General features: G+C 68.3%; 51 protein-coding genes, 1 tRNA gene, 1 other RNA gene and 1 pseudogene (1 of these 54 only partly in view). 35 read left to right on the top strand and 19 right to left on the bottom strand.

What is annotated here, in order from left to right; translation table 11 throughout:
• From D8Y23_RS01345 to D8Y23_RS01280, 14 genes are all read left to right on the top strand, one after another.
• Nucleotides 1-804, top strand: partial view of a M23 family metallopeptidase gene (locus D8Y23_RS01345; protein ID WP_240663718.1) — the 3' portion only. It extends 351 nt beyond the left edge of the window; only the last 804 of its 1,155 coding nucleotides appear in the window; the start codon falls outside the window, past its left edge; its stop codon occupies nt 802-804.
• A 1-nt stretch (nt 805) separates the two neighbouring features.
• Nucleotides 806-1,072, top strand: a complete 267-nt coding sequence (locus D8Y23_RS01340) for a DUF6112 family protein (RefSeq protein ID WP_128216375.1) — start codon at nt 806-808, stop codon at nt 1,070-1,072.
• 94 nt (nt 1,073-1,166) lie between these two features.
• Entirely contained in the window at nt 1,167-4,880 is a 3,714-nt protein-coding gene (locus tag D8Y23_RS01335; RefSeq protein ID WP_164878094.1) for a DEAD/DEAH box helicase, read from the top strand.
• On the top strand, nt 4,880-7,207 hold the full coding sequence (locus tag D8Y23_RS01330) for a PIN domain-containing protein (protein ID WP_128216373.1): 2,328 nt from the start codon (nt 4,880-4,882) through the stop codon (nt 7,205-7,207). The genes D8Y23_RS01335 and D8Y23_RS01330 overlap by 1 nt, the downstream gene beginning before the upstream one ends.
• 179 nt (nt 7,208-7,386) lie before the next feature.
• Nucleotides 7,387-8,328, top strand: coding sequence for a hypothetical protein (locus D8Y23_RS01325; RefSeq protein WP_128216372.1), 942 nt, complete (start codon nt 7,387-7,389; stop codon nt 8,326-8,328).
• A complete protein-coding gene (locus tag D8Y23_RS01320; protein ID WP_128216371.1) occupies nt 8,325-10,163 on the top strand; it encodes an AAA family ATPase in 1,839 nt (612 codons plus the stop codon). Before D8Y23_RS01325 ends, D8Y23_RS01320 begins: the two co-directional genes overlap by 4 nt.
• Nucleotides 10,164-10,168: 5 nt before the next feature.
• Complete coding sequence (locus D8Y23_RS01315) at nt 10,169-10,777, top strand: 4Fe-4S single cluster domain-containing protein (RefSeq protein ID WP_205796716.1); 609 nt, start codon at nt 10,169-10,171, stop codon at nt 10,775-10,777.
• Between the two features lie 150 nt (nt 10,778-10,927).
• Entirely contained in the window at nt 10,928-11,197 is a 270-nt protein-coding gene (locus D8Y23_RS01310) for a DUF6112 family protein (protein WP_045246597.1), read from the top strand.
• A 30-nt stretch (nt 11,198-11,227) separates the two neighbouring features.
• On the top strand, nt 11,228-12,505 hold the full coding sequence (locus D8Y23_RS01305) for a conjugal transfer protein TrbL (RefSeq protein ID WP_240663717.1): 1,278 nt from the start codon (nt 11,228-11,230) through the stop codon (nt 12,503-12,505).
• A gap of 3 nt (nt 12,506-12,508) precedes the next feature.
• A complete protein-coding gene (locus tag D8Y23_RS01300) occupies nt 12,509-13,975 on the top strand; it encodes an SCO6880 family protein (RefSeq protein ID WP_128216369.1) in 1,467 nt (488 codons plus the stop codon).
• Between the two features lie 33 nt (nt 13,976-14,008).
• Nucleotides 14,009-14,446 carry a hypothetical protein gene (locus D8Y23_RS01295; protein ID WP_128216368.1) on the top strand — a complete coding sequence of 146 codons (438 nt, stop codon included), beginning with the start codon at nt 14,009-14,011 and terminating at the stop codon, nt 14,444-14,446.
• Complete coding sequence (locus tag D8Y23_RS01290) at nt 14,443-15,927, top strand: ATP-binding protein (protein WP_128216367.1); 1,485 nt, start codon at nt 14,443-14,445, stop codon at nt 15,925-15,927. Before D8Y23_RS01295 ends, D8Y23_RS01290 begins: the two co-directional genes overlap by 4 nt.
• Before the next feature lies 1 nt (nt 15,928).
• On the top strand, nt 15,929-16,519 hold the full coding sequence (locus D8Y23_RS01285) for a hypothetical protein (RefSeq protein ID WP_240663716.1): 591 nt from the start codon (nt 15,929-15,931) through the stop codon (nt 16,517-16,519).
• On the top strand, nt 16,516-18,327 hold the full coding sequence (locus D8Y23_RS01280; protein WP_128216366.1) for a type IV secretory system conjugative DNA transfer family protein: 1,812 nt from the start codon (nt 16,516-16,518) through the stop codon (nt 18,325-18,327). Before D8Y23_RS01285 ends, D8Y23_RS01280 begins: the two co-directional genes overlap by 4 nt.
• A 42-nt stretch (nt 18,328-18,369) precedes the next feature.
• Here D8Y23_RS01280 and D8Y23_RS01275 read toward each other — a convergent pair whose 3' ends face one another.
• Nucleotides 18,370-18,720: a hypothetical protein gene (locus D8Y23_RS01275; protein ID WP_128216365.1), complete on the bottom strand. Its 351-nt coding sequence runs from the start codon at nt 18,718-18,720 to the stop codon at nt 18,370-18,372.
• A 154-nt stretch (nt 18,721-18,874) separates the two neighbouring features.
• Here D8Y23_RS01275 and D8Y23_RS01270 point away from each other — a divergent pair, with 154 nt between their 5' ends.
• From D8Y23_RS01270 to D8Y23_RS01255, 4 genes are all read left to right on the top strand, one after another.
• Nucleotides 18,875-19,315: a single-stranded DNA-binding protein gene (locus tag D8Y23_RS01270; protein WP_128216364.1), complete on the top strand. Its 441-nt coding sequence runs from the start codon at nt 18,875-18,877 to the stop codon at nt 19,313-19,315.
• Between the two features lie 9 nt (nt 19,316-19,324).
• Entirely contained in the window at nt 19,325-19,939 is a 615-nt protein-coding gene (locus D8Y23_RS01265) for a hypothetical protein (protein WP_240663715.1), read from the top strand.
• 138 nt (nt 19,940-20,077) lie between these two features.
• Nucleotides 20,078-20,602, top strand: a complete 525-nt coding sequence (locus D8Y23_RS01260) for a hypothetical protein (protein ID WP_128216363.1) — start codon at nt 20,078-20,080, stop codon at nt 20,600-20,602.
• A gap of 71 nt (nt 20,603-20,673) precedes the next feature.
• On the top strand, nt 20,674-25,608 hold the full coding sequence (locus D8Y23_RS01255; protein WP_205796713.1) for a helicase-related protein: 4,935 nt from the start codon (nt 20,674-20,676) through the stop codon (nt 25,606-25,608).
• Between the two features lies 1 nt (nt 25,609).
• Here the strand turns inward: D8Y23_RS01255 and D8Y23_RS01250 are convergent, their stop codons facing one another.
• The 4 genes from D8Y23_RS01250 to D8Y23_RS01235 form a co-directional block, all read right to left on the bottom strand.
• Nucleotides 25,610-26,182, bottom strand: coding sequence for a hypothetical protein (locus D8Y23_RS01250; RefSeq protein ID WP_128216362.1), 573 nt, complete (start codon nt 26,180-26,182; stop codon nt 25,610-25,612).
• Between the two features lie 73 nt (nt 26,183-26,255).
• Nucleotides 26,256-26,612: a helix-turn-helix domain-containing protein gene (locus D8Y23_RS01245; protein WP_100810625.1), complete on the bottom strand. Its 357-nt coding sequence runs from the start codon at nt 26,610-26,612 to the stop codon at nt 26,256-26,258.
• Between the two features lie 77 nt (nt 26,613-26,689).
• Nucleotides 26,690-28,012 carry a site-specific integrase gene (locus D8Y23_RS01240; protein WP_128216361.1) on the bottom strand — a complete coding sequence of 441 codons (1,323 nt, stop codon included), beginning with the start codon at nt 28,010-28,012 and terminating at the stop codon, nt 26,690-26,692.
• Nucleotides 28,012-28,236 carry a helix-turn-helix transcriptional regulator gene (locus D8Y23_RS01235; RefSeq protein ID WP_128216360.1) on the bottom strand — a complete coding sequence of 75 codons (225 nt, stop codon included), beginning with the start codon at nt 28,234-28,236 and terminating at the stop codon, nt 28,012-28,014. The genes D8Y23_RS01240 and D8Y23_RS01235 overlap by 1 nt, the downstream gene beginning before the upstream one ends.
• A gap of 367 nt (nt 28,237-28,603) precedes the next feature.
• Between D8Y23_RS01235 and D8Y23_RS01230 the strand changes: the two genes are divergently transcribed.
• The 3 genes from D8Y23_RS01230 (at nt 28,604) to D8Y23_RS01220 (ending at nt 31,577) form a co-directional block, all read left to right on the top strand.
• On the top strand, nt 28,604-28,966 hold the full coding sequence (locus D8Y23_RS01230; RefSeq protein ID WP_128216359.1) for a DUF6507 family protein: 363 nt from the start codon (nt 28,604-28,606) through the stop codon (nt 28,964-28,966).
• Entirely contained in the window at nt 28,966-30,927 is a 1,962-nt protein-coding gene (locus D8Y23_RS01225) for an alpha/beta hydrolase (protein WP_128216358.1), read from the top strand. The genes D8Y23_RS01230 and D8Y23_RS01225 overlap by 1 nt, the downstream gene beginning before the upstream one ends.
• Nucleotides 30,928-31,016: 89 nt before the next feature.
• The gene (locus D8Y23_RS01220; protein WP_128216357.1) at nt 31,017-31,577 is read left to right on the top strand and encodes a hypothetical protein; all 561 of its coding nucleotides are present in this window, start codon (nt 31,017-31,019) and stop codon (nt 31,575-31,577) included.
• A 6-nt stretch (nt 31,578-31,583) separates the two neighbouring features.
• Here the strand turns inward: D8Y23_RS01220 and D8Y23_RS01215 are convergent, their stop codons facing one another.
• Nucleotides 31,584-31,898 carry a DUF2277 domain-containing protein gene (locus tag D8Y23_RS01215; RefSeq protein ID WP_128216356.1) on the bottom strand — a complete coding sequence of 105 codons (315 nt, stop codon included), beginning with the start codon at nt 31,896-31,898 and terminating at the stop codon, nt 31,584-31,586.
• A 106-nt stretch (nt 31,899-32,004) separates the two neighbouring features.
• On the opposite strand from D8Y23_RS01215, the gene D8Y23_RS01210 reads away from it, so the two are divergent.
• Entirely contained in the window at nt 32,005-33,699 is a 1,695-nt protein-coding gene (locus D8Y23_RS01210) for a long-chain-fatty-acid--CoA ligase (protein ID WP_128216355.1), read from the top strand.
• Nucleotide 33,700: 1 nt separating this feature from the next.
• Here the strand turns inward: D8Y23_RS01210 and D8Y23_RS01205 are convergent, their stop codons facing one another.
• Genes D8Y23_RS01205 through D8Y23_RS01195 form a run of 3 tightly spaced genes read right to left on the bottom strand, consistent with a single transcriptional unit; the run spans nt 33,701 to nt 38,282 of the window.
• Nucleotides 33,701-36,691, bottom strand: a complete 2,991-nt coding sequence (locus D8Y23_RS01205; RefSeq protein ID WP_128216354.1) for a bifunctional [glutamine synthetase] adenylyltransferase/[glutamine synthetase]-adenylyl-L-tyrosine phosphorylase — start codon at nt 36,689-36,691, stop codon at nt 33,701-33,703.
• 10 nt (nt 36,692-36,701) lie between these two features.
• Complete coding sequence (locus D8Y23_RS01200; RefSeq protein ID WP_077051485.1) at nt 36,702-38,042, bottom strand: glutamine synthetase family protein; 1,341 nt, start codon at nt 38,040-38,042, stop codon at nt 36,702-36,704.
• A 27-nt stretch (nt 38,043-38,069) separates the two neighbouring features.
• The gene (locus D8Y23_RS01195) at nt 38,070-38,282 is read right to left on the bottom strand and encodes an SPOR domain-containing protein (protein ID WP_128216353.1); all 213 of its coding nucleotides are present in this window, start codon (nt 38,280-38,282) and stop codon (nt 38,070-38,072) included.
• A gap of 98 nt (nt 38,283-38,380) precedes the next feature.
• Here D8Y23_RS01195 and ppgK point away from each other — a divergent pair, with 98 nt between their 5' ends.
• Nucleotides 38,381-39,166, top strand: a complete 786-nt coding sequence (gene ppgK / locus D8Y23_RS01190; RefSeq protein WP_128216352.1) for a polyphosphate--glucose phosphotransferase — start codon at nt 38,381-38,383, stop codon at nt 39,164-39,166.
• A 286-nt stretch (nt 39,167-39,452) separates the two neighbouring features.
• On the opposite strand, the gene D8Y23_RS01185 is transcribed toward ppgK, so the two are convergent.
• From D8Y23_RS01185 to D8Y23_RS01175, 3 genes are all read right to left on the bottom strand, one after another.
• A complete protein-coding gene (locus tag D8Y23_RS01185; RefSeq protein WP_128216351.1) occupies nt 39,453-39,764 on the bottom strand; it encodes a DUF433 domain-containing protein in 312 nt (103 codons plus the stop codon).
• Nucleotides 39,765-39,823: 59 nt separating this feature from the next.
• Nucleotides 39,824-40,138, bottom strand: a complete 315-nt coding sequence (locus D8Y23_RS01180) for a hypothetical protein (protein ID WP_128216350.1) — start codon at nt 40,136-40,138, stop codon at nt 39,824-39,826.
• A gap of 88 nt (nt 40,139-40,226) precedes the next feature.
• Entirely contained in the window at nt 40,227-40,577 is a 351-nt protein-coding gene (locus D8Y23_RS01175) for a hypothetical protein (RefSeq protein WP_128216349.1), read from the bottom strand.
• A gap of 119 nt (nt 40,578-40,696) precedes the next feature.
• On the opposite strand from D8Y23_RS01175, the gene D8Y23_RS01170 reads away from it, so the two are divergent.
• Both D8Y23_RS01170 and D8Y23_RS01165 read left to right on the top strand, forming a co-directional pair.
• Nucleotides 40,697-40,936 carry a hypothetical protein gene (locus tag D8Y23_RS01170; RefSeq protein WP_128216348.1) on the top strand — a complete coding sequence of 80 codons (240 nt, stop codon included), beginning with the start codon at nt 40,697-40,699 and terminating at the stop codon, nt 40,934-40,936.
• A gap of 105 nt (nt 40,937-41,041) precedes the next feature.
• Entirely contained in the window at nt 41,042-41,356 is a 315-nt protein-coding gene (locus D8Y23_RS01165) for a hypothetical protein (protein ID WP_128216347.1), read from the top strand.
• An 8-nt stretch (nt 41,357-41,364) separates the two neighbouring features.
• Here D8Y23_RS01165 and rnpB read toward each other — a convergent pair.
• The 3 genes from rnpB to D8Y23_RS01150 all read right to left on the bottom strand — a co-directional run bounded on the left by rnpB (nt 41,365) and on the right by D8Y23_RS01150 (nt 44,204).
• Nucleotides 41,365-41,728: RNase P RNA component class A (rnpB, locus tag D8Y23_RS01160), an RNA gene on the bottom strand.
• A gap of 28 nt (nt 41,729-41,756) precedes the next feature.
• Nucleotides 41,757-43,469, bottom strand: coding sequence for a bifunctional 3'-5' exonuclease/DNA polymerase (locus D8Y23_RS01155; protein ID WP_128216346.1), 1,713 nt, complete (start codon nt 43,467-43,469; stop codon nt 41,757-41,759).
• A gap of 6 nt (nt 43,470-43,475) precedes the next feature.
• Nucleotides 43,476-44,204 carry a zinc ribbon domain-containing protein gene (locus D8Y23_RS01150; RefSeq protein ID WP_128216345.1) on the bottom strand — a complete coding sequence of 243 codons (729 nt, stop codon included), beginning with the start codon at nt 44,202-44,204 and terminating at the stop codon, nt 43,476-43,478.
• Nucleotides 44,205-44,280: 76 nt separating this feature from the next.
• Here D8Y23_RS01150 and D8Y23_RS01145 point away from each other — a divergent pair, with 76 nt between their 5' ends.
• The 4 genes from D8Y23_RS01145 to D8Y23_RS01130 all read left to right on the top strand — a co-directional run bounded on the left by D8Y23_RS01145 (nt 44,281) and on the right by D8Y23_RS01130 (nt 46,145).
• A complete protein-coding gene (locus D8Y23_RS01145) occupies nt 44,281-44,616 on the top strand; it encodes a hypothetical protein (RefSeq protein ID WP_128216344.1) in 336 nt (111 codons plus the stop codon).
• Nucleotides 44,613-45,851 carry a hypothetical protein gene (locus D8Y23_RS01140; RefSeq protein ID WP_128216343.1) on the top strand — a complete coding sequence of 413 codons (1,239 nt, stop codon included), beginning with the start codon at nt 44,613-44,615 and terminating at the stop codon, nt 45,849-45,851. Before D8Y23_RS01145 ends, D8Y23_RS01140 begins: the two co-directional genes overlap by 4 nt.
• A 25-nt stretch (nt 45,852-45,876) precedes the next feature.
• Nucleotides 45,877-45,949: transfer RNA gene (locus D8Y23_RS01135), tRNA-Val, on the top strand.
• A gap of 16 nt (nt 45,950-45,965) precedes the next feature.
• Nucleotides 45,966-46,145 carry a hypothetical protein gene (locus tag D8Y23_RS01130; RefSeq protein ID WP_128216342.1) on the top strand — a complete coding sequence of 60 codons (180 nt, stop codon included), beginning with the start codon at nt 45,966-45,968 and terminating at the stop codon, nt 46,143-46,145.
• A gap of 97 nt (nt 46,146-46,242) precedes the next feature.
• Here the strand turns inward: D8Y23_RS01130 and D8Y23_RS01125 are convergent, their stop codons facing one another.
• The gene (locus D8Y23_RS01125) at nt 46,243-46,545 is read right to left on the bottom strand and encodes a hypothetical protein (protein WP_128216341.1); all 303 of its coding nucleotides are present in this window, start codon (nt 46,543-46,545) and stop codon (nt 46,243-46,245) included.
• 130 nt (nt 46,546-46,675) lie between these two features.
• Nucleotides 46,676-47,371, bottom strand: a complete 696-nt coding sequence (locus D8Y23_RS01120; protein WP_128216340.1) for a DUF1345 domain-containing protein — start codon at nt 47,369-47,371, stop codon at nt 46,676-46,678.
• Between the two features lie 222 nt (nt 47,372-47,593).
• Between D8Y23_RS01120 and aceE the strand changes: the two genes are divergently transcribed.
• The 6 genes from aceE to D8Y23_RS01090 all read left to right on the top strand — a co-directional run bounded on the left by aceE (nt 47,594) and on the right by D8Y23_RS01090 (nt 55,229).
• Nucleotides 47,594-50,320 carry a pyruvate dehydrogenase (acetyl-transferring), homodimeric type gene (aceE, locus tag D8Y23_RS01115; protein ID WP_128216339.1) on the top strand — a complete coding sequence of 909 codons (2,727 nt, stop codon included), beginning with the start codon at nt 47,594-47,596 and terminating at the stop codon, nt 50,318-50,320.
• Between the two features lie 88 nt (nt 50,321-50,408).
• Nucleotides 50,409-51,596 (top strand): PucR family transcriptional regulator, encoded by a 1,188-nt coding sequence (locus D8Y23_RS01110; protein ID WP_128216410.1) that lies wholly within the window; start codon nt 50,409-50,411, stop codon nt 51,594-51,596.
• Between the two features lie 82 nt (nt 51,597-51,678).
• Nucleotides 51,679-52,599: an ACP S-malonyltransferase gene (locus tag D8Y23_RS01105; protein WP_128216338.1), complete on the top strand. Its 921-nt coding sequence runs from the start codon at nt 51,679-51,681 to the stop codon at nt 52,597-52,599.
• Nucleotides 52,596-53,600: a beta-ketoacyl-ACP synthase III gene (locus D8Y23_RS01100; RefSeq protein ID WP_128216337.1), complete on the top strand. Its 1,005-nt coding sequence runs from the start codon at nt 52,596-52,598 to the stop codon at nt 53,598-53,600. The genes D8Y23_RS01105 and D8Y23_RS01100 overlap by 4 nt, the downstream gene beginning before the upstream one ends.
• 76 nt (nt 53,601-53,676) lie before the next feature.
• Nucleotides 53,677-53,925, top strand: a complete 249-nt coding sequence (locus D8Y23_RS01095; RefSeq protein WP_128216336.1) for an acyl carrier protein — start codon at nt 53,677-53,679, stop codon at nt 53,923-53,925.
• 65 nt (nt 53,926-53,990) lie between these two features.
• The gene (locus D8Y23_RS01090) at nt 53,991-55,229 is read left to right on the top strand and encodes a beta-ketoacyl-[acyl-carrier-protein] synthase family protein (RefSeq protein WP_128216335.1); all 1,239 of its coding nucleotides are present in this window, start codon (nt 53,991-53,993) and stop codon (nt 55,227-55,229) included.
• 144 nt (nt 55,230-55,373) lie between these two features.
• On the opposite strand, the gene D8Y23_RS01085 is transcribed toward D8Y23_RS01090, so the two are convergent.
• Together D8Y23_RS01085 and D8Y23_RS16655 are read right to left on the bottom strand one after the other, a co-directional pair.
• Complete coding sequence (locus D8Y23_RS01085) at nt 55,374-55,877, bottom strand: DUF3145 domain-containing protein (RefSeq protein ID WP_128216334.1); 504 nt, start codon at nt 55,875-55,877, stop codon at nt 55,374-55,376.
• Nucleotides 55,878-55,998: 121 nt separating this feature from the next.
• A pseudogene (locus tag D8Y23_RS16655) lies at nt 55,999-56,868 on the bottom strand (hypothetical protein); the annotation flags it as partial.

Genomic DNA, 56,868 nt, shown 5'->3' with positions numbered 1-56,868 from the left:
GACCACGACTCGCTCGGACTGTTCCAGATGCGCCCAAGCGGGGGCTGGGGCACCGTCGCCGAGCTGATGGATGCCGACTATCAGGCGCGGGCGTTCTACGGCGGGGCGAGCGGGCCGAACTACCCGTCGCCGCGCGGCCTGCTCGACATCCCCGGCTGGCAGACCCTCGACCCTGGCGAGGCCGCACAAGCGGTCGAGGTCTCCGCGTACCCCGACCGCTATCAGAACTACCAGCCGGTCGCCGAAGCGATCCTGACGGCGCTCACCCGGCGCGCCGAGACGACGCCTGGCGGCACGCCGCTCGGCGACGTGCCCGAGACGACCTCCCTGGTGTTCCCGCTGCCGAATGGGACGTGGGTGAACACGAGCGACTTCGGCTGGCGCACTGACCCCTTCACCGGAGAGCGCGCCTTCCACTCCGGCACCGATTGGGCCGCAGCCGACGGCACGCCGATCCTCGCCCTCGCCGACGGCGTGGTCAGCCACGCGGGCTTCTCCTCCGGCTACGGCGGGCTCATCATCATCGAGCACACCATCGGGGGCGAGCGTATCGCCTCCGCCTACGCCCACATGTGGGACAGCGGCATCCTCGTCAGCGTCGGGGATCGCGTCGTCGCGGGCCAGCACATCGGCAACGTCGGCTCGTCGGGCCGGTCCACAGGAGCGCACCTCCATTTCGAGATCCGGCCCGGCGGCACGAACGCGGCGGCCGTCGACGCCGAGCCCTGGCTTGAGGCGCGCGGCGTGCAGAACCTCGACGCCGCGAGCACCGCGGCACTGTGCTCGGCGGAAGGAACTGCGTGACATGGACGTATTCCCCGACTTCGGAGCCGTCGGCGGACAGGCTGAGCTGCGTGCCATCGTCGGCGCGCTGCTGACCGTCGTGCTCATCTTCGCCGTGCTCATGCTCGTTATCTGCGCCGCGGTGTGGGCGATCTCCTCGGCGAACGGCAACATCACTTCAAGTGCCCGCGCGCGCGCCGGATTCCTCGTCTCCGTCGGAGCCGCAGCACTCGCCGGCCTCGGCGTCACCTGGGTCAACTTCCTGCTCGGCGTCGGCGCGAGCATCTGAGCCATCGTCGCAATTCGGGGGGCGAGGACAGCGTCCGAGCCGCGCTGTCCCTGGCCGTCGATACAGTGGATTGCGCACAACAGGAAGGATGGCGATGAGCAGCGACGTCCTGCCTGGAACCGAAACTGACACACCTCCTGCGGGCCAACCATCCGCGATTCACCCGTCAGAGCAACGCGTGCGGAGCGGTAACCTCTACGTCGAGCTTCCGGGTGACCGATGGGATTGGGCCCGTCGGCAACTCCGCAACTCCTGTGACGGTCTCGTTCGGCGGTATCCATCCCTCGCCGACGCCGCGCGAACCGAAAGCAAGAGTGTCGAGCAGTTCCTGATGGACGCAATGTTCGCGGATCTGCTCCCAGCTCATCTCGCGCTTGCCAAGCTCACGTTCCCGAGCGGGAGCCGCTCAGTGAGCATCAACGTGTCGATCCGTCTATCTGGCGATGCACGCCCCAACTGGCCGCTGCCGAAGGGTATCTCGCTCGTCGCCAAAGCGAGCTGGAACCTATCGGGCACAGACCGGGAGACGCAGCGTTCCTACGGAAATAGGAATCCGACGCTGACCGTGTTCAGCTTCCACGACGGGCCTGCGGGCGAAGCGCGCGACTTCGAGGTCGCGCTCGACGTCACCTGCCGTCAGGTGGCCCGAATGGTGGCGGGAGTCAGAAAGGAGCGCAACGTCCTCACGGAAGACCTCGCCGCAGCACTCCCAGCGATCTCGTCCGAGACTGCCGTGCGGTTGCAGGACTGGAGCGCGTTCTTGGAGTGGAAGCGTCGACTCATCCAAGCGAACCGCACCGCAGTTCGGTACGAGTCGCGTCACGCAGGCGAGGATCACCGCTCTGTCACCTTCCGAATCATCGGTGACAATGAGGAGGCACTCAGCCAGGCAATCCGGCGGCTCTCGCAGAGCGATGCTCTAGCTGCCTTCGATGTTTCCGTCAGTGAGGACGAGTGGCAGTTTCAGCTCCCGAGCGAAGGTCGGGAGCCTCGCGGAAGCGAACTCGGCAGTGCAAGGCGAGTGCGCCCGAGGATCACCGCCGCCGACTCGGCGGTCCTAGACACCCCCTGGGACAGCGCAGTAACCACAGACTTCACGTTCGCGTTCTCTGACGATGCGCTTGCCAGAATCGAGCGAAGCGATGACCCGGAGGCCGCGGCGCGCAAGGCGCTTGATCGCATCCCGGAGGCGGGCTTCATCGTTCAGAGCGCCGTACAGGACATGTCGCAGGTCAACCGTCAAGACCGAGCACTCCGAGACCTCAGCGACCAGGGCGGCTTCTCGCCGTACCTGGCTCGATACATGTTCGACGCAGCTGAAGCGCGCCGACCGGCTTCGCTCGCCGATGTCGAGCGATGGCACAACCAGACCCTGAATGACGCACAGAAGCTCGCAGTCCAGAAGGTGCTTTCGGCGCCGGATCTCTGCCTGATCCAAGGTCCACCGGGCACCGGCAAGACCACCGTCATCGCAGAAGCGATCGCTCAAGTCGTTGCGCGCGATGAGACCGTTCTCGTCGCGTCGCAAACCCACACGGCCGTCGACAACGCATTGAGTCGGCTCCCCTTGCATCCCTCTATTCGCGCCGTTCGCCTGACGAGAAACGAAGACCGACTCAGCGATGAAGGCCAAGAGTTTCTGAATGAGAAGGCGCTGGGACGCTACTACCGTGCCCTGAGCGCGGAAATCCAGCAGCGCCGCGATGACGCCGCCCACGAGCAGCAGTTCGTAGCGCAGCTCACAAGCTTTCGTGCGAAGTCCACGCAGCTGCTCGAATCGCTCACGGCTGCCGAGGCATCTCACTCGGCAGCGGTGGAAGGCTACGACGCGCTTGTCGTGACCTATGCCGATCAAGTCCGAGCACTCGGAGCGACCGGAGTCCCGGTTCCATCGCTCGGCGAGGCCGCGCTTGATCGCCTGCAACTCGAAGAACTCGATCAGTGGCTCGGTCGTCTGCGCACTGCGGTCCCAGTTGCGCGGGAGTATGCACGCTCTGTGGTTGAGGACAAGCCAGCACCTAGCGCCACTCCCAAGTCCGAGCGCCGACGGGAGCTCGAAGCGCAGCTCGCAGACGTCCTGGAGAAGATGAAGGTCGACAGCGCGGCCGTGGAGGACTATCAGCGCCTCCAGGCCGAGCTGGAGGGCCTCACCTCCGATACATCCACCAACGCCCCCGATGTGCGGACCCTGGCTCGGTTCTTCCCTGGTGCTACCTCAGTCTTTGATGAGCCGCCGAAGGGTCTGCTGGCGCGATTCAAGAGGTCTGCACGGATGAGCGCCGCCCGAGATCTGCTCGAATCCACGTCGTCTCTTGCCGCTTCGATCCCCCCGATTGACGAGTCCCGCACTGCTCGGGAGCAGGCGCACTCAGCAAGCGTCGACGCCCAGCGTCGGCGCGAGCTGGCGCTTTCGGAAGCCGAGTCGCTGCTCACGTCCCCGTTCGCTCAGTCGCTCGGGATCGTCGTCGACAAGTTGCCGAGGACAGCAGCCGCGCTCGACCAGGCGCGACAAGAAGGCGAGTCACGACTATCCGGCAAGATCGAGCGGGCGACCCGCTTGTCTGCCGAGAGCGAGGCGTGGGGTGACATCCAGGACGAGTGGATTGCTGATCTGTCTGACGAGACCGTCGCCAGCCGAGATTGGGAAGCCATCGGCGACGTGTGGCTCGCAGAGTGCAACGTCGTTGGGGTTACCTGCAACGAGAACCCGGCCACGCTAGACGATCCGGGCCTGACGAGCTTCGATCTCGCAGTAGTTGACGAGGTGAGCAAGGCAACCCCGCTCGAACTACTCCTTCCTCTGATGCGAGCCCGACGGTCTGCGCTGGTCGGCGACCATCGCCAGCTACCTCCCATGTTTCGGGAGGGCCAGGACGCCGAAGGACTGCCGGAAGAATCGGACGACGACGTTCCTGCCGAAGTCGCGCTGACACCTGACAACCTCAAGAAGTACGAGAAGTTCGTCACGGCATCGCTGTTCCGCACTCACTTCGAACGTGCCGACGAGTCGATCAAGCAGCGCCTGACCGTACAGCACCGGATGCACCCCGACATCATGGATTCGGTCAATCGCTTCTACGAGGGCCAACTCACCTCAGGGATCGCCGACCCCGACACGGCGCGTGCACACGGGCTCACTATCCGTGGACGCGGTGATCTCCCCGTGATAAGCCCTGAGCAGCACATGGTCTGGGTCGACACCACAGACGATGACCGGGGAACCGCCTGGGTCGAACCAAGGCCGGGATCGGGGCAGGAGCGCACGAACGAACTCGAAGCGCGGCTCATCGTTCGGATGCTCCGAGACATCGACGATGCCCTCGTTTCCGCCTCGACCCGCTCCGGTGAACGGAAGGAAGTCGGAATCGTCTCGATGTACCAGGCGCAAGTTCGCGCCATTCGTCAAGAGATCAATCGAGAGACGAAGGATCGTCCGTTCAGGGCGATCAAGTACGAGCTAAACACCGTCGTGAAGTACCAGGGCAAGGAGAAGCCAATCATCCTGGTCAGCATGGTGCGCAACTTCGGGAATGGCGCACCCGCCCGTCGGCGAAGCTCCCGAGCCAACGTCGCTCGATTCGAGTACATCAATGTCGCCTTCTCTCGCGCGCAGGAACTGCTTGTGGTCTTCGGTGCGCTCGACACTTTCACTCCATATCAGGTTGAGCTGCCCCCGATGGACGCGACCGGCACCCCCAGCATCATTCCCGTGTACCGCGAGATCACGGACATGGTCGAACGCAGAGGTGCGATGAAGCAAGCGAGCGCGCTCGGCGAACTGATCTCGCCCGAAACGAGGCAACGCTGATGAAGCTCACCACCCTCCATATCGGGGTTCCGATCTTCTGGCTCCAGGCGTCGGTGGAGCACAGCGTCATTCGCAAGCCCACAGCCTTCGAGCGCATGATTATGCGACTGAGCCGCCGAGGCATCGAGAACCCCGAAGTAGGTGCTGCAACGCTGCGTGCGGCGTTCGAGGAGCACCTCGGCGCGAGCGGCGTTCCACGCCTCCTTGAGAGCAGCGCCACCGAACTCCTGCGACTCGGGATCATCCATAGCACGGAGGCAGGAACTGGCGTGTCGGTGCTCGACCAACCGATTCGGACGCTCACCCTCTCCACCGCAGGACAGGAGTTCTACAACCGCAACACCCTCCCGAGCAATCTGGCAAGAGATGCCGCAGAGTTCTACTACCTGCCCTGGTCGAACTCGTTGTCGAGTGAACGACCGAGCAGGCTGGTTGCATCGCCACCAGCCCTTGCTTTTGATGCTCACACGCTCTCTCCGCGCGACCCCTCTTCTCTTGTTCGCGCTACTCTCGCGGAGCGGCCGCCGAGGTTCCTCAGAGGAGAGTCGCGCGTCGTGACTGTCGAGGTCGACGTAGACGAGACGGTGAACTGGCTGATCCTCGATGTCGAACTGGTCGTGACTCCCGAGGGCTACCTCTCGCTTCACGTCGCAGGCAACAAGGCCGCGACCGGCTGGCTTGCTCGGCTGGAGCCAACCCTCGTGCAGACGACGATTCTCGACAGTGTGGTCAACAGAACTTCGCGCAGCGGCTCGGCGTTCCCCTCCGAGTTCTCCCACAACATCACAAGCCTTGTTCTCGCCGACCCCGTTCACGGGATTGGCGCGAGGACGGTTGAACTTCCCGATCTGACGGTTCGGATTCAGCTCGATGCTGAGCACGCGAGCGCATCCTGGCTCTCAGAAGGCGACTCCGAACGCACCCTCGGCGCTCCCCTGTCCACAGGCTGGCCCGCCGATCTTGAAAGCGTGACGGTCAGAGACGGTCGCGGAGTTGCTTGCCGAAAGGTCGGGGAGCTTCCACTCACCTGGGGCGGGCAGCAAGTTTTTGCGCCGGTCCAGATCGAACTCGACGCGGAGACCGCCGGACCCGCCTGGGATGCCATCAGCGATGCACTCGCAGTCGAACTTGCGCAATCCGACGATCCCTCCATCGCTGCCCTCCCCCTGGCATGGTTCTCACCTCGCCCAGCGCAGGCATTGGCTTCGCGCGTTGCGGGACGACCCCTTGATGAAGTGCTTGATCTTTCGCGCGACTTCGTTCTTGCTGCCCACGAAGCTGCACCCTCGTTCGTAGAGTCTCGCGTTGCGGCGCTCCTGGGTGACGTTTCCGCGCTCATCTCCTCGGCGACCGCAAGCCGGCCCGTCAGTATCGACGTTCTCAGCGAGTGGACCCGGACGCTCCAAGGTGCGCTCGGCACGAATGCACCGCTCGCAGCGGTGTTGTCGCCTCTCGTGACTCGCCTCGCGCAACCGCGCAGCGCAATCGAGGTGCGCGAGGTACTCCGGCTTAGCCGTCTGGCTGGATCGCTCCCACCGCATCTTTTCAGCACCGAAGTTCTGACCACTCTGCTATCTGACCTGTGGCGCGACCCGTCGACTGACCTCGGCGTTCCAGACCATGCTGCATTGCAGACAATCGCCAACTACGCCGCCGCTCAGGTCGAGCTTGACGCCACGCTCGGACGCCAGAACGCGACGTTCGCGCAAGAGTCGGTCGGACGCGTGGCCGCTGGCTCGGTGGGAACCGCGCTGAACGCGGCCGAACGCTGGCTCCATGCGGTGGAAGATCCGAACCTGGCGCGGCTGGTCGACGGGAAACTGCCGGACGGCTTGGTATCGCTTCGTGCAGACGTGCTGAAGTGGCGTGAGACGGCAACGTCGAACATGGCATCCGCACTCGCGCCCGGACAAGGTGCCTTAGTGTTCGACTCGAACTCACTCCTCGATGAGCCCGAGGGCCTCCGCGATCTCCGGGCGGGCCAAGTCGGCGTCATTCCGAATCGTGTTATCCAAGAACTCGACGGCCTAAAGCGGAGCGCGAATGAAGACACCGCCAGACGTGCTCGTGCGGCTCACCGCGCGATTGATGATGTCCGCCAGCTCAGCACCCTTCGATTCGAGTCGGGTCGCCCCGCGCTGATCCCTCCCGATCTTGGAACAATCGACGAACCGGACAATCAGATCCTCTCCGTCGCGATTGCCTACAGCAGAGGGAATGTCGTACTCGTCACGCGGGATAACAACCTGCGTGCCAAAGCGCAGGCAACCGGCGTATCGGCGAAAGGATGGCCAGAGATTCGAGAGGCAAGGAGGGAACGCCAGTGAGCCGCCGGGCGTCATTCAACTATTCGCGTGCACTGGACGCAGCCGCGCTCGCCGCACGAGCAGCCCAGCGTGCGGCGAGCGAAGCCGTCAGGCGTGCCGAGGCGGAGCGCCGACATGCCGAGTGGGCGGCGCGCTCGGCTGCATTCACTGGGCAGCACCTGGACCGCTACCAGACCATCTTGGATGACATCCGGGATCAGGGCCTCGACGCCTACGTCGGCGAGGACTTCGCGACCATCGAGGGGATGATCGCGCGCGCCAGAGAGCTGGGCAAGACCGACCCCGCACGCGCAAAATCGTTGAGTCAGTCCATTGGCCCACTTGTCGGGCCCCTCCCTCGAGAAGCACGCCGGAAGCGGGGCGAGAGCCGTGCCGCGGCGTATGGGAGCCACGACGCGACAAGCACATCCGAGCCCTCGCCCACCTTCGCACGAGCTGAACCCGCTGCGCCCGCGGAGAGCGCGGCGGAGACGGCCTGGCGAGAGTCGCTCGACCAGTGGACGGATTTCGTATCTCGGGATCTCGTCTACACCGAACTCGCCGCGCTCCGTCAGTCGCTCGACACCGAGGCCGGCCCGAGATCGTCAGCAGACGTTGTTTCCGCCTTGACGGAGCTGCGTAGCAGAGCCGAGTCCGAGGTCGCTGCCCTTCGACGCAGTGAGGCTGAAGTCGAAGAGATGCAGCAGGAGCTTTCCGCCGAGGCGCCCGAGCCGAGACTCGACGTGGCCACGCCGCAGGGTGACGACTCCCCTGCACTCGAAGATGCCGAGGACTCGCGGCGCGAGGCAGTTCGAGGTGTCATGAACGCCCTCGAAGACGCGGGTTTCCGGGTCGAGAACCCTCGACTCATCCAGCTCTCCCCGGACAGCAATGAAGTCGTCGTGGTCGGCACCAGGGCTAGCGGCTCAAGCGCCACCTTCAGCCTCTCGCTTGACGGGAAACTTGAGTATGACTTCTCCGGTTACAAGGGATCTTCCTGCGATGCCGACATTGACGCGGTAGTTCCTGCGCTTCAGGAGGTGTACGGAATCCAGCTCACCGAGGAAGTTGTCGCATGGCGCAATCCTGACGACCAGGATGCGACTGCCAGGCCACAGCCGGGAAGGACGAATCGGGCATGAGCATCAAGGCGACACCGTGGCACTCGGCACTGAGCCGAGAGATCCGCGTGCGACGCGGAGTGGTCCTGTTCGGGAATGTGCGTGACATCACCCGCGACCCGCAAGGGCGTCGAGGTCCGGTGAGCGTGCTCGACGCGACCGTTGATGTATTGAAGTCCGCTGGCTACCGGCAGGTGGTCCTCTGGGATCGTGTCAACGGTGTACAGGGCGTCTCCCCCGCACAGTGGCGTGACGTTGTCTCTGCTGCCACTCCGTCACAGCCCACACAGGAAGGGGAGGCATATGACGCCGGACCCCGGCCCGAACGTGCTCCGGCAGGCCGGATCGCCACCGATCCCGTCGAATTCCTCAACGTCGTCGCAGCATCGGTCAAGTCCGAGACTGCGGAGCCTCCGGCCTTCGTCCTCGACTGGACCGAGTACATGTTTGGCGACCCGAACAGCCTGCCCGCGGCTGAGCGTGATTGGCTGACGCTGCTCGGCAAGGCGACGCGCGACGTCCCCCTCGCAAGCACGACGGCGATATCGAGGCCGCCCGTGATCGTGCTGGTGTGCAGCGGCCTCGCCGTCCTCCCGCCAGCCCTCTATGTGAACAACCCGGATTGGGCAACCGTCTCCATTCCGTTGCCTAACCGCGAGCAACGCGAGGAAGCGATCCTGGGTCTAGGCTCGGCGCTCCAGATCAGCACACCCATCAGCCCGAACACGCGCGGCCTCACGGATCTCGTCGATGCGCTTGACGGGCTCACGGTCAAGGACATCCACAACATCGCAGCCCTTTCGAACATCGAGCGAGGTCTCAGTTCAGAGTCACTGGTCAGCCTCTACAAGTTCGGCGAGCACACAAGTCCGTGGGAGCAACTGAATCGAGACAAGCTCCGAACGACCACTCAAACGCTTGGAGAGCGCGTAAAGGGCCAGGATCGGGCAATCGAGGCGGTGAACAAGGTGCTGATCCGGGCCTACACCGGACTCTCGGGCCTTCAGCATTCGCGGAAGCAACGCACGCCCAAGGGCGTCCTCTTCTTCGTTGGCCCTACCGGCGTCGGGAAGACCGAGCTTGCGAAGTCACTCGCCCAGTTCCTGTTCGGCGATGAAGCCGCGTGCATTCGCTTCGACATGTCGGAGTACAACCACGAGCATGCCGACCAGCGTCTGGTCGGAGCACCGCCCGGATATGTCGGGTTCGAGGAAGGCGGGCAACTCACCAACGCCATCAAGAAGAGGCCGTTCGCCGTCCTCCTATTCGACGAGATTGAGAAGGCTCACGGGAGAATCCTCGACAAGTTCTTGCAAATCCTCGAAGACGGAAGACTGACTGACGGCCGTGGTGAGACTGTGCAGTTCGCCGACACGTTCATCGTCTTCACGTCGAACATCGGGGCCGCGGAAGTGGACCGTCACTCGCCGAACGTCCGAGACGAGTTCATCGAGCGCGTGCGGGATCACTTCGTGGAGCACCTTCACCGGCCGGAGCTGCTCGGACGAATCGGGGAAGCCAACATCATCCCATTCGACTTCATCGACAACGACGACTTCCTCGTCGAGATAGCTCGCTCGAAGCTCACGCCGCTCCGCCTCCGCCTCCAGGAGAAGTGGGGAATCAGCGACATCAGGTTCGACGACGAGGTTCGGGCGCTCCGCGCGGTCGTGTCGACGATGGACCGCACGGCTGGCGGTCGCGGCGTGCTCGCTGCTCTCTCCGATTCGATTATCGACCCGCTTGCCAACTTCCTATTCGAGAACTTGACCTCCCCGCTCGACGCGGATGGTCGCACTCTGCGGGTCGCTCAACTCGCCGACGGGCCTGAGTTCGGATTCCGACTGGTCCAATGAGCTGGGTGAACCTCGCCTCCTGGCTGCCCGCCACCGAAGCGGAAGGCCCCGGCCTCCGAGCCGCGCTGTGGGTCCAGGGATGCCAGTTCCTCTGCCCCGGATGCTGCAACCCAAACTTCCTACGGATAACGCCGCGAGAACTCGTGACGTCTGAGTCGCTCCTGAATCGACTCGTCGCGGCCAAAGCGCAGTTCGACATCGAAGGTCTCACGCTTCTCGGCGGCGAGCCGATGCTCCAAGCGCAAGGCTTATCTGAACTTGCGGCCGGTGCCCACAAACTCGGCCTGTCCGTGATGGTCTTCACCGGCTACACGCTGGCGGAGCTTCGAGCCGATCCGCTCCCCGGCACCGACGCACTCCTGAGCCACACAGACGTTCTCGTGGATGGTCGATACGTCTCCGAGTTGCGGGAAACAAGACGGGCTTGGGCTGGTTCCAGCAATCAGGTGTTCCACTACCTGTCCGACCGATACGACAGTTCGATAGAGCAGACCAACGACGGGCAGCAGCGGGTCGAAGTCCGCCTGCGAAACGACGGGCGCGTGGACGTGAACGGCTGGCCCGCTGATTCCCTCACTCGCCGCCGCACGAAGGCGCATCACACCGTCGAGTAGGCGCCGGTGCCGTGTTCGTCATGCCGAGCGGCCGGCAACCGGATCGAGCTGACGCAGGTCGGCATCCACGACGACATGGAGGCGTAGCCGGGGACTGCGTGCGCACCTGACTGGCGAGAACCTTCTCCCGCCAGTCCCAAGGAGCACACAGTGATCGACATCGACCCCAATACCGACGGGTTGCCCGGCATCGAACAGCTCCGCGTCATCGTCGGCGCGGCCATGACGGTGGGGCTCATCCTCGCTGTCCTCGCCCTCATCATCTCGGCCGTGGTCTGGGGCTACGGGGCGAACAGCTCGAATCCGCACCTCGCCAGCCGGGGCAAGGTCGGCGTACTCGTCTCGTGCGGCGCGGCGATCATCTGCGGTGCGTCGGTGACGCTCGTGAACTTCTTCTGGAACGTCGGCCAGTCGGTCTGACTCCACGACCGAGTTGAGATGGCTGAGCCGATGAGTATCTGTGATGTGCCCGTCATCGCCTCGGTGTGCGATGCCGTGGGTGAGGGAACTGCGTCGCTCATCTCCGCGCCGTTCGACTGGCTCGCACAGGCAATGGGGCAGGCCGCCGCCTGGCTGTTCGAGAGCGTGTGGGCGGTGTTCGACTCGACAACGCTCGTCGACGTCACTGGAAGCCAGTACGTCTCGGTCTACAACGTGCTGTTCGGGGTGGCGATCTTCGTCATGCTCGTCTTCTTCTGCCTCCAACTCATCACCGGGCTCGTGCATCGAGATCCGATGGCACTGTCGCGCGCGGGCGTGGGACTCGCCAAGTCGGTGCTCGGATCGTTCGTCGCCATCACCCTCACCGCGACCCTGTTGGAGGTCACCGATCAGCTCACCATCGGCATCGTGCAGGCGACTGGCAACACGATGGAAGGCATCGGCGACCGCATGGCCCTGCTCGCCGCTGGGCTGACGACGATCAACATCGCCTCGCCCGGCGTCGGTGCGATCATCACGATCTTCCTTGCCGGGCTCGGCATCGCGGGTGCGGGCATCGTATGGTTCACGCTGCTCATCCGTAAGGCGCTGCTGCTGGTCGCCATTGTCTTCGCGCCCATCGCACTCGCCGGGTTCACCTGGGATGCCGCGAAGGGTTGGTTCGGACGCTGGGCGGCGTTCGTCGTGGCGCTCATCTTCTCGAAGCTCGTCATCGTCGTCGTGTTCCTCGTCGCCATTGGGCAGATCAGCGCGCCCATCGACCTCGACCTCGCCTCGATCAGTGACCCGATCTCGGGCGTCGTGCTGATGTTCATCGCCGCGTTCGCGCCGTACCTGACGTACAAGTTCATCTCGTTCGTGGGCTTCGACATGTACCACGCGATGTCGAGCGAGCAGGAAGCGAAGTCGGCGCTCAACCGACCCGTCCCGCTGCCGGTCAAGGCTCCGCCGAACGCGGCAAAGTCCGTCCTCGGAGGGCAAAGCGGCGCGCGAGGCGGGACTCCTCCCGCGCCGAGCACAGCTCCCGCTGCAAGTGGCGCAGCAGGCGGCGCTGCGGGCGCAGGTGGCGGGGCGGCCGCTTCTGGTGGCGGGGCTGCGGCCTCGGGGGGCGCGGCAGGTGCCGGGGCAGCAGCGGCCGGGCCTGCGGCCGCAGCCGTCGTGGGGGCGCAGGTTGTCAAAGCCGCAGCGACGACTGGGCCGAAAATCGGTGCCGCTGTCGGCGGCGCAGCAGCCGGGCACGCAGAGACATCAGCGCCACCGATACCCGTGGCACCGAGGAAGGGGTAGAACATGGCCACCCGGCACCCTCCGGCTCCCGAGCAGCAGCTCTCCCCCGTGCAGTTCTCCCGACTCGCGCACCGTGGCATCCTGCTCGGACTGTCAATCTCGCAGTTGATCGTGCTGGGCATCGGCGTGGTCACGGTCGTCGCCACGATCTACACGGGCGGTGGCATGGGGCTGGTCTGGACATCCCCGATCTGGCTCAGCTGTCTGCTGCTCGCGGTCGTCCCCGTGGGCGGGCGCAAGCTCGTAGACTGGCTGCCCATCGTGTCGCGCTGGATGTGGCGGAGCACCGCTGGGCAGTTGATCTTCCGCCGCCGCGTCATCAAGCCGCGTCCCGTCGGCACGCTCGCGCTCCCCGGCGATGCGACCGCGCTGCGCGAATGGGTCGATCCCGAGACGGGCGCGGCGATGGTGCACGACCCCCACGCTCAGACCCTGACCGCGGTGCTGGGGGTGACGCACCCGGCGTTCGTGCTGCTCGATCCGGGCGAGCAGGAGCGACGGATCAACGGCTGGGGTCGGGTGCTCGCTACTGCGTGCCGCTCAGGCCGGATCGCCCGGCTCCAGGTCTGCGAGCGGACGCTGCCGGACTCAGGCACGGGGCTCGCCGAATGGTGGGCCAGGCACGGCACTGACGATGAATCCTGGCCTGCGACCACCTACCGGGAGCTGATCGAGCGTGCTGGGCCGACCGGCGAGCGCCATGCGACGACCATCTCGATTGCGCTCGACATGAACGCCTCGGGACGACAGATCCGCTCAGCGGGCGGCGGCATCCGTGGAGCTGCCGCAGTGCTGCGTCAGGAGATGACCACGCTCGTCACGGCGCTGCGAGCTGCGGACCTCGCCACGACCGGCTGGCTCGCGCCCGGCGAAGTCGCTGTCATCCTGCGCTCCGCTTACGACCCGGCTGCCGCGCCCGCGCTGGAGCGGCACGCCGACATCGGGCGTTCCCTCGCCACCGCGGGGCCGGTCGCGGTGACCGAGAGCTGGGATCGCGTGCGCACCGACTCCGCGCACCACACCGTGCTTTGGCTCTCCGAGTGGCCGCGCTCGCAGGTGTTCCCCGGATTCCTCGCCCCGCTGCTGCTCACCTCCGGCGTGCAGCGGTCGTTCTCGCTCATCTGCACGCCAGTTCGCGCCGACATCGCGGCCCGCGACCTGCGGAAGAAAAAGGTCGGCCTGCTCTCCGACGCAACCCAACGCGCGAAGATCGGGCAGGTCGAGGACGCCTCGCGCACGGCCGAGTACCAGGACGTGCTGCAGCAGGAGTCCGACCTCACCGCAGGGCACGGCGTGCTCCGCTACACCGGCCTCATCTCCGTCTCCGCGCCCACGGTCGATGATCTGGATGCCGCCGTCGCCGCCATCGAGCAAGCCGCGGTCCAGGCTTCCTGCGAAACGCGCAGACTCGTCGGCCAGCAAGCCACCGCATTCGCCGTCGCCGCGCTCCCGCTCTGTCGGGACGTGTAACGCACCCAGCCCTCGACCCCGGAAGGAGTAACCATGCCAACCTTCAGCAACCCCGTACAGGACGCCACGGAGACGCGCCAGGCGGTGCGGGCGCTCGCTCATGCGAGCCGCGCCTTCGCCGATCCCGCGGACACCTATCAGGTGGTCGGCGAGCTGCTGGGGACGCTCCGCTCCCTGGAGCAAGTGCTGGAGCAGGTCGCGGCGGCGCATGTTCTGCACCAAGACAAGGCATTCCTCGACAACGGCGACCACGAGGCCGGGGTTGACGAGGCTTGGGCCGCCGCCAACGCACTGCGCAGGGCCGCAGAACTCGTCCAGTCAGCCGAGACCGCCGTCGATCAGGCGTCGCAGCATTCGAGCTACATCGCGTGGCACCCGGCACCTGTCGCCAGTCGACTTGAGTTGGACCCATTCTCCCGCGACCCGTTCGAGGCACCCCCGGTCAGCTCCCGGCGAGGACTATCACTATGAGCCACGGCGACCGCGAGCGCCTGCACACCGCGGTCCTGCTCGACCCGGCGGGCGAGCGCCGCGCCGCGCGGAAGGCGCGACGGCGAGCGGCGAGCAAGATCGAGACCGCCGACCGCAAGGCCGAGCAGGAGCGGGCGCGGGCGACATGGGAGGCGGAACGCGAGGCAAGGCGGGCGACGACCTACCTGCCACCGTCCGGCGAGGCGAGGCCCGCAGCTCTCCGCACGCCCGGCCGGTTCCGGCTGCCGCGCCACCAGGACACAAGCGCGACGTTGGCAGGGGCGTATCCGTTCCTCGCCGAGGGCGGGCTCGGCTCCGCTGGCGTGTTCGTCGGCCAGGATCTCTACAGCGGGGCGTCGTTCGTCTACGACCCGTGGGTGCTCTACGCGCAGGGCATCATCACCGCACCGAACATCGTGCTCGCGGGAATCGTCGGCTCCGGCAAGTCCTCGCTCGCCAAGAGCCTCTACACGCGCTCCATCCCATTCGGTCGGCGGGTATATGTCCCCGGCGATCCGAAAGGCGAGCACACGGCCGTCGCCGAAGCGGTCGGCGGACGGGCGATCATGCTGGGGCACGGGATGTCTACGCGGCTGAATCCCCTCGATGAAGGGCACCGGCCTTCGGGCCTCAGCGATGCCGAGTGGCAGAGCCAGGTCACCTCCCGACGACGCGACCTGATCGGCGCGCTCGCCGAGACCGTCCTCGACCGCGGCCTCACCCCACTGGAGCACACAGCCGTCGACATCGCGCTCGCCGATGCGGTGCGCTCGGCCGAGGTGCCGATCCTTCCGATGGTGGTCGACCGCATCCTCGCTCCGAACGCTGAGAACTACGACGGCCGGCTCGCCGAGGACGGCCGACTCGTCGGACACGCGCTACGGAGACTCGTGGCCGGTGACTTGGCGGGACTGTTCGACGGCCCGAGCACCGTGCGCTTCGACCCGTCGCTGCCGATGGTGTCGCTAGACCTGTCGCGGGTGGCGGAGAACTCGACGCTCATCTCCGTGCTCATGACGTGTTCGTCGGCGTGGATGGAATCGGCACTGCTCGACCCGGCGGGCGGCCCGAGGTGGGTCGTGTACGACGAGGCGTGGCGGCTCATGTCGCATCCGGCGCTGCTGCGCCGGATGGATGCACAGTGGCGGCTCGCGCGGCACTACGGCATCGCCAACCTGCTCATTTTCCACAAGCTCAGCGACCTCGACAACGTAGGCGACCAGGGCTCGGCGATGCGCGCACTCGCCTCGTCCCTGCTCGCCAACGCCGAGACACGGGTGATCTACAGGCAGGAGAGCGATCAGCTCGGAGCGACTGCGCAGGCCCTCGGACTCACCGGGACTGAGCAGGGATTGCTGCCCGGCCTCGGCACCGGGCAGGGGCTCTGGAGGATCAAGAACCGCTCGTTCGTCGTCCAGCACCAGCTCCATCCTGCCGAACTTGCGATGTACGAGACAGGTCAGAAGGCCAGAGGAGCGTGAAATGTCCATCACCCTTGCGCGGCGACGCCGCGCTCGATCAGAGAGTGCCGAGCAGGGGGGCTCAGCCAACGTGCCGCCCGTGCTGCCGGTCGTGACGATGACCGTGCAGGCGGACGCGACGCTGCGCGTCGTGGTCGACGGGGAGCCGTTCGGTCCGCCGACGTTCGCCCCGCCGTGGCAGCGGCACTCCTTCGCGCAGATCATCAGCGAGGTCGTCGAGCAACGCGACTCCCCCGTGCGCGTCGTCGTGCACGAACTCGATGGCACCGTCTACACGGACATCATGACCGCTCCACTCCACCCCGTGTCCCTCGACCAGTCCCCGCCCGCAGGTCCGCGGGCCTCGGTCGAGGATGGCGACTCCGCGCGGGATGCGACGGAGCCTTCGCACCCGTGCGCACTCCAGAATGGCGAGGGCTTCGTGCCGGGCGAGGATGTGGCCGTAGCGGTCATCGTCTGGCACGCCGAGGCAAGCGGCGACGGAGCGGCAAGGGCTCAGATCGATCCGGGTCTGCTCGATCTGAGCCCCACGCACGAGGTCATCCTGCTCGGCCGCGTCTCGGGCACCTGCGTCATCGGACACCCGGCATGACCAGTTCGTCACCGCGAGCCAGGGCGTTCGGCGACGAACTGACCAACGTCGCCCTCGGCGCGTTCATCGGTGCGATGCTGCTGGCCGGTGCGCTGCGCTTGGCCGGGAGCATCGCCGCGTTCGTCACGGGTGCGCCCCAACCTGCGGCAGGTCTCGAAGCGGGAGTCGGCGTGGTCTTCCACGCCGATGACCCCGGCTCGGCACTCGGCTCCGCGTCGCTCAGCCCGGTCGCCTACTGGATCACCGTCGCACTCCTGCTCACTGCCATCGGAACCGCGACGTGGTTCATCTGGCGATGGGTGCGCGAGCTGGGCAAGCGGACCAAGGCCGACCCGAACCGGATCGAGGGAATCGCCGAGGGGCGCGATGTGCAGCGGGCCGCATCCGAACGCGACCTCCTGCGTCGAGCGAAGACCCTGCGCCCCTCGCTCACCGATCCGAAACCCGAGCAGGTCGGCTACCTCCTCGGCACCTCGCGCGGCAAGCGCGTGTGGACATCCGTGGAGGACTCGATCCTGTTGATCGGCCCGCCGAGATCCGGCAAGGGCGCGAACATCGTCATCAACACCATCCTCGACGCGCCCGGTGCGGTCATCACGACCTCGACCCGGCCGGACAACCTCACGGCGACGCTCCGCGCCCGCCAGTCGCACGGCGGCCCAGTCTCCGTGTTCGATCCCCAGCACCTCGCCGAGGGCGTGCCCGCGGGTCTGCGGTGGTCACCGATCCGCGGGTGCGAGGTGCCCCTGACCGCGATGATCCGCGGCACAGGTCTCGCCGCGGGAACCGGGCTCTCCGGCCCCTCCGTTGAGAACGGCGGATTCTGGGAGGGCAAGACGCGCACGGCGCTACAGGCGCTTCTGCACGCCGCGGCTCTCGATCACCGGCAACCCGCCGAGCTGTTCCGCTGGACGCTCGACCCTGCGGCTGCGGCGGATGCCGTCTCCATTCTCGCGTCGCACCCCCACGCCGCGACCGGATGGGCCGAGTCGCTCGACGGGATGCTGCAATCCGACCCTCGCACCCGCGACTCCATTTGGCAGGGCGTCTCGCTCTCCCTCGCCTCGCTCGCCGACCCACGGGTGCTGGAGGCGGTCAGCCCCAGCGAGGACGAGCAGTTCGACCCCGAGACGTTCCTGCGCGGGTCCGGCACGCTTTACCTGCTGGCGACAGGAGCTGGAGCGGGGGCGTCCTCGTCACTCGTCGCGGCGCTCATCGAAGACCTCGTAGAGACGGCCCGGCGCATCGCCGCGCGCTCGCCGGGCGCGCGGCTCGATCCGCCTGTGCTGCTCGCGCTCGACGAGATCGGGAACCTCGCGCCTCTGCCTTCGCTTCCGGTCCTCATGGCGGAGGGCGGCGGCACCGGGCTCACGGTGATGCCCGTGTTCCAGTCGCTCGCCCAGGCGCGAGGTCGTTGGGGCGACGACGCCGCGACCGCGATGTGGGATGCGAGCATCACCAAGATCGTGCTCGGCGGCGGGACGGACACACGGCACCTCCAGGACATCTCCACACTGATCGGCGAACGCGACGAGACGACGGACTCTGTGACCATCGGGGAGCGCGGCTTGCGCTCGAATCAACGCTCGATCCGCCGCGTCCCGATCATGAAGGTCGAAGACATCCGCACCCTGCCCCAGGGCACCTCGCTCGTGTTGCTGCGCTCCGCGCCGCCGATCATCACGACTATGCGTTACTGGCTCCATCGGCCGGATGCCGAGACGCTGCTCGCACAGCGCGCCGAGGTCGAGACGCTCATGCAGCCGGGCACCGCACGGATAAGTGAGGCAACAGTCATCGACGACTGACTCAACTTCGCGTGAGCGCCAGATCGGCGCCCACCGCGGACGCTAGATCGGCCAGTCTTTGTGCAGTTCCGAGCCGATACCAAGGGAGTCCAGGTCCGCGGTAACGGCAAGCCACAAGTCATTGAAGATCTGGTCGGCGTCGCCTGTCCAGTCGTTTGGAATCGGGGTCGGCGAATCGACGGTGTACGAGACGACGTATCCCGGAGCCGAGTAGTCGTCCCAAGTCAGCGAGACGTTGAGCCTCGCGTTCTCCAGTTTCACGTCGTCATCACCGTCACCGAATCTGTCGGCGACGTACTCATAGTCGTATGAGAACTGGTAGGAGTCATCCTGCTTCATCGAACGCAGGTACTCGTCTTCATCCTCGAACTCTTCGCCGGTCGAGTTGTTCACGAACGACACTGGACGACCTACCTCTCGCGTTCTCTGCCCAGGCGACGCTCGCCTCTCAGCCATGTCATCACAGTAGCCGGGGGCGCGGACGGTCGACCCTGCGCACCTATCGGGTAGCAATCCTCTCTCGGCAGGAGAAGTTAGGAGCATCCCGATGCGAACCAAAGAGTCCCTGTGGGGCTTCTTCGCCAGCGACCCGCAGTTGTCCTTCAACGAGGACGGTGAGGCGCGGCTGTTCGCCTGGATCGGTCAAGAGCAGTTCGAGCGCAACCCGGACGGCTCGTTCACCCAGGGCGAGACGAAGTTCTACCCGTTCAAGATGTTCCGGCGCAGCGCGGAGCACGCTTACGAGAAGTTCGCGCGCGGCGACAACTTCGTGGCCAGCGGCCACGTCCAGAAGTTCAGCTATGAGAAGAATAGTGAGACAGTCAGCGGCGAGGAGTTCATCGCCACGCACATTGGCCCCGACGCCGCCCGCACGAGCTACGCCATCGACCGTGGCCGGTCGCGGTCGCAGCAGGTCGAGAGCGCGCCCATCGAAGCGCCCGACCCGACCCTCCCGCAGCAGCCGTCGCCCCGTCCGATGACACTGTGAGGCCGCGTCATGACCACCGAGACGACGCTGTTCCCGCCGGACGATCCCGACTTCGACGTGCCGCCGCTCGAAGAACCGGAGCCGGAGCCGGTGGCTCCTTCGCCGAGGCCGGCCAAGGAGGCGGACCCCGAGACGGAGGATGCGCCCGAGCCGCCGCGCCCGGTGAACTGGAACATCCTGACCGCGGCCGAGGCGCAGGTGGAGTGGTTGGAGCTGAACGCCTTCGTGAACTGGCTGCGCCGCGAGTTCGGGCTGAGCGTGAATGTCGTGCCGCCGTACTGGCACCGGCACCCGGATCTGGTGTGGCCGCTGTCGGCGTTGCGCCAGCACTACCTGAATGCCTACGACAAGAAGCAGCACGGCTCGGCACCGTTCGGCTGGTGGCGAGACTTCTGGGCTTTCATGCCGCAGCTCCGGGACGCGGTGACCGCGTGCGGGACGAAGCTCAACACGGATCGCCCGACACGGCAGGCCGTGTGGCCGGGCGAAGACGACCTGCCCCCGGTCACGGAGACGATCATTCCCAACCGGGACGCCGACTTCACGCAGTTCGTCAAGGAGGACGTGGCACGCAGGCAGGCCATCGAGGACGAGTTCTACGCCCGCCTCGCGGCGGAGCAGTAGGGCGCGGGCGGTGACTGCGAATGGCGCGGCAGCGATCCCGGAAGCCCTGGCCGGGGCAACTGGAGTTCGATCTGTGGGGGCTCGACGAGCCCGCGGCCGACGCCGCGCTCACCGCGGCTCGGGAGGCTACGGCAGGCGATGAACAAGTACGGGCAGATGGCGCTGTCGCATTGGCAGGCGACGGCCCCGAGCCGGGTGGCGGAGATGAGCGATCCGGCGGCGTTCTTCGAGGCGCTGGGCCTGGAGATGGAGGCGCAGGTGACGAACCTCGCGTCAATGCTGGCGGGGAGCGACCGTCGGGGGGAGACTTTCTTGCAGAAGGTCGCCCGGCTGACGGTGGCCCGGAAGCAGGCGGAGGAGGTCGTGATGTCGCAACTGGCGTGGATCACCGACCCGAGCCTGCCGCTGGATCAAGCACGGGAGGAGTGGGAGCAGACCCGTCCGTCCGACGAGAACCTGATCCTCTGGGCGGAGCGGATGCAGGACTGCCCGGATTCGATGCCCTCCTCGGTGGAACTAGAGGAACTGGCGACGAACTGGGCGCTCAGCGTCGAGTTCCTGCTGGAGCTCGTGGCTACGGAGCCCCCGCGAGAGTACATGCGGGCGAATCAGGCGACGCTCGCCGAGGCGGCGACGATCCGCTTCTTCCGCGAGCTGCGGTAGCGCCTCGCTTCGTCCCCGCCTCGCAGGACGACCTCGGGCCGTCAGGCGCGAAAGCACGCTATCGGGCGAACGTGGAGGCGATCCAGCTCGTCCACGATCTGAACTCGACGGGTCGCCCCGCCTCCCCGGAGGGCCAGCGCGTGCTCGCCCGCTGGTCGAGCTGGGGCGCGATCCCCGAGGTCTTCGATGACCTGAAGCCCGAGTGGGATGCCGAGCGCGCCGAACTGCGCGAGCTGCTGGACGACGACGAGTGGGAGGCCGCAGAGCGCACGACGATCAACGCGCACTACACCGACCCGATGATCGCGCGGCAGGTGTGGAGACTGCTGGATGGTCTGGGGTTCCGCGGTGGAGCGGTGCTGGAGCCCGGTTCCGGCTCAGGCACGTTCATCGGCCTCGCGCCCGAGTCAGCGCAGATGACAGGGGTGGAACTCGACCCGCTGACTGCGGCGATCTCCGCTGCGGTGTATCCGCACGCCACCGTGCGCGCCGAGTCCTTCGCCGACACCCGGCTGCCGGAAGGTCACTTCGATGCGGCCGTCGGCAACGTGCCGTTCAGCAGCGTCACGCTGCACGACCCTGTGCACAACGCCACCCGGCAGTCGATGCACAACCACTTCATCATCAAGTCGCTGCGGCTGACCCGGCCCGGTGGCCTTGTCGCGGTGCTGACCTCGCACTTCACGATGGACGCGCAGAACCCCGGCGCTCGGCGCGAGATGAACGAGCTGGCCGACCTCGTGGGCGCGATCCGCCTGCCGACCGGCGCACACCGTCGCGCCGCGGGCACGGAGGTCGTGACCGACCTGCTCGTGTTCCGGCGTCGTCTGCGTGGCGAGCAGATGCGGGACGACGCCTGGGAGACGGTCGTGCGGGTGCCCATCGACGGCGTGCCGATGCGGATCAACCGCTACTTCGATGAGCACCCGGAGCAGATGCTCGGGGATGTTGGAGTCGGGCACGGGATGTACGACGCGAACACGCTCACCATCACGACCGACCTGGGTGGACTGGAGACAGAACTCGCGGTCGCCGTCGACCAGCTCGTGTTCTCCGCGCGGCGGGCGGGCCTCACGATAACGGAACGCACCGCGGAGCAGCAGGCACGCCGGGTCGCGTTCACGCCGTCGGCCCCGGAGCTGTGGGACGGCAGCATCGTGGCGAGCGAGAGCGGCGACTTCCACACCGTGGTCTCGGGCAGCCTAGAGCCCCTCGCCGTCCCGAGATCCGCCGCACGCGAGCTGCGCGCGCTGCTGCGGCTGCGCGACAGCGCTTCCCGCCTGCTCACCGCGGAAGCGGCGAGCATGGACGACACCCCCGACATCGTGCTCATCCGCACGACCCTGCGGCGCGACTACCTGAAGTACGTCGGCACCTACGGGGCGCTCAACCGCTACACACTCCGCCCCACCGGGCGCGCGAACGAAGACGGCGAGGAGACCTTCGCCCGCATCGTACCGACCCCGATCCGGCTGCTGCGCTCGGACCCGTTCGGCCCGCTCGTGCTCGCGCTGGAGCAGTTCGATGACGAGGATCAGTCCGCGTCGCCCGCCGCGATCATGAGCCACCGCGTGGTCGTGCCGCGCGCCGAGGTACAGGGCGTCGACAGCCCCGCCGACGCCATCGCCGTCAGCCTCGACCGAACCGGCGGGATCGACCTGCCCCTCATCGCCGACCTGCTCGGGATGAACGACCACGACGCGCGCGAGGCGCTGGGAACGCTCGTGTTCACCGACCCGGCGAGCGATCTGCTCGTCCACGCACCCGAATACTTGTCAGGTGATGTGCGGGTCAAGCTCGAAGCCGCTCGCCAACGCGCCGAGCAAGACCCGGCGTTCCAGCTCAACGTGGATGCGCTCGCTGAGGTGCTGCCCGCGCCGCTCGGCATCCAGGACATCCACGCCAAGCTCGGGGCGGTCTGGATCAGCGCCGACGTGCACGAGCAGTTCCTCCGCAGCATCCTGCGCGCGCAGGACGTGCGAGTGGAGAACCCGCTGCCAGGCATGTGGGAGATTCGCGGCGGACGGCAGGGCCTCCCCTCCACCTCCGAGTGGGGCACCCCGCGGCGTCCCGCGCCGGACATCGCGCAGGCCGTGATGGAACAGCGCACGATGCTCGTCTACGACGAGGAGAAGGACATAGACGGCAAGGTGCGTCGCATCCTCAATCCCGTCGAGACCGCCGCTGCGCAAGAGAAGGCCGACGCGCTTCAAGAGCGGTTCGGCGAGTGGGTGTGGGAAGACCCCGACCGCGCGCAGGCACTCGTGGACGAGTACAACCGGCGCTTCAACTCCATCGTGCTCCGCGACTACACGAACGCCGGGACGTACCTCTCGCTGCCGGGCCTCGCGGCCACCTTCGAGCCGCGCACGCACCAGCGCGCCGCCGTCGCCCGCATGGTGTCCGAGCCTGCGGCGGGCCTGTTCCACGAGGTCGGCGCAGGCAAGACTGCGGAGATGATTATGGGCGCGATGGAGATGCGCCGCATGGGACTCATCAGCAAGCCCGTCGTCGTCGTGCCGAACCACATGCTGGAGCAGTTCGGCCGCGAGTGGCTCCAGGTCTACCCGCGTGCCCGCGTGCTCGCCGCATCGAGCCTCGACCTCACCGCCGACAAGCGGCGGCTGTTCGTCGCGCGGGCGGCAGCGAACGAGTGGGACGCCATCATCGTCACGCAGGGGGCGTTTGCCAAGATCCCGCTGCGCGCGGAGACACAGCAGCAGTACATCCGCGGGCAGGTGGACGACGTGCGGCGCGTGCTGGACGACGCGACCGGCGAGCAGCGGATGAGCGTCAAGCGCATCCAGCGCAAGCTCCTGGCGATGGAGAACAAGCTCAAGGGTCGGCTCGACTCCGACCGCGACCGCGGCGTCTGCTTCGAGGACACCGGCATCGACTACGTCATCGTCGACGAGATGCACATGTACAAGAACCTCGCCACGGAGTCGAACATCCGCGACGCCGCCATCGAGGGCTCGGATCGCGCGAGCGACCTTCACATGAAGCTCGAATACCTCCGCTCCGCCGGGCGCGAGCGGGTCGTCACCGCGGCGACGGCGACACCCATCTCGAACTCGATCACCGAGACCTATGTGATGCAGCGGTACCTGCGGCCCGACGTGCTGGAGTCCGCGGGCGTCGGCGCATTCGATGCGTGGGCGGCAACATTCGGCGAGCTGGTCACGCAGATGGAGATCTCGCCGACCGGCAGCACGTTCCGCATGAAGACCCGGTTCGCGCGTTTCCAGAACGGGCAGGAACTGCTGCGGATGTGGTCGGTGTTCGCCGACGTGAAGACCGCCGACGACCTGGACCTGCCCGTGCCCGCGCTCGTGCAGCGCGACGACGGCAGCCGCGCGCCCTCCACCGTGCCGGTGCAGCCGACCGTCGAGCTGGAGCAGTACGTCGCCTCCCTCGCCGAGCGCGCAGAGAAGGTCGCCACCCGCCAGGTGCGCCCCGACGAGGACAACATGCTCCTGATCGCCACCGACGGGCGCAAGGCCGCGCTCGACATCCGCATGGTCATCCCCCGCGACCCGTCCGGGCCGAGCAAGGTCGACGTCGCCGCCGACGCGATCCACCGCATCTGGGAGCGCACTCGCGACAACGAATACCTCGACACGCTGACCGGGCAGCCCTCCACGGTGCGCGGCTCGCTCCAGCTCGTGTTCTCCGATATCGGCACCCCGAACCAGGACAGGTGGAACGCCTACGACGAGCTGCGGCAGCAGCTCGTGCAGCGCGGCATCCCCGCCGAGCAGGTCAGATACATGCACGAGGCGAAGACCGACGTGGAGAAGGCCCGCCTGTTCGCCGCCGCCCGCGCCGGCCACGTCGCCGTGCTCCTCGGATCGACGGAGAAGATGGGCGTCGGCACCAACGTCCAGGCCCGCGCCATCGCACTGCACCACCTGGACTGCCCGTGGCGACCCTCCGACATCGCCCAGCGCGACGGTCGCATCATGCGGCAGGGCAACCAGAACGAGGAAGTGGCGATCGTCCGCTATGTCACCGAGCGATCCTTCGACTCCTACATGTGGCAGACCGTCGAGCGGAAGGCCGCGTCGTTCGCGCAGCTCCTGCGCGGCAAGATCAACGCCCGAGAGATCGAGGAGATCGACACCTCCGCGCTGTCCGCAGCAGAGGCCAAGGCAATCGCCTCCGGCAATCCGCTCCTGCTGGAGCACTCCGTCATCCTGAACGAGGTGAACCGGCTGCGCCGCCTCCAGCGCGCGCACGAGCGCAACGAGGACATGCTCGTCCACACCGGAAACCGCGCCCGGTCAGTCGCCGAGCGCGCCGCCGCGGACATTCGCGGGCTGGAAGCCGCTGCCCCACGGATGATCGACACGAGCGGCGACAGGTTCCGCATCACACTCGGCACGCGCGACTACGACTCCCGCTCCGAAGCCGCCCACGCCCTCGCCGCATGGATGGGCGACTCCGGGCTGAAGTGGCTGCCGCGGTACGGGCACAAGGATTTCGGAATCATCGGCCGCATCTCAGGCTTCGACATCCACGTCGAGGCCCGCTCCGGGCTCGCCGCCCTCGATGTGACCGTCTCCCTGCCCGAGGTGCCCCGCTCGGGATTCACGCTGCCGAAGGAGTCGTTCCTGGACGCCGGGCTCGGGCTTGTGCAGCGGATCGAGAACCGCGTCAGCGGCATCCCCTCGCTTCTCGACCAGGCCCGCGAAGACCTGGAAGAAGCCGAGCAGACCGTCGCCGACACCCAGCAGCGCCTCGGCCAGCCCTTCCGCCACGCTCAGACCCTTGCCGAAGCGGAGGAAGACCTCGCCCGCGTCGAGTCCCAGCTCGCCGCGATGCAGGACGAGCCACGCCCCGAGCCCGCCGCGCCGGAATCAGAACGAGTCGAACTGACCATCGAGGCTGTGCGCGCCTACGAGCCGAACCTGGGGTCGCGGGAGGGCACGGGTCGTGAGCACGCGGCCCCGTTCGTCCCCGCGACGCCTCCGGCCGCGCCGCCGGGCAACGCCCCGCGGCTGTAGCTCAGCGGCACTCCGGGCCGAGCCCGTCGACGATCGTGGCGGGGTCGGCGATGATCTGCTCGCAGCGCAGGCAGCGCGCGCCGCGAAAGATCACCTCCGGTTCGCCGTGGATGCCGTGTTCGGGCTCGACCTCGTAGAGGTCCGCGTGTGCGGCGAACAGGCGCGGGTGGTTCTTGGCGATGGCGGCGTGGAATTGCGCGGGCGTGGTCGGCGGGTTGAGCTGACGCTCGACGAACAGGTCGATCACCGTCGAGTAGGCATCGCGAGTGAGCCGCGCGGCGAGGAACAGATCGGGGTTCACCGCCGAGATGCCGACGCTAGCAAGATCGTCCAGCCCGTAGTCGTCCACATCCTCGGTGACCAGGAACCGCGCGCCCGCGGACGCAGCATCGGCAAGTATCTGCCGATCCGCGCCCTTCGTGCCTCCGAAGCGTTCCGCACCTGTGCCGGTCGGCCCGAGCAAGACGTCGAATCGCTCCCGGACACTCGACGGCGGCAACGCCCTCGGGCGCATGTGCACCTGAGCCTCCCGCTCGGCAGCCCGGCTCCAGAAGGCGCGGAAGCCGCTCGGCACCCCGCCGACGACCAGCAGAGTCCGAGTGACGGGCTTAGCGATGATGTTCGCGTCCAGGAGAACGCGCGTCAGCTCACTGATCGCCGAAGAGGTCGTCACGGAGTTCATCGCGCGTCAGCTCCACGAGGTCGCCCATCGTCTTGCGCCAGTACCGCTCGAACTCCTCGTAGGGGATGCGATTGCGATTGCCGACCTTGACCGCGCGAATCTCCCCCGCCTTGATCTTCCGCGAGATGGTGGGACGAGACACGCCCATCGCGTCCGCGACCTGCTCGGGGGTCATCATGCGGCGCTTCGCCGTCAGCGTCACCGTCTCCCCATCGGCTGCCGCCTGCTGCACATACGCTGCGACCTGCTCCAGCCAAGCCGGGCGCGCCCCGGCGCTGGAACGCACATCCTCCGGGTTGATCGTCAAGCTCGTCATGGTCATGACCCCATCCTACCTCCGCCTGCACACTCTGGACAATACAAGTGTTCATACGGCATCCCCTTCTTCAGCCTTACAGTTCATGCGTCGATGCCCGCGAACGCCTCGTCGAGCGCGTCAGCCGCAACCTCGACGATGAGGTCGGGACGCTTCGCGTAGTGCCCTTCCGTGATGTCCGTACTGCTGTGCCCGAGCAGGTCGCGTGCGACCTCGACGCCTGCCGTGTCCGATACCGCGGCAGCGACCGCCTTGCGGAGGCTGCGGAAGGTGAGATGCTCGGCGTCGACCCCGATAGCCAGCAGTTCCGGCTCGAACTCGCGGCGGAACATCCTGAGCAACTCGCCGACGGCGCTGGGATCGCGCGGACGGCCGCGCTCGGTCGTGAACAGCACGTCGTCTGGATTCCGTTCGGGGTCGGGAACGTGGCTCGCCACGAGTTCGCTCAGTACCTTCGCCGCGAACTTCGGCACGCGAACCCAACGCTTCTGCCGCTCCGCCTTGGGTGAGTCCTGGCGGAACAGGCCGCGGGACTTGGTGCGAACCATCGTCCCGCCGACCCAGACGAGCGCCTCCATCGTGAGGCTTCCATCCGGTTGTTCCACCGCCTCGAACCGCACGTCCTGGAACCGGATCGCAATCGGTTCCGCGGTCCGCTCGGAGGTGCCGAGCGTGATGAGGATGTAGTCGGCGAGCAGCTTGTAGTTGGGCCGTCGGCCCACTGGATACCGCTTCCGGTGCCGCTCGGGCCACACCTCGCGGATGAGGTGGAGGATGTACTTGACCTGCACCGCGTCGAGTTCGAAGTACACCGTGTCCGGCTCGTCCGCTCGCCTGGTCGCGCGGATCGGGTTCGCCACGACGACCGCCCCGTACCGTGTGTTCTGGATCGACCCGGCAGCCGAGAAATGCCCCTGCTGGATCGCCCAGTCGAACATGAGCGACATCACGTTCCGAACCTTGTTCGCGGTCGTCACCGACTTCTCCCGTGCGATGTCCATAAGCAGCCCATCAGCACGGTCGGCAGTGATGTCGGCGATGGGGATGGCCCCAGCGCGCGGGATGACATGCGCGCGCACCACCGAGGCGTAGCCATCGACGGTCTGCTCGCGGCGCTGGCGCAGCACCCGAGGATCATCGTCGTGGTACGCCGTCTTCAGCCACGTCATCGCCAGCTCAGCGACGGTCATGAGCTGTGTTCGTCGCGCCAGGACTCGACCGACGGCGACATCAGCCGCTTCCTGCAACGCGGTCAGAGCCTCAGCCTCTGTCGCTCCGCTGCCGCTGGGACGACGCTCTTGCCCGTTGCCGTCATAGACTCGCGCTCGCGCGATGACCAGGCCGTTCGGCTCGACGGTGTAGGTCACTTTGCCGAGTTCGCCGAGCGCGCGCTTCGGCCGCGCCATCAGTCGCCCGCCCTATCCGTCGGGGCCACGATCCGCCGCGCGATGAACGCCTCGACATCCTCATCGCGGTAGCGGACGTTGTGCGACGAGAGTGCGACGAACGGCAACCCGAGACCTCGGCTGCGCGCACGCTCTGTCCGCCAGTCAGCGAGCGTCCTGATCGGGATGCCCGTGTACTCCGCAAGCTCCTGCGGAGTCCAGAGGCGGGGGCGGTCGTCGCTCATACCAATGAGGTAGGCGGCACCACCCGCAGACCTCCAGCGACCCCCGTAGGACGGCCGAGTATCGAGTAAACGGACGGGTTCTCGGACAGCCGCAGCAGCGACCCCACTCATGCTCACCATTGCACTTCCCTGTGTTTGCAGGGAAGTGTGAGCCTGCGGAACCCCCTCCGGTTCTCAGATCCTCAAGCCGAGCTGTACTTCGGGGTCTGATCGCCCGATCATCCACGACCAGCCCGCTCCCGCCGTTTCGCGGGGGCGGGCTTCGTCGTTCCGCGGCGCACTGTAGACGATGACGCGTCCGGAGGGGAGGCCCGATCGAGATCCGGGCCCGTGCGGCAGAGTGATCGTGACGATGAAAGGGGCCATCGTGAGCGACTACCGAGTCGATCCGGACCGTGTGATCGGGGTGCTGGCGGGGGTGGACGACGCCGGGGCGGGCATTTCCCAGGCGATCGACGACATGGACGCCCTGGCGTTGGAAGGGCAGAGCCTCGTCGCCGACGGACGCCGCACTCTCGCAAGTGCGTGGAGCGACCTGCTCGATGAACGACGGTACGTGCCCGGGAAACTGGCGCACATCGTTGCCGCTGCCGCGTCCTCGGTGAGCGAGGCGACCACGGCCGTCGTCACCGGCGACGTCGACATGTCGGTCACGACGGCGGAGGCGGAGTCGCGGGCCATGGACGAGTGGGGCATCGATTCCTCCGTCGCCTACGGGCAGGGGTACTGATGGGGAGCCCCAGTGTCGACGATCTCCCCCAGGTGGTGGATCCCGCTGTGCTCACGGGTCTCGGCGAGCGTCTCGTGGCCATCGCCAACGGGACGCAGACATCGATGTCCGACGTGCAGAACCGCTGGGTGGTTCTCGGCGACACGGAGGTCTTCCACGTCACGGGTGCGGAGGCGGTGCCTCGCATGCTCGACCGACCTGTGGCGGACGCGCGGAGCTTCTCCGAGGCGCTCATCGAGGCGCGAAACACGCTGTGGGAGTCCGGGTCTTCGGAATTCCCCGACCTGAAGCAGCGCCGCGAGGAGCTGGCATCCCGGATTCCGTCCGTGGTCGCCGCGTACGATGCGGCGGCCGACGCCTCCGTTCGCGCGAACGCCACGTATCGCTCGACGCGAGGGTCCGACGTGGATGCCTCGGTTGCCGCGGACGCATCGCTGGCACGCCTGAACGCGTCGACGACGCTGAACTCCGCCGAGAGCGCCCTCGACACGCTGCAGGCCGACATCGACCGTTTCCGACGCGACGTCGAGGATGCCGAGGACCGGCTCGCGTCGCGTCTGCGGAACGTCTCCGGCGGCACCGAGGTGATCGGGGCCGGGGGCGAGCCCTCCCGTGTCTCGCAACTGTTCTGGGGATTCTCCGAATCCGCGTACCCGGGCGCGCCCTCTGCCGCATCCGTCCAGCGCTCGCTGTCGGAGCAGCTGACGTACGACCTGGGTCGCGCGGCGGAGCGGCGAATCGATTGGCTCGCCACCGCCGGTGAGGACGATGCCCAACAGTGGCTCGACGCGCACCCTGATTTCGTGCAATCCGTCGCCTTCGTGGACCCGCAACGCGCGGGCGATCTGTTCGCCGACCTCGCCGCGTCTTCGGCCGCGGCGCCCAACGGCGGATGGAACACGGGTCCGCTCGGCCAATTGCTCGCGCTCGCCCCGCTCGCGGTCGGGAATCTCAACGGAATCCCCGTCGCGCAGCGGGGCATGTTCAACCGCGCGGGTCTCGCGAACGCCCTCGCGCAGGGCGACACCGACGAGGAGACGCGAACGCGCCTGGAGGACCTCCAGGCCGTGCTCGAGCGACGCGGGCGCGACGGATCGTCCCCTGCACTGCTCAGCTTCTTCCTGGACTCCGATGGTTCGCCGCGTGCGAATCTCGCGTTCGGCGACATCGAGACCGCGGACCAGGTGACGACCCTGACGCACGGCATCCGTACCGATCTCGGGTCGGTCGTCGAATGGTCCCACGCGGGCGCCAACCTCCAGTCGGCTCTGACGACAGAGCTGACGAGAACCGGTAGCGACGCGACGACGGCGGTCGTTCTCGTCATGGACTGGGATTCCGGTGGCGTCCCCCAGGTCCTGAACATCGACCGGCCGGATGCGGGCGCCGCGCGCCTGTCGGAGACGCTCAAGGGGATCCGGGCCGTCAACCCCTCAGCGCAGATCGACGCGGGGGCGCACTCGCTGGGGACGACGATGACGGGTCAGGCGATCGCCGACAACCCTGGCCTGGTGTCGCACGTCTGGTTCTTCGGGTCGGCCGGTGTCACCGAGCAGACGGGCGACGCCCTTGCCGATCAGATCGGTTCGGGTCAGACCTCGGTCAATGCGACCCATGCCGACGCCGACTCGATCGCCGAGTGGGGACGCAAGGGGTGGCTCGGGAGCGCACACCCCGAGGATCCGCGCGAGGTACCGGGCGTGTCCTCATTCAGTTCGAACGGGGGCGTCGTGCCCGGGTTCGGCTCGGCGCAGGGCGAGTTCGGCGAGGGCACCGACAGTCACGACACGGCGAACAGCGAGAAGGACGTGCTCGTCGGTTGGACCGTGGGACCCGGCGGCGCGCCCATCCCCCGGTACGAGTCGGTGGAACAGACCGGATACCTCGACCCCTCGGCGCAGTCGTTCAAGCAGTTCGTGGTGGGATTGCGCGAAGCACTCGAGACGGCAGGAGCGAACTGATGACCGAACGCCGCAGGCGGCGAACGCCCGTACTTCTCGTGGGCGCTGTGGTCGCCGCGATCGTCTTGACAGGATGTGGAGGTCCGCAGATGTCCCCTCAGGAAACACCTTCCGGCCAGGCGGGCTTCGACCAAGCGCGCGAGGCCAACCTCGAGTTCAAAGCCACGGTGGCCGAGGTGCAGAAGCAGATCCTCGACGGAGAATGGGCCGTCGCCGAGTACGGTGACACCCCGCAGCGCTGCGATCAGGGGTACGAATTCTTCCTGCGCCGGAATCTTCCGGATGGCTTCTCCTTCGACGGTCAGGGGCCGCAGCGGATGGACGAACTCCGGACCTGGCTGAGCGACAACGGGTGGCAGCTCGCACCGACGCCCACGTACGGCGAGGGCATTGACAACATCGTGATCATGGCCGGCAAGCCGGAGGCGAAGGTGTCTCGTCTGGATGTGGACATGATCCCCGGCGTCGCCGCCGAAGGCACGGTCGATGTGCTGGAACTCCGTGCGACCTCGACATGCGAACCCGGCGACGCCGCAGCGCTCCTCGAAGAGTTGCGCGGCCCCCTCACCGCGGTGCCGAGCGACGATGGCATCCCGGATCTGGAGAGCCCGGATGCCACTCCCCTGTTCGAGCGCTTCGCGGAGGGGTGAGCGGGGTCAGGATGCCGATCGCGCTGCGCGCTTCTGCTCCTGGAACACCCGGATCGCTTCGTAGCGTTCGGCTGAGCGGGCCTGGCGTTTGGCGGCCTCGACCTCGCGCGTCTTCGGGGGTGCGGTGGTGACGAGGTCGTCGAGCAGGCGGCGAGTGGCGGCCGCGATCTCGTCGACGGCACGGTCGAAGACCTCCTGATTCGCTCGTGACGGCTTAGTGGTCCCCGTGATCTTCCGAACGAACTGCAGCGCGGCATCGTGGCACTCGTCGTCCGTGGCCGGCGGCTCGAAGTTGTGGAGGGGCACGATATTGCGACACATGCCAGCAGGCTAGGCCGATGCCCTGCCGTGCGGAAGCCCAAGCTCCCGGCATCCGCACAGGCGTCGTGTCGCCGTCGTGTCGGCGGTGTCCGGAAAGATGGATGCCATGACCTCCCCCTACGCGTCGCGTCCGTGGTTGAGCTCGTACGCCGAGGGCGTGCCGCATGACATCGACGAGCCGTCGCAGACACTGCCCGAGATGATCGCGGACGCGGTCCACCGCTACGGCAAGGGCGTCGCGCTCGAGTTCTTCGGCGCGCAGACGACCTACCGCGAGCTCGGCGATCAGATCTCGCGCGCGGCGGAGGGGCTCCGACGCCTGGGTGTGAAAGCGGGCGACCGCGTCGCCCTCGTGCTGCCGAACTGTCCGCAGCACGTGATCGCGTTCTACGCGGCGCTGCGCCTGGGTGCGATCGTCATCGAGCACAACCCCATCTACACCGCGCGCGAACTGCGCCACCAGTTCGAGGACCACGGGGCACGGTTCGCGATCGTGTGGGACAAGGTCGCCGACGTCGTCGCCGACTTCCCGTCCGACCTCGCGCTCGAGCACATCATCAGCGTCGACATCACGCGCGCGATGCCGTTCGGCACGCGCCTTGCGCTGAAACTCCCGGTGAAGAAGGCGCGTGAGTCGCGGGCGCAGCTCACGGCCGCCCCCACGTCGAAGCGTCCCGTCCCGTGGCAGACGCTGCTCACGCGCGGCCGGCTCTCGCGCAAGCACGAGGGTCCGCTGCTCGACGACGTCGCGCTGCTGCAGTACACCAGCGGCACGACCGGCAGCCCCAAGGGAGCGGTCCTCACCCACGCCAACCTGCGCGCGAACGCGATGCAGGGGAGGGCCTGGGTTCCGGGCCTGCACGACGGGGAGGAGACGTTCTACGGCGTCCTCCCCCTCTTCCACGCGTACGGACTCACCCTGTGCCTGACGTTCGCGATGAGCATCGGCGCGAAGCTCGTGCTGTTCCCCAAGTACGACCTCGACCTGGTGGCATCCGCGGTGAAGAAGAGCCCGCCCACGTTCCTCCCGGCCGTTCCCCCGATCTACGACCAGCTGGCGCGCGCCGCGAGCCGCGGGACCCTCGACCTCTCCACGGTGCGGTTCGCGATCTCCGGCGCCATGAGCCTCCCGGTCGCGACGGTCGACCGCTGGGAGGCGGCGACCGGTGGTCTGCTCGTCGAGGGATACGGCATGACGGAGTCGTCGCCGGTCGCCCTCGGCAACCCGATCGGGCCGTCGCGGCGTCCCGGCACCGTGGGCGTCCCGTTCCCCAGCACCGACATCCGCGTCGTCGACCCCGACGACCCCGAGAAGGACCTCCCGCTCGGCGAATCCGGCGAACTGCTGCTGCGCGGACCGCAGGTCTTCGAGGGCTACTGGAACCGCCCGTCCGACACGGCGGCCACGCTGCTCGACGGCGGATGGCTGCGCACCGGTGACATCGCCGCGGTCTCGGCCGATGGCTTCGTCACGATCGTCGACCGGCTCAAGGAGATCATCATCACCGGTGGCTTCAACGTGTCGCCGAGCGAGGTCGAGGACGTCCTGGTCTCGCACCCGGATATCGAGGGGGCGGCTGTCGTCGCGCTCCCGAAGCCGCGCGGCGGCGAAGATGTCGCGGCCGCCATCGTGGTGCGCGATGGCGTGGAGATCGAGCCCGAGGCCGTCCGCGACTACTGCAAGTCCCGGCTCGCGTCGTACAAGGTGCCCCGCCGTGTGGTCGTCGTCGACGACCTGCCGCGCTCGCTCATCGGCAAGGTCCTTCGCCGCGAGGTGCGCGAACGACTCATGGGGTCGTGAGTCACCCGTAGAAGAGCTTCTCGAACACCCGGCGCGCGCGTCGCGTGGCACCGAGATAGTCCTCCTCGACCCGCGTGGCCGAATGCGGCGGGTACTCGAGGATCCGACCGATGCCGTCGAGTCGTGCCCGGTCGGCGGGGAGGACGTCGCTCGTCTGTCCCGACAGCAGGGTGTTGGCCGACCGGAGACGGCTCGCCAGATGCCAGGATGCCGCGAGCTTCGTCGCCGCGTCCGGGGCGACGAGCCCGGCCTCGACGGCGGCCTGCAGCGAGCCGAGCGTCGAGGTGGTGCGCATCGCCGGGATCGCGCGCGCGTGTTGCAGCTGCAGGATCTGCACGAGCCATTCCACGTCGCTGATCGAACCCGGGCCGAGCTTGAGGTGCCGGGCAGGGTCGGCGCCCTGCGGAAGCCGTTCGTTCTCGACGCGGGCCTTGATCCGGCGGATCTCGCGCAGCCCGTTCGGATCGGCCGTGACCGGGTAGCGGACGTCGTCGGCGAGAGCGATGAAATCGGCGATGAGCTTGACGCTGCCCGCGACGCCGCGGGCGCGGAGCAGCGCCTGCGCCTCCCACGACAGCGACCACCGGCGGTAGTACTCGGCGTAGGCGTCGAGCGAACGCGCGAGCGGGCCGCTGCGCCCTTCGGGACGCAGCTCCGCGTCGAGGTCGAGGGGCAGTCGGTGGTCTTCGGACTGTTCCCGAAGGCCCGCGACCAGCTTCAGCGCGAGAGTGCTCGCGCGCTGCGGATCGATGCCGTTCGCGCGATAGACGTACATGACATCGGCATCCGATCCGAATCCGATCTCGCGGCCGCCGAAGCGTCCCATCGCGATGACCGAGAAGTCGAGGGCGTCGTCCTCGGGCGGCACGACCTCGCGGCGCACCGCCCGAAGCGTCGCCTGGATCGTCACCTCGGTGATCGTCGTGAGCGCATCGGAGAGCTCTTCGAGGGAGACGACCTCCAGCACGGCGGCCATCGCGACACGCAGCATCTCGCGGCGACGGAGTGCCCGGACCGAGCGCATCGCGCCGTCGATATCGTCCCACCGGGTCTGGATGGCCCGCGCCTCCTCCTGGAGCGCCGCGCCTGAACGGGGACGCAGCAGCGCGTCGTCGTCGAGCCAGGCGACGGATTCGGGGATCCACTCCATCAGCTCACCGATGTACCGCGATCCCGACAGCACCCGGGTGAGGCTCTCGGCGGCACCCGCGGAGTCGCGCAGCATCCGCAGGAACCACGGGGTGTTGCCGAGTCGCTCGCTGATGCGGCGGAAGACCAGCAGCCCGTAGTCCGGGTCGACCCCGTCGGCGAACCACCGGATCATGATCGGCATGAGGTGGCGCTGAATCGTCGCCTTGCGGCTCAGTCCGCTGGTGAGGGCGGCGATGTGGCGCAGCGCACCCGCCGGGTCGCGGAAACCGATCGCGGCGAGACGGTCGCGGGCCTGCTCGGTCGAAAGTGTGCGCTCCCCCTCGGGCAGAGCCGCGACAGCCGACAGCAGCGGCCGGTAGAAGAGACGGACATGGATGTCGCGCACCTCGCGCTTGATGTTCTCCCAGGCGGCCTGCACGCCCGCCGCGGAGTCGGCGAGTCCCGTCGCCCGCGCGAGGACTCGGAGGTCGTCCTCTTTCTCGGGCAGCAGCGCGGTGCGGCGAAGGCCACGCAGCTGCAGCCGGTGCTCGAGCAGCCGGAGCAACCGGTAGTCGCGGCCGAACGCCTCGGCCTCGCTGCGGCCGATGTAGCCCTCGGCGACGAGTGCGTCGAGCGCCTCGAGAGTTCCCCGCTGCCGGATGCGCTCGTCGGTGAGGCCGTGCACGAGCTGCAGCAGCTGCACGGTGAACTCGACGTCGCGGATGCCGCCCGGACCCAGCTTGACCTGACGGTTCACCTCGGCCGCGGGGATGTGCTCGGTGACGCGCTCACGCATGCGCTGCACGCCCTCGACGAAGTTCTCGCGGGCGGCGCTGAGCCACACGAGGGGCTGCACGGCGGCGATGTACTCGGCGCCGAGCGCCGCGTCGCCGGCGATCGCCCGGGCCTTCAAGAGTGCCTGGAACTCCCAGCTCTTGGCCCAGCGGTCGTAGTACTGCTGGTGCGCGCCCAGGCTCCGCACGAGCGCGCCCTGCTTGCCCTCGGGTCGGAGGTTCGGGTCGACCTCCCACAGCGGCGGCTCGATCTCGGGGCCTGAGATCCCCCGCATGGTCTGTACCGCGAGCCGTGTGCCGATGTCGATCGCCCGGGCCTCGGACACGACGTCCTCGTCCGCACTGCCCCCGACGAAGATGACATCCACGTCGCTGACATAGTTCAGCTCGCGCGCACCGGTTTTACCCATGGCGATGATCGCGAAGCGGGTCGCGGCGACCTCATCCCGCGGGAACGCACCGGGACCGGTTCCGGACACGCGCGACCGCGCGACGCTCAACGACGCCTCGAGCGCGGCGCCGGCCAGGTCGGCCAGAGCGGCGGACACGATGTCGATCGCGGCCGCCGGATCGTCCTGGCCGAGGTCGTACGCGGCGATCCGGGCGAGCAGACGCCGATAGCGCACGCGCAGGTCGACCCAGGCGGCATCCGTCGCGTCGGCGGCGAAGCCGTCGTCGTCACCGATGGATGCCAGCAACTCGAGGCGCATGGATTGCTCGTCGGGCACGGTCAGACCCGCGCCGGCGAGGTGGACGATCTCGTCGGGATGCCGGAGGTAGAACTCCGCGAAGCCGTCCGAGGCGCCGACGATGTCCCACAGGGCACGCCAGGTGCCGGCGTCGGCGGAGGCCGCCCGGATGGCAGAAGGATCGCGTCGCGCGATTTGCACGAGCGCCGACAGCGCACGGTCGGGGTCGGCCACGCGCTGCGCGAGCGCCATGGCGTCCCCTCGTCCGGCGCCCGTCAGCTCTTCGAGCTCGCCGAGGCAGGCATCGGCCTCCGCGAGGCGCGAGAAGCCGATGCGTGCCAGGGCGGTGAGCGCCGTCGACCGATCGCCCGAGATCACCACGGCGGGGTCAGAGCGCCTCGAGGTTGCTCTGCAGCTCGAACGGCGTGACCTGCGCGCGGTACTGCTGCCACTCGCGGCGCTTGTTCAGGAGCACGTACTTGAACACCTGCTCCCCCAGCGTCTCGGCGACCAGCTCGGACTCCTCGAGGTACTCGAGGGCGTGGTCGAGGCTCGCCGGCAGCGGGGCGTAGCCGAGCGCGCGACGCTCGGCGTCGGTGAGCGACCACACGTTGTCTTCCGCCTCGGGCGGCAGCTCGTAGCCTTCCTCGATCCCCTTGAGACCGGCGGCGAGCATGAGCGCGTACGACAGGTAGGGGTTGGCGGCGGAATCGAGCGCGCGGTACTCGACCCGCGTCGACTGGCCCTTGTTCGGCTTGTACAGCGGCACGCGCACGAGCGCGGAACGGTTGTTGTGGCCCCAGCAGATGAAGCTCGGTGCCTCATCGCCGCCCCAGAGCCGCTTGTACGAGTTGACGAACTGGTTCGTCACGGCCGAGATCTCGTTGGCGTGACGGAGGAGCCCGGCGATGAACTGACGGCCGACCTTGGAGAGCTGGTACTGGCCGCCCTCTTCGTAGAAGGCGTTCATGTCGCCCTCGAAGAGCGACATGTGCGTGTGCATGCCGCTGCCGGGCTGGCCGCTGAGGGGTTTCGGCATGAACGTCGCGTACACGCCCTGCTCGATCGCGACCTCCTTCACGACCGTGCGGAAGGTCATGATGTTGTCGGCCGTGGTCAGCGCATCGGCGTAGCGCAGGTCGATCTCGTTCTGACCCGGACCGCCCTCGTGGTGGCTGAACTCGACCGAGATGCCGAGGTCTTCGAGCATGCGCACGGAGCGTCGACGGAAGTCGTGCGCCGTGCCCCCGGGGACGTTGTCGAAGTAACCGGCGGAGTCGACGGGCTCGGGGCGTCCGTCCGGACCCAGCTGCGACGACTTGAGCAGGTAGAACTCGATCTCGGGGTGCGTGTAGAACGTAAACCCGGCGTCGGCGGCCTTGGCCAGCGTGCGCTTGAGGACGTGCCGCGGGTCGGCGACGGCGGGCTGGCCGTCGGGTGTGGTGATGTCGCAGAACATGCGGGCGGTCGGGTCGATCTCGCCGCGCCAGGGGAGGGTCTGGAACGTCGTGGGGTCGGGGTGCGCCAGCAGGTCGGACTCGTACGAGCGCGTCAGGCCCTCGATCGCCGAGCCGTCGAAGCCGAGACCCTCGCTGAAGGCGCCCTCGACCTCGGCCGGGGCGATCGCCACCGACTTCAGGGTTCCGACCACATCGGTGAACCACAGGCGTACGAACTTCACGCCGCGTTCCTCGATCGTCCGCAGGACGAAATCGCGCTGCTTGTCCATCGTTCTCCTCGTCTCGGTCCGGGTGACTCAGCGCTCGGACTCGGAGCCCGCGCCCCAGTCGGCCTCGCGCGCCTCGTCTTCGGCCCACTTCTGCGCGCGCTCCTTGAGGAGCTGCGGTGCTCGCGCTGCCTCTTCCGCCGTGTCGAAGGGGCCCGCGCGGTCGATCGCCGGCGACTCGTATCCCTGCTCGACCTTGCCGGTCTCGAGGTTGTACCAGTACTTGTGCTTCTCGTCGCTCACGATCGCTCCTTGCATGGGTCTCGCTCCGCAGCGGACGTCTGGCGGGCGCTCTCCCGATCCTACTGATGTGGACCCGTCGCCTGGATAGGCTGGGGGGCATGGCAACGAATGCGTCGCGTGCGGTCGGTGTGGACATCGGCGGTACCGGTATCAAGGCAGGAATCGTCGACCTGGATGCCGGTGAGCTCCTCAGCGACCGGGTCAAAGTGAACACTCCGAAGGGCGCCGAGCCCGCCGATGTCCTCGAGGCGGTCAAGGAGGTCCTCCAGACCCTCGAAGCGCCGGCGGATCTGCCCCTCGGCGTGGCCTTCCCGGCCATCGTGAAGGGTGGACGGACACTGTCGGCCGCGAACGTCTCGTCGTCGTGGATCGGTTTCGAGGCCGAGAAGTTCTTCGAGGACGGTCTGTCACGCGACATCCACTTCGCCAACGACGCCGACGTCGCCGGCATCGCCGAGGTGCGCTACGGCGCGGCCAAGGGCGTCGACGGCCTCGTGATCCTCACGACGCTCGGCACGGGCATCGGCTCGGCGATGATCTACGACGGTGTCCTCATCCCGAACAGCGAGCTGGGTCACCTTCAGCGCGCCGAACACAAGAAGGATGCCGAGGGCTACGCCGCCTACTCGGCCATGGAACGCGACGAGCTCTCGTGGGAGAAGTGGGCGAAGCGTCTGCAGTGGTACTACGACTACGTCGAGTTCCTCTTCAGCCCTGACCTGATCGTCGTCGGTGGCGGGGTGTCGAAGCACTCCGAGGAGTTCCTGCCGATGCTGAAGCTCCGGGCCCCGATCGTCCCGGCGAAACACCGCAACAACGCCGGCATCATCGGTGCGGCGTCGCTCGCCGTGGCCGTTCCCGAGGCGCTCCCCGCAGTGAAGTGACGCTCCCGCGCTTCCGCGCAAACGTGGCGTTCGTCATCCTCGGCCGTGGCCGGCTGCGGGCTCGCACTCCATGTGTGCCGTCACCCGGTGTCGACCTCAGGGGATGATTCGCGACATCCGTCGTTCGTAGACGACGAACGCGGGCGACGTCGTTGACGCGCTCTCCGGTGCGGCCGTAGAACTCCCTCATCGTGACGATGTCCCAGCCGTCGGCACGGAGGAGGCGCGCAATGATCTTCCCGCCGAGGCTTCGGTCGATGAAGAATCGCGGCTCCGTCATCGCTTCTCAGGCGGCGCGGCCCGCGTCGATCACGTGGCGGATTTCGCGCGGGTCCAGGTCGTAGTCATCAGCGACCTCGTCGAGCGGCTCTCCGGCGGCGACACGGTTCTCGACATCGATGATTCGAACCCCGGTCTCTACGAATGACGGGCGTCCGGAGTTGATCCGAGGGTCGACAAAAACTGTTCCCCCATACCGGATGGGTCGGAACGACTCGACGAGACCGTTCGCGAACGAGATCGTCTGAAGGTAGTCGTTGACGACCTCGCGGATGACGCCTTGCTTGTTGCGGACGACCGCCAGACCGGAACTGCTCATCCCGTCGTCGACGACGTAGTCGAAGAGAACCTCGGAACCGTCCGTCTTGAGGCGCTCGCTCAGAAGGGCTTCCGCGGTGCCATCTCGGTTCTGATCGCCTCGACGGCCGGGCGGATGCGTTGCATCGGCACTCCGGCCTTCTTGAAAGCGGCGATGACGTACGCCTCAGCGAGTCCGACAAAGGGAACAGACAGCTGACTGAAAGGCTGTGCGGCAACCGTGATCAGGCTCAGCGCGGTCTTCGGACCTTCGGTCGTTCGATAGGCATACCCGCGAGCCCAGTTGCGTACCGTGTTCGCAGGCTCACCGATGATCCGCGCCGCCTCCGCCTGGGAGTACAGCGGCACGGTGTATTCGTCAGTGAGCCCGAGCACGTTTCCACCATATTCCTGGGCACCCCCGTGCGCGCCGAGGCGCACTGGAATTCGCCCGGACCGCCGTCGCCCCCTCGTCCGTCGTCACTTAGCGGGAGAGGAATCTGATCAGCTCGTGCAGCACCTCGGCCCGCGTGGGCGGCGGGCTCTCCACCCAGATCTGGACGAGCGCGTCGATGACCGGGTCGTCGCCGGCCCTCTGCGCGGCGATGAGCTGGGCGGCAAGGGAACTGCCTCCGGTCTCGTTTTCGTTCTCGCCCGGATGGGCACGCGCGGCCAGTTCCGTCAGCGCGACGAGCACACCGACGTCTCGCTTGCTGTCGCTCCAGGAGTATTTCGTCGCCCACCGGTCGACGTCGTCGCGCGTTCCCCCATGCAGGATGACGGCCAGGTCGGCCAGTGCGACCTGAGCGCGGATGCTGATCGGACGCTCCGTCATGCCTCCCATGATCCCGCGTCCTGCGCCTTCTCGCGGTGGGTCGTTGAAGGGTGCGCCGTCGAACCCCTGTCCCCTAGTGTCGGCGTCATCCATACACGCGATAGAAAAGGGGGGAGATCGTGAACGGTGACTACAGCGGTGCCGCCGCAGGACTGGGATTCGGCGTCCTGCTCATCGGCATCATCGTCTACATCGGAATCCTGGCGCTCGCGATCTGGATCGGTTACCTCATCATGCGCACCGCCGTGAAGAACGGGATCCTGCGCGCCGACGAGGAGCGCGCCCGGCGCGGATACGGAGGGGGCGGCATGCTGCCGCCCGCGCCGCCGTCGGGCTACGGCCCTGGCCCGGGTGCCTGACCCGCGCTATGCCGCGTCGGCCCCGTCCTGCTCTCTCGAGCCGGGCAGGGGCGTCGTCGTCGTCGGGAGACAGGCACCCCGTTCGGCGCGCCTAGGATGACCGGCATGGGATCGCGACGCCTGGTGACCGGCATCCTGCCCCTCGTCGGAGGCGCGATCGGGGTGCTCGGCGGGGCGTGGGCGTTCGTCGAGGGCCTGCGCGCCGTGATCGGTCCCGCCGGCCGCATCTGGCTCCTGAGCTTCACCACCCTTTTCAGTGGTAGCGCTGACTGGGCTTCGGTCGGGGACGGATGGGTTGCGGCTCTGGCGTGGTTCGCGGCATCACTCCCGCTGTTCTGTGTGGGATGGGGCGCGATCATCGCCGGCATGAATGCCCTCATCCAACCGCCGGCGGCAGACGCGGTGGATGCGGACTCCTGACCGAGGCGCGAATGGGCCGGCCTGTACGCCGGGTTCTGTCCGGGGGCCGAAGCCCCGTGGACGGTCATCTCTCTCGGCGACACGTTGCCGTGCCGCTCCAGCGGCCTACCCGGGGACTCGGCGAGCCGCGTCGTCATCCCCTGTCTGGCCTTGCTCCGGACGAGGTTTACCTCGCGGGCCGTGTCACCACGACCCCGGTGGTCTCTTACACCACCCTTTCACCCTTACCCGCGCAGTAAGCGCGGGCGGTCTGCTCTCTGTGGCACTGTCTCGCGGATTGCTCCGGGTGGGCGTTACCCACCGTCCTGCCCTGTGGAGCCCGGACGTTCCTCGGCACGGGCGAACCCGTGACGCGACCGTCCAGCCGACCCATTCGCACCGTCGAGTCTACGCGGGCCCCTCAGCCCTTCTCGGCCGTCTCGCCGATCCGCAGGTCGAGGGGGAAGTCGATCGGGAACGTCCCGAACAGCAGACGGCCAGCGGATGCCGCGGACTCCCGCACCGCGTCGGCGACGGCGTCTGCGTGTTCGACCGGGGTGTGCACGACGATCTCGTCGTGCAGGAAGAACGCCAGGTGCGGAACCCGTGCGAACGCCGGACCCGACGCGGGCGCGGAGCGCGTGGCATCCACAGGGTCGAGGGCGGACAGGCGCGTGCGCAGGTCGGCCAGCCACGCGAGAGCCCACTCGGCGGCGGTGCCCTGCACGACGAAGTTGCGGGTGAAGCGGCCGCGGTCGCGGGCGGCGCGGCGGGCCCGGGTCTCGTCCACCCCGGATGCCTCGGCGTCGCTGGCCCGAGATTGCACGGCGCGCCACAGGTCGCCGGCGGGCGGTGACGTGCGGCCGAGCCAGGTCTGCACGCGGCCGCCCTCTTCGCCGACGCGCGCGGCATCGTCGACGAGCGCCATCGCGCGGGGGAACGTGCGCCGGAGCCGCGGGACCAGGCGCCCGCTCTCGCCGCTGGTCGCGCCGTACATGGCCCCGAGCATCGCCATCTTGGCGTCGGCGCGGGTCGCCACCGCTCCGGCATCCACGATTCCGGCGTAGAGATCGCGACCGGACGCCGCCTCGGCCAACGCCGTGTCGCGGGCCATCGCGGCGAGCACGCGCGGTTCGAGCTGCGCGACGTCGGCGGTGACGAGGGTCCAGCCTGGGTCGGCGCGGACGGCGGTGCGGAGCTGCCGTGGAATCTGCAGCGCTCCTCCGCCCGACGACGCCCAGCGCCCGGTGACGACTCCGGCGGGGACGTAGACCGGACGGAAGCGGGAGTCGTGAATCCACTCGGCCATCCACGCCCAGCCGTTCGCGGTGTAGAGCCGCATGAGTTTCTTGTAGGCGATGAGCGGCGCGACGGCGGGGTGGTCGTGCTCGGCGAGCTCCCACCGGTTCGTCGACTCGACGAGGAGCCCCGCGCGGTGCAGCGCGCGGAGCAGGCGCGGCTGGGAGTCGAGCGAGACGGACGGGTCGCCGAGCGCGTCGCGCACCGCGGCCGCGGCCTGTTCGATCCGCGTCGGCAGTCCCCCGGCGACGCGCGTGCCGAGCTGTTCCGCGAGAAGGGCCTCATGGGCGGGGACGCTCCACGGCAGACCGGCCGCGTGCAGTTCCGCGGCGATCAGCGCTCCGGCGGACTCGGCCGCGGCGAGCAGACGCAGCGCCCCGGGCGTGCGTGCGGAGGTGATCGCGGCGCGCTGGCGGCGGTACTCGGCGGCCGCGGCGTCGAAGTCGTCGGGTGGGCCGGTGCTCGCGGCGCCCAGGGAGAAGAGGGTGTCGGTGTCGTCGGACGCTGACGCTGTGGCATCCCATTCCGCATGAGCGCGCAGGCCGTGGTCGTCGACGACGGCCTCGGCATCGCGGAGGAACGCGTGCACGAGCCGCAGGTCCCACGCGCGGGCGACCCGGACCCCGGATGCCAGCAGCGCGCCGTACCAGGAGGGGGTGTCGCTCCACACCCACCGGACGTCTCCCCCGCCTTCGCGGTCGCGGATCGCGGCGGGCAGGTCGTCACGCGCGACCGTGACGGTGCGGACGACGGAGCCGTCGGCATCCAGGTCGCTCAGGGCGATGGTTCCAGATGCCGTGAGCCCGACGACGACCTCAGTCGAGGAGGACGCCAGGGCGGGTCACCGCGATTCTTCGGTGCGGACGAGGATCGCGCCGCACTCGGGGCAGAACACGACCTCGTCGGTCTGGGCGCGGCGGACCGTGGCCAGGTCACTCGGCGGGAGGACCATGCGGCACGCCTCGCAGGCGCCGGCGCGCAGCAGCCCGGCGCCGTTGCCGCGCGCGGCCAGGCGCTCGTACAGGCCGAGCAGATCGGCGGGGATGGCGCCGGCCACGGCGTCGCGATCACGACGGGCGGCGTCGAGCCGATCGGTGGCCTCGGCGACGACACGCTTGGCCTCGGCGCTGAGCTCGGCGCCCTGGGCATTGGTGTCGGCGATGAGGGCCTCTTGCTCGGCGACCGCGGCGTCGGCCGCTTCGAGCTGCTCCATGAGGGCAATCTCGGCATCTTCGAGGTCGCTCTTGCGGCGCGCGAGGGAGGCGAGTTCGGCCTCGAAGCCCTGTGCCTGCTTGCCGTTGGTCGACGCGGCGAGACGCTCGGAGTCGCGCTTCACCCGGGCGTCGACGACCGCGACGTCGGACTCGACACGGGCCAGCTCGGCCTTGAGGTCGTCGCGGACGTTCGCTCGATCACCCAGTTCTTGCGAGAGCGTCGACCGCTGCGCGATGAGCTCGCGCACCTTCGCGGCCTGCGGCGGGTTGCCCTTCACGTGCTCGTCGCGGTGGATGCGGGCGTCGAGGTCGGCGAGGTCGAGCAGTTTGCGCTGGTCGGCGGGGTCGGCGTTCACGGACTCCACGCTACCCCGGGGGTGCGACAGCGGTGTTCCGGATACCGTGGAGGTTCCCCGTGGAGAGGATCTCGGTGTGAATCCGCTCGCAGCTCTGATCGGTCCGGTCTTCGTGGTGATGGGCGTCGTCGCGTACAGCGGCGCGTGGAAAGGCTGGATCCGCGTGCGTCGGGGCTACGGCAGCACGATGGGCTTCGCCTGGCTCTGGCTCGGATCGGCCTTTACGATCGCAGCGCTGGCCATGGCGATCGACGACATTTCGCGCCCCGCGGCGATGGCCCTCGTGATCGTGGCCGTGATCCCGCTTCTCGTGGCACTCGTCGGTTTCTTCTGGCTCCCCAGGTTTTTGCTTCCCTCGTGGTTCCGCGTTCTCCGCGGAGATCCGGATGCAGTGAAGCAGGCGCAGCGATGACGCGCGGCTCCGCACCCGCAGTGCTGTCCGCGGCGTCGACATCCGCCGAGCTCCGGTACCCGGATTCGTTCGCCGCGACCGAGACCGCGACGGGCGGATTCCTCCTCACCTACCGCGCCGCGGGCGGGTTTTCGCCGACCGTGGAATTGCTCGCGACGCCGAGCTCGGCCCCGCTGGCCGACGCCACGTTAGGGGTCTTGCGGGCCGCGAGCGAGCGGCATCCCTCCGCTCTTGTGGCGGGAGCGGATGGGTGGGACTACTCGGTCGAGTCCGACGCATCCCTCGCCCATCGCCTCACGGTGGTGGCCGAAGAGGGCGCCGTCGACGTCGTCACGGTGACGTACGTGTGGGCGACGGGACGCGAGCACGTCTCTCTCGTCGCCCGCGCGGTTCCGTCGCAGCTTCACGTACTCGGGTCGACGTTCGACTGGATCGCCGCGCAGGTGGTTCTTCGCGCGCCGCCCGACGCCGTCCTCGAGGCTGCGCGCGGGGAAGGTGCGGTCGCCATCGAACGCGCCCTGTCCACTCGCGCCGGGTTCCCGCTCCCCGTCCTTCCGTCGTCCGCCGCCTTCGTCTCCATAGCTCCGCGTCTCACCGGTGACGAGCGGACGGCGCTGATCCGTGGCGTCGGCAAGGCGCGGATCGGTGCGTCGCACGGCATCCTGCCCCGTCCGTCGCGCGGCACGGAGGTCGCCCAGCGGCTCCGTGAGGCGGGTCTCATCGACGAGCGGGACCGATTGACCGCGGACGGCGCGGTGGTCGGGCAGGCGCTCTTCCGCGCAACCCAGGTGCTCGCCGCCCGGGTACGCCGAGGCGATCGTGACGCGGTTCTGGTCGCATATGTCGCGTCGGGCGGGCGCGTGGTCGTGGTGCACGACCCGACCGTGGCGGAGCAGGAGGCGGGAACTCCCGTCGACCAGTCCGACCGTTTCGTGGCGGTGATGGATGCCGAGAAGCTCCCCCGTTTCCTGTGTTCGTGGGTGGGGCTGGCGCCGTTCTGGCCGTTCGGGGATGACGCGTCGGCCACCATGGATGACATCGACCGCCGGGTCGCCGAGGGCGGGACGGACGTGCTCGTCCAGCGCCCCGGCGGTTCGCTCCACGACCTCGTTGCCACGGATGGAACCTGGCAGAGGGTCGGGCCGCCGGAGGATGGCATCCACCCGCTCCGTACAGATCCGACCCGTGCGTTCTTCGACAGCGTCGTGGCGCTGTGCGCCGAGGCGTTCGCGTGAGGCCCGGCTAGACTCGAGGCATCCAGGGCCTTTAGCTCAGCTGGTAGAGCGCCACGTTTACACCGTGGATGTCGTCGGTTCGATCCCGGCAGGGCCCACCGATGGCCTCACACCATGAGTGGGCGACGCTGGGCGGGGATCATCCTCGTGTCGGTCGCCCTCGTCGGGGGATCGGTGATCGCCGTCTCCGAGGTCATTGCGGGCGACTTCCCCCGTCGTTCGATCGGAGTGGTGATCATCGCTGCCATCGGGCTCGTCCTGCTCTGGCGCAGGGGGCGCAACGCCGAGCGCTGACCCGCGAACGCGTCGCCGCCAGAACGACGTATCGGGGAGGGTTACCGCGCCCGTGTCCCGACCCTTCGCGGCACATACCGCTGCGGCAGCTCAGTGCTCACCAGGCCGTGCGGGCCTCGTACTCCTCGAGGTGTTCGGGTGAGCACACGGCATCGCCGCGCGGCACCTTCACCCCGCACACCTTGCAGCGCGACTGGAATCCGGCTCGGACGCTCCGTCGATATGCGCGCGCCCAGCGACCCTCACCCACGACCGACGCGGCGACGAGCGCGCTGACCGAGATCGACGACGAGACGACCACAGCCGAGGTGGGGCCGGCGATCACCATGATGACGGCTACCGACGCGGCCAGGAGAGCCACCCCGAGCGCCATCGCGCGTAGTGAGGGAAGGAGCTTCATCGGCTGAACCGTAATCGCGAGAAGACCGAACGCATCCCCGCTTGACTCTCGACCGAATCGCGTTCGTCCGCGGGTGTCGCACCGTGAGCACGTGCCGGTAGACGTTCCCACCGCCGCGCCGCCCCGAACCTCAGCTCAAAATGTTCACGCTCCGCGCGATCACCAGCGCCAGCAGCACGAACCCCGTGATGGCCTGCACCATCATGAACAGCTTCGCGCGGACGCTCAGGGGCATCACGTCGGTGGGGCTGAAGGCCATCGCGTTGGATGCCGAGAAGTACAGGTAGTCGATGTAGCCCGGCGCCCAGTCCGCCGCGTTCGATGACCGACGCTTCACCTCGCTCACGGCATCCCCGTCGGAATCCTGCGGGAACTGGAAGTCGGCGGGTGGCAGCTGGTCGCGCGGGTCGCGGCGTCGGGCGACCGGCCCCCCGCGGTCCATCTCCCAATAGACCGCGCCATAGCCGATGACGTTGATCGCCCACACCTGCGCGGCGCCGAGCAGGGTCACGGCTCCGGTCCCCTGCCCCGCGAGGAGCTGGTGCACGAGCAGCACGAAGGCGACCTGGTTCGCGGCGAGCAGCACGGTCACGAAGGCCAGGGCGAACCCGCGCCCGACGCGCGAATCCCGGTCGTACCGCGTGGGGTGGGCGATCAGCATGGGGATCGCGCACAACACGCTCGCCCCGACGACGACGTACCGCAGCGCCCCCGAGACGTCGCTCGGGAGCACCGCATACAGCAACGTCCCCAGGCCCAGGCAGATCAACACCGGCCAGCGGTGCTCCGGCCGGGTGCGGAATGCCGCGTGCTCGCTGGAGGTCACGCGCTCAGGCTAGACCTCGGCGCGTCGCGAGCCGGGCGCGACGCGGAGACGGACGGATGCCTCGCCGCCGAGGCATCCCTTCTCGTTCCGGCTCCTCGTGCGCATCCGGCGCGGCTTCGACTGACTAGGCTGGACGGTGGTGAATTGTGCGGAGCAGACAAGGGTTGCCGCACGAGTATGGCGATTCTCTGGCATGACCTGCCAGACGACGAAAGGTCTTCCGTGACTGTTCACGACCAGGATCCGTATTCGCAGGGGCCGCAGGACAGCGACCCGGAAGAGACCGCTGAATGGCAGGAATCCCTGCAGCAGCTGGTCCAGGCGAAGGGCCCCGCACGCGGGCGCGAGATCATGCTGAGCCTGCTCAAGGGCTCGAAGGATCTGCACCTCGGCGTTCCGATGGTGCCGACCACCGACTACATCAACACCATCGCTCAGTCGAACGAGCCCGAGTTCCCCGGTGACGAGGAGCTGGAGCGCCGCTACCGCAAGTGGATCCGTTGGAACGCGGCGGTCACCGTCCACCGCGCGCAGCGTCCCGGGATCGGGGTCGGCGGCCACATCTCGACGTACGCGTCGTCGGCCGCGCTGTACGAGGTCGGCTTCAACCACTTCTTCCGCGGCCTCGACGACCCGTCCGGCGGCGACCAGATCTTCATCCAGGGCCACGCCTCCCCGGGCACCTACGCCCGCGCGTTCCTCGAGGGCCGCCTCACCGAGGCGCAGCTCGACGGGTTCCGCCAGGAGAAGTCGGCTGCCCCCAACGGCATCCCGTCGTACCCCCACCCCCGTCTCATGCCGGAGTTCTGGCAGTTCCCGACGGTGTCGATGGGTCTCGGTCCGATCAACGCCATCTACCAGGCGATGTCGAACAAGTACCTCTCGAACCGCGGCATCAAGGATGTCGCCGATTCGCACGTCTGGGCCTACCTCGGCGACGGCGAGATGGACGAGGTCGAGAGCCGCGGCCAGCTCCAGGTCGCCGCGAACGAGGGCCTCGACAACCTCACGTTCATCATCAACTGCAACCTGCAGCGCCTCGACGGCCCGGTGCGCGGCAACGGCAAGATCATCCAGGAGCTCGAGAGCTTCTTCCGCGGTGCCGGCTGGAACGTCATCAAGGTCGTCTGGGGTCGCGAGTGGGACGACCTGCTCGCCCGCGACACCGAGGGCGCGCTGCTGAACCTCATGAACAGCACCCCCGACGGCGACTACCAGACGTACAAGGCCGAGAACGGCGCGTACGTCCGCGAGCACTTCTTCGGTCGCGACCCGCGTGCCCTCGAGCTCGTCAAGGACTACACCGACGAGCAGATCTGGGGCCTGAAGCGCGGTGGCCACGACTACCGCAAGGTGTTCGCGGCGTTCAAGGCGGCCAAGGAGCACAAGGGCCAGCCGACCGTCATCCTCGCCAAGACCATCAAGGGCTACGGCCTCGGTCCGCACTTCGAGGGCCGCAACGCGACCCACCAGATGAAGAAGCTGACGCTGGACGACCTCAAGGCCTTCCGCGACGCGATGGACATCCCGGTCACGGACGCGCAGCTGGAGGAGAACCCCTACCAGCCGCCGTACTACAACCCCGGCGAGAACGACGACACGATCAAGTACATGCTCGAGCGTCGTCGCGCGCTCGGCGGGTTCCTGCCCGAGCGTCGCACGACCCACGTGGGTCTCGAGCTCCCCGGCGACCAGGCGTACGCGCTGCCGAAGAAGGGCTCGGGCACGCAGGAGGTCGCCACGACCATGGCGTTCGTCCGCCTGCTCAAGGACCTGCTGCGGGTCAAGGGCTTCGGTCACCGCATCGTGCCGATCATCCCCGACGAGGCGCGCACGTTCGGTATGGACGCGTACTTCCCGACGGCGAAGATCTACAACCCGAAGGGTCAGCACTACACGTCGGTCGACCGCGAGCTGCTCCTGGCCTACAAGGAGAGCCCCGAGGGTCAGATCATCCACGTCGGCATCAACGAGGCGGGTGCCCTCGCGGCGTTCACCGCGGCCGGCACCTCGTACGCCACGCACGGCGAGCCGCTGATCCCCGTCTACGTCTTCTACTCGATGTTCGGCTTCCAGCGCACGGGCGACGCCCAGTGGGCGGCGGGCGACCAGATGGCGCGCGGCTTCATCATCGGCGCGACCGCCGGCCGGACCACCCTGACCGGTGAGGGCCTCCAGCACGCCGACGGACACTCGCAGCTGCTGGCATCCACGAACCCCGCCACTGTGTCGTACGACCCCGCGTACGGGTACGAGATCGCGCACATCGTGCGCTCGGGCATCGAGCGCATGTACGGCGGCGAGCACCCCGACCCGAACGTCATGTACTACATGACGGTCTACAACGAGCCGCTGGTGCAGCCGGCCGAGCCCGAGGGCGTCGACGTGGACGGGATCGTCCGCGGCATCCACCGGGTCGCGTCGGGCGAGGGCGACGGTCCGCGCACGCAGCTGCTCGCCTCGGGTGTGGGTGTGCCGTGGGCTCTCGAGGCTCAGCGTCTGCTGAAGGACGACTGGGGCGTCGTCGCCGACGTGTGGTCGGTGACCTCGTGGAGCGAGCTGCGCCGCGACGGCCTCGCCGCCGACGAGCACAACTTCCTGAACCCCGACGCCGAGCCCCGCACGGCGTACCTCACCGAGAAGCTTCGGGATGCCGAGGGCCCGGTGATCGCGGTCAGCGACTGGATGCACGCCGTCCAGGACCAGATCCGTCAGTGGGTTCCGCAGCGCTACCTGACGCTGGGTGCGGACGGGTTCGGGTTCTCGGACACGCGTGCCGCGGCGCGTCGCTTCTTCAAGATCGACGGTCCGTCGCTCGTCGTCCGCGCCCTGCAGGGACTCGCGGACGAGGGCAAGGTCGACCGCTCGGTGATCGCGCAGGCCATCGAGAAGTACCGCCTGCACGACGTCAACGCCGGCACGAGCGGAAACGCCGGCGGCGAGGCCTGATCGCGTGACCGATCGCGCGGACGCGAACGGTTCGGGAGGGAGCGGGTCGACCGCTTCCTCCCGGGCCGCCGAGGAGAAGGCCGAGACCCTGGCGTGGCTGCGCCGGATCTCGGGCGACCTCGCGACCGCGACGATCCAGCGGCTCGAAGAGACGCTGCCCTGGTACGCCGAGATGCCACCGGCCCGCCGCTCCGCGGTCGGGCTAGTGGCGCAGGCGGGTATCACCTCGTTCCTGCAGTGGTTCGAGGAGCCCGCGTCGACCCCGGCGATCGCCGCCGACATCTTCGCCGCGGCACCCCGCGAGCTCCTCCGGAGCGTCAGCCTGACCCAGACCCTCCAGCTCGTCCGCGTCACCGTCGAGGTCATGGAGGAACGCGTTGCGGGTCGCAGCGAACGCGTGCGCGAGGCGATGCTGTCGTACTCGCGCGAGGTCGCCTTCGCTGCGGCCGACGTCTACGCGCGCGCCGCCGAAGCCCGAGGACTCTGGGACGCGCGCCTCGAAGCCCTCGTCGTCGACTCGATCCTCACCGGCGAAGCCGACGACGAACTCCCCAGCCGCATCGCTGCCCTCGGGTGGCACGGTCACGGCGAGGTCGCGGTGCTCGTCGGCACGACTCCCCCGCAGCTCGACGTCGACCACGTCCGGCGCACGTCGCGCAAACTCGGTGTCGACGTGCTCATCGGCGTGCAAGGGTCGCGGCTCGTGCTCGTGGTGGGCCGTGCCGACCTTCCGGTCCGCGGACGCGAGGACGCCGGGGAGCTGCCGTTCACCGAGATCGCGAAGCGCCTCGAGCCGGGCTTCGGTTCCGGCCACCTCGTCCTCGGCCCCGCCGTCGCCGCGCTCGTCGATGCCGGACAGAGCGCCCGCGCCGCCCTCGCCGGATTCGCCGTCGCTCGCGCGTGGCGACACGCCCCGCGTCCCGTCGAGGCCGACGATCTCCTCCCCGAACGTGCTCTCGCCGGCGACACGGTCGCGAAGCAAACCCTCGTCGAGCGTGTCTATCGACCGCTTCAGGCGCACAGCGCGGACCTCGTCGCGACGCTGTGGAGCTACCTCGACAACGGCCGATCGCTCGAGGCCACGGCGCGTGAGCTGTTCGTCCACCCCAACACGGTGCGGTACCGCTTGAAGCGCGTGTCCGAGGTCATCGGGTGGGATGCCACGGGCCCCCGCGAGGCGCTCATCCTGCAGACCGCGCTCATCCTCGGATCCATGGGAACCGAGGCCACGCGCCGCCGCGGTTCGGCGCCACGGCGGTCCGCCGCCTCGCGCTGATGCACGGCGCGCACAAAGACACGCCGATTTCTTGTGCCGATATCTCCAGAACAGGCGGTCCGATCCTTGACAGGATGGGACGGTGATCATCGCCGTCTTCCCCGGGCAGGGTTCGCAGACCCCCGGTTTCCTCTCCCCGTGGCTCGAGATGGACGGGACGCGTGAGCGTCTGGCCGAAGCGTCCGAGCACGCCGGCGTCGACCTCCTCGCCGCCGGCACCGAATGGGATGCCGACCGGATCCGCGACACCAGCGTCGCGCAGCCCCTCATCGTGGCGGCGAGCCTGCTGTCATGGAACGTCTTGCGCGACCGCGCCGGCCGGGGTGCCGACGGCATCGCCGGCCACTCCGTGGGCGAGTTCGCCGCGCTGGCGGCATCCGGTGTCCTGTCCGAGGCGGACGCCCTGCGGCTCGTCGGAATCCGCGGTCGCGCGATGGCCGAGGCCGCGGCAGCCGTCGAGACAGGGATGAGCGCCGTCGTGGGCGGCGACGAGCAGACCGTGCTCGACCGTCTCGCCGACCTCGGCCTGACCCCCGCGAACTACAACGGCGGCGGCCAGATCGTCGCGGCCGGTGAGCTGTCCGCCCTCGCCGACCTCGCGGCCGAGGCCCCGCGCGGCTCTCGAGTGATCGCGCTGCAGGTCGCGGGCGCGTTCCACACCCGTTTCATGGAGCCCGCCGTCGAGACCCTGCGCGTGGCGGCAGCCGATGTCACGGCATCCACCCCCGAGACCACGCTGTGGACCAACTCGGACGGCTCCGTCGTCGATGACGGTCGCCGGGCCGTCGACCTCGTCGTCTCGCAGGTCGCCTCGCCCGTGCGCTGGGACCTCAGCATGTCGTCCTTCGCCGAGCACGGTGTGACCGGCATCATCGAACTCGCGCCCGCCGGTGCCCTCACGGGCCTGGCCAAGCGCGCACTGCGCGGAACCCCGATCGTCGCAGTCAAGACCCCGGACGACCTCGACGCGGCCGTCGCACTCCTGAAGGGAGAGCAGGCATGAGCACCCCCACCCTCCGCCAGCTGCAGGGACCGGCCCACACGCGCATCTACGCGTACGGCGCCGCCCGCGGTGAGAACTACGTTCCGAACGACGACCTCGTCGGGCCGATCGACTCCAGCGACGAGTGGATCCGTCAGCGGACCGGCATCGTCACGCGCGTCCGCGCCGACTCGGGAACGGATGCCATCGACCTGGCATCCGACGCCGCCCGCGAGGCCATCGAGAAGTCGGGCGTGGAGCCGAGCGCGATCGACGCCGTCATCGTCGCCACCATCAGCAACCCGAAGCAGACGCCGTCCGCCTCGGCGATCGTGGCCGACCGCATCGGCGCGAACCCGGCCGCAGCCTACGACGTCAATGCCGCCTGCGCTGGCTTCGCGTACGGCGTCGCCCAGGCCGACGCCCTCATCCGCGGCGGTCTCGCGACGCACGTCGTCGTCGTCGGCGCCGAGAAGCTCAGCGATATCGTCGACCCCACGGACCGGAGCATCTCCTTCCTTCTGGGCGACGGCGCCGGGGCCGTCGTGGTCGGCCCGAGCGACACCCCCGGCATCGGGCCCACGATCTGGGGGTCCGACGGTTCGAAGGCTGACGCCGTCGGCATGAACGCGACGCTGACCGAGTTCCGCGACGGCTCCGCACCGTGGCCGACCCTGCGCCAGGAGGGTCCGACCGTCTTCCGCTGGGCCGTCTGGGAGATGGTGAAGGTCGCCCGACAGGCCATCGAGGCCGCCGGCATCCAGCCCTCCGACCTGGCGGCGTTCGTGCCCCATCAGGCCAACATGCGCATCATCGACGAGTTCGCGAAGCAGCTGGGTCTGCCGGAGTCCGTCGTCATCGGCCGCGACATCGAGACGACCGGCAACACCTCGGCCGCCTCGATCCCGCTGGCCACCCACCGACTGCTCGAGGAACACCCCGAGCTCAGCGGCGGCCTCGCCCTGCAGATCGGCTTCGGCGCCGGTCTCGTCTTCGGCGCGCAGGTCGTCGTCCTCCCCTGACGCAGCGTCGTCGAACTCTAGACTGATCGGGGCTCGGGACGACTCCCCGGGCCCGCCCCCAACAACAGGAGAAATCATGGCATTCACCAACGACGAGGTTCTCGCCGGCCTTGCCGAGCTCATCACCGACGAGACCGGCATCTCGGCCGACGAGGTCGCCCTCGAGAAGTCGTTCACCGACGACCTCGACATCGACTCGATCTCGATGATGACGATCGTCGTCAACGCCGAGGAGAAGTTCGGCGTCACCATCCCCGACGACGAGGTCAAGAACCTCAAGACCGTCGGTGACGCCGTCACGTACATCTCGTCGAACCAGTCCTGACTCTCCCGGTGGGGGCTGCGGCCCCCACCGGTCACGACCTTTCCGGCCGCACCAAGGATTCCAGCATGAGCACACCCCGCATCGTCGTCACCGGTATCGGTGCCACCTCGCCCATCGGCGGCACGGCACCCGAGAGCTGGAACGCGCTGCTGTCCGGTGCATCCGGCGCGCGCACCCTCGAGCACGAATGGGTCGAGCAGTACCAGCTGCCCGTCACCTTCGCCGCCGAGGCGCTCGTGCGGCCCGAGACCGTCCTCGAGCGTCCCGTCGCCAAGCGTCTCGACCCCTCGTCGCAGCTCGCGATGGTCGCGGCGAAGGAGGCGTGGGAGGACGCCGGGGCCCCTGACATCGACCCCGACCGCCTCGGCGTCGACTTCGCCACCGGCATCGGCGGCGTGTGGACGCTCCTCGACGCGTGGGACACGCTGCGCGAGAAGGGCCCGCGCCGGGTCATGCCGATGACGGTGCCGATGCTCATGCCCAACGCCGCGGCCGGCAACCTCTCGCTCCACTTCAACGCCCGCGCGTTCGCTCGCACCGTGGCGTCCGCGTGCGCCTCCAGCACCGAGTCCATCGTCAACGCCGTGCAGCACATCCGCGACGGTCTGGCGGACGTCGTGATCGCCGGCGGTACCGAGTCGGCGATCCACCCGATCACCATCGCCTCATTCGCGTCGATGCAGGCGCTGTCCAAGCGCAACGACTCCCCCGCGACCGCGTCGCGTCCCGGCAGCGTCGACCGTGACGGCTTCGTCATGGGCGAGGGTGCCGGTGTGCTGATCCTCGAGACCGAGGAGCACGCGAAGACCCGCGGGGCGAAGATCTACGCCACGATCGTGGGCGGCGGCGTCACAGCCGACTCGTACCACATCACCGCCAACGACCCCGAGGGCCGCGGTGCCGCCCGTGCCGTGCGCATGGCGTTGGAGATGGCGGGTGCGTCGCCCGACGACGTCACGCACATCAACGCCCACGCCACGTCGACCCCCGTCGGCGACCCGAACGAGTACCAGGCGCTGCGCGCCGTGTTCGGCGACCGCGTCGACGAGATCCCGGTGTCGGCGACCAAGGCATCCACGGGCCACCTCCTGGGTGGCACGGGCGCCCTCGAGGCGATCTTCACGGTGCTGGCGCTGAAGAACCGGGTGGCCCCGCCCACGATCAACATCACCGAGCAGGACCCCGAGGTGCCGTTCGCGATCTCCGGCGCGCCCGTCGAGCTCGGCTCGGGCGATCAGCTGGCCATCAGCAACTCTTTCGGCTTCGGCGGACACAACGCCGTCGTCGCGATCGCCTCCGTCTGATCACGGCCGAACGCCCCCGGCATCCCCCGACTGCGGCGGGGATGACGGGGGCGTTCGGTGTTTCATCGAGTGAGGGATACGCGGTCCCGGTACCGGGAAGCGGTCACCGGCCTCCGGTAGTGGCGCCTCCCCCACCCGACATCTTCACCCGACCTTGTGCAGCCAGACGACGTGCTGGTCGTCGCCGGCGTGGCGGAAGGGTTCGAGCTCGTCGTCCCACGCGGACCCGAGGGCGACGTCGAGCTCGCGCTGCAGTTCGAACGCGTCACCGGCCGAGACCTCCATGGCGTAGCGCACGCGGTCTTCGCCGATGACGACGTTGCCGGCGGCATCCGTCTGGGCATAGTGGATACCGAGCCCCGGCGTGTGCATCCAGCGGCCGCCATCGCTGCGCGGGGTGGGGTCCTCGCTCACCTCGAAACGCAGGTGCTCCCATCCGCGGATGGCGCTCGCAAGGGCCGCGCCCGTGCCGACGGGACCCTCCCAGTAGAACTCGGCGCGCCGACTGCCGGACAGCACGGGCTGGTCGGACCAGTCGAAGTTCACCGCACGGCCGAGAGCGCGTCCCGCCGCCCACTCCAGGTGGGGGCACAACGCGCGTGGCGCCGAGTGGATGAGGATCACTCCGCGCGAAGACGTGGTCGCCATGGTCTCTCCTTCGTCAGGTACGTCTTCCCCTACGACCTGCGCGAGAGCGGTGGCGGCTGTTCGGTTGTCTCGGTCATTATCGCCGGTTCATAACGAAATCACAACACTGTGATTCCGCCGTTCACGCGCCGAACCAGAGCTTCCAGTACAGCGCGAAGTTGCGGTTGCCGTAGGTCGAGCAGGCGTCGCCCTCGTCCCACCGAGCGGCGATCGCCGCACCGTTCGGCTGGTACGGCGTGTAGTTGTACAGCGCCGCGGTGGCGTGATTGCGGATTTCGACGTCGGTGCCCCCGCACGCGGGGTCGGGCGAGTACGCGATGTAGTGCGTCCCCGGCTGCCGCATGAACTGCGAGGCCCGGTAGGTCTTGAGGTCGGTCGCTCCCTGCGCCACCTGCGCGGCGAAGCCCGCCTGGCCCGGATCGCACGCCGCATCGTCGGGGCACCGCGCGCCCATGGCGGCCCCCAGTGCCCGGGCGGACGGTGCGCGCGCGAGGCGCCCCGAGACGAGACTCTGCTCCTTCTGCAGCGTGACGAGCAGCACCTTCGCCGAGATCCCGCACGCTCGCTGCACCCGGTCGATGATCTGCGCCGCGGTGAGCTGCCCGCCGTCGTACGCCTCGCACACGGTCTCACCGGTGTCCGGCGACACGATCGCGTCGCGCGGGGGCAGGTCGACGCGCAGCACGTTCAGGCAGGAGGCGTTGGCGCAGTCTCCGACCTTGTCGTCGAGAAACTCCTGGATGCCGTCGGCATCCATCGCATTCCCGTCGTAGAAGTCCGCGTCGTCGATGAGGAAACCGGGGTCGAAGCCCGCCAGGTCGATGGACGCGCGGCGGGTCTCGGCGTTCCAGGCGGACACGAGGTGCGTGAGCGGAATCGCCGCGGCCACGATCAGACCCACCACGGCGGCGGCCAGGATGCCGATGACCAGCCGTCGGCGGCGCCGGTCGCGGGCACGTACGGCGGCGGGCCGGGAGCGGCGCGCGGCGGG

The organism is Microbacterium enclense (assembly GCF_004022425.1).
GTDB classification, from domain to species: domain Bacteria; phylum Actinomycetota; class Actinomycetes; order Actinomycetales; family Microbacteriaceae; genus Microbacterium; species Microbacterium enclense_A.
This window is presented reverse-complemented; position numbering and strand designations above follow the sequence as displayed.

What these genes read in the sequence shown, in the direction of transcription:
- D8Y23_RS01220 (WP_128216357.1), top strand. Translation starts at nt 31,017, where the DNA reads ATGTCCCCTCAGGAAACACCTTCCGGCCAGGCGGGCTTCGACCAAGCG.
- D8Y23_RS01305 (WP_240663717.1), top strand. Translation starts at nt 11,228, where the DNA reads ATGAGTATCTGTGATGTGCCCGTCATCGCCTCGGTGTGCGATGCCGTG.
- D8Y23_RS01235 (WP_128216360.1), bottom strand. Translation starts at nt 28,236, where the DNA reads ATGAGCGACGACCGCCCCCGCCTCTGGACTCCGCAGGAGCTTGCGGAG.
- ppgK (WP_128216352.1), top strand. Translation starts at nt 38,381, where the DNA reads ATGGCAACGAATGCGTCGCGTGCGGTCGGTGTGGACATCGGCGGTACC.
- D8Y23_RS01265 (WP_240663715.1), top strand. Translation starts at nt 19,325, where the DNA reads ATGACCACCGAGACGACGCTGTTCCCGCCGGACGATCCCGACTTCGAC.
- D8Y23_RS01340 (WP_128216375.1), top strand. Translation starts at nt 806, where the DNA reads ATGGACGTATTCCCCGACTTCGGAGCCGTCGGCGGACAGGCTGAGCTG.
- D8Y23_RS01125 (WP_128216341.1), bottom strand. Translation starts at nt 46,545, where the DNA reads ATGAAGCTCCTTCCCTCACTACGCGCGATGGCGCTCGGGGTGGCTCTC.
- D8Y23_RS01330 (WP_128216373.1), top strand. Translation starts at nt 4,880, where the DNA reads ATGAAGCTCACCACCCTCCATATCGGGGTTCCGATCTTCTGGCTCCAG.
- D8Y23_RS01280 (WP_128216366.1), top strand. Translation starts at nt 16,516, where the DNA reads ATGACCAGTTCGTCACCGCGAGCCAGGGCGTTCGGCGACGAACTGACC.
- D8Y23_RS01335 (WP_164878094.1), top strand. Translation starts at nt 1,167, where the DNA reads ATGAGCAGCGACGTCCTGCCTGGAACCGAAACTGACACACCTCCTGCG.
- D8Y23_RS01210 (WP_128216355.1), top strand. Translation starts at nt 32,005, where the DNA reads ATGACCTCCCCCTACGCGTCGCGTCCGTGGTTGAGCTCGTACGCCGAG.
- D8Y23_RS01270 (WP_128216364.1), top strand. Translation starts at nt 18,875, where the DNA reads ATGCGAACCAAAGAGTCCCTGTGGGGCTTCTTCGCCAGCGACCCGCAG.
- D8Y23_RS01185 (WP_128216351.1), bottom strand. Translation starts at nt 39,764, where the DNA reads ATGAGCAGTTCCGGTCTGGCGGTCGTCCGCAACAAGCAAGGCGTCATC.
- D8Y23_RS01295 (WP_128216368.1), top strand. Translation starts at nt 14,009, where the DNA reads ATGCCAACCTTCAGCAACCCCGTACAGGACGCCACGGAGACGCGCCAG.
- D8Y23_RS01130 (WP_128216342.1), top strand. Translation starts at nt 45,966, where the DNA reads ATGAGTGGGCGACGCTGGGCGGGGATCATCCTCGTGTCGGTCGCCCTC.
- D8Y23_RS01140 (WP_128216343.1), top strand. Translation starts at nt 44,613, where the DNA reads ATGACGCGCGGCTCCGCACCCGCAGTGCTGTCCGCGGCGTCGACATCC.
- D8Y23_RS01095 (WP_128216336.1), top strand. Translation starts at nt 53,677, where the DNA reads ATGGCATTCACCAACGACGAGGTTCTCGCCGGCCTTGCCGAGCTCATC.
- D8Y23_RS01165 (WP_128216347.1), top strand. Translation starts at nt 41,042, where the DNA reads ATGGGATCGCGACGCCTGGTGACCGGCATCCTGCCCCTCGTCGGAGGC.
- D8Y23_RS01260 (WP_128216363.1), top strand. Translation starts at nt 20,078, where the DNA reads ATGAACAAGTACGGGCAGATGGCGCTGTCGCATTGGCAGGCGACGGCC.
- D8Y23_RS01300 (WP_128216369.1), top strand. Translation starts at nt 12,509, where the DNA reads ATGGCCACCCGGCACCCTCCGGCTCCCGAGCAGCAGCTCTCCCCCGTG.
- D8Y23_RS01085 (WP_128216334.1), bottom strand. Translation starts at nt 55,877, where the DNA reads ATGGCGACCACGTCTTCGCGCGGAGTGATCCTCATCCACTCGGCGCCA.
- D8Y23_RS01175 (WP_128216349.1), bottom strand. Translation starts at nt 40,577, where the DNA reads ATGACGGAGCGTCCGATCAGCATCCGCGCTCAGGTCGCACTGGCCGAC.
- D8Y23_RS01090 (WP_128216335.1), top strand. Translation starts at nt 53,991, where the DNA reads ATGAGCACACCCCGCATCGTCGTCACCGGTATCGGTGCCACCTCGCCC.
- D8Y23_RS01245 (WP_100810625.1), bottom strand. Translation starts at nt 26,612, where the DNA reads ATGACCATGACGAGCTTGACGATCAACCCGGAGGATGTGCGTTCCAGC.
- D8Y23_RS01240 (WP_128216361.1), bottom strand. Translation starts at nt 28,012, where the DNA reads ATGGCGCGGCCGAAGCGCGCGCTCGGCGAACTCGGCAAAGTGACCTAC.
- D8Y23_RS01225 (WP_128216358.1), top strand. Translation starts at nt 28,966, where the DNA reads ATGGGGAGCCCCAGTGTCGACGATCTCCCCCAGGTGGTGGATCCCGCT.
- D8Y23_RS01100 (WP_128216337.1), top strand. Translation starts at nt 52,596, where the DNA reads ATGAGCACCCCCACCCTCCGCCAGCTGCAGGGACCGGCCCACACGCGC.
- D8Y23_RS01290 (WP_128216367.1), top strand. Translation starts at nt 14,443, where the DNA reads ATGAGCCACGGCGACCGCGAGCGCCTGCACACCGCGGTCCTGCTCGAC.
- D8Y23_RS01215 (WP_128216356.1), bottom strand. Translation starts at nt 31,898, where the DNA reads ATGTGTCGCAATATCGTGCCCCTCCACAACTTCGAGCCGCCGGCCACG.
- D8Y23_RS01285 (WP_240663716.1), top strand. Translation starts at nt 15,929, where the DNA reads ATGTCCATCACCCTTGCGCGGCGACGCCGCGCTCGATCAGAGAGTGCC.
- D8Y23_RS01320 (WP_128216371.1), top strand. Translation starts at nt 8,325, where the DNA reads ATGAGCATCAAGGCGACACCGTGGCACTCGGCACTGAGCCGAGAGATC.
- D8Y23_RS01200 (WP_077051485.1), bottom strand. Translation starts at nt 38,042, where the DNA reads ATGGACAAGCAGCGCGATTTCGTCCTGCGGACGATCGAGGAACGCGGC.